Consider the following 57,000-nt stretch of genomic DNA (forward strand, 5'->3'; position numbering starts at 1 on the left):
GAGCGGAAGCAATCTCGCTCGCCATCTGACGGACCGCGTTCAACGCGTCGTTGGCATCAACGATGCGGGACACGAGCCCAACCTGTTGCGCTTCCTTTGCGGACAGCGTGCGTCCTGTGTAGGCCATGTCCTTGGCGAGCCGCTTACCGACGATACGCGGCAATCGCTGCGTCGCGCCAACGGTGCCCCACAGCGCTTCCGGCGTCCGGAAGTTTGCATTGTCAGTCGCGACAATGAAGTCGCACGCCATCGCAATCTCGCCGCCCGAACCAACCGCAGCACCTTCAACGAGCGCGATACACGGCTTGCCGATCTTTTCCAGTGCGTCATAGGCGGCAAATGCCTTCAGCCGTCGCGCGCGGACATCGTCGACGGACATGCCTTTGCGCTCCTTCAAATCCGCGCCCGCGCAAAATACCGGACCATTCGCTCGCACGATGATGCAGTGAATCGAATTGTCATCGCGCAAAACGATGGCCGCGGTGCGCAGGGCATCACACATTGCTGCGTTGAGCGCATTGCGCTGCTCGGGCCGATTCAGGACGATTTCGGCGACATGTTCGTGCCGCTCGACTATTAGCGTTTCAATATCTGTCATCGGTGTCTCTTCCAATATGTCTTCCGACGTCTTGATGGGCATCAGATCGCGCCGTCGCGACGCAACGCGGCGATATGTTGACTGTCGTAGCCGAGCCGCTCGCTCAGCACCTGCTCTGTATGTTCACCGAGCAACGGAGGGCGCACGATCTGAGGATCGACGAACCCGTCGAATTTGAATGGCAGCGGCAGTGCGCCGAAATTGCCGACCGTGGGATGCTCGAATGAGCCAACCATGCCGCGCGCCTGCACATGCGGATCGGCAAATACCTCTGCGACATCGTTGATCGGGCCGGCTGGCACTCCCACAGCGTCGCACGCTGCACACAACGCCGCGCGCGTCCACCCGGAAATTGCGCCTGCAAGCGCGCTCATCACGCGTTCGCGATGCTCGACGCGTCCCGCATTCGTCGCGAGGGCGAGATCGGCGGCAAGTGATTCAAGCTTGAGCAGCTTGCACAATGGCAACCAGTGTTGATCACTGCATGTGATGTGCACGAATGCGCCATCGCTGCATGCGAAGGTTGCTGAAGGTACGCGCCCAGGATGTTCGGTACCCAGGCGCGGCGGCACTTCACCGAGCGCGAAATACCGGCCCGCGGCAAGCGTGAGCAAACTCACCTGGCCGTCGAGCATCGAAAAGTCGATGTAGCAGCCCTTGCCGGTCAGCGAACGGCCATTGAGTGCTGACAGCAAACCGATGGCGATCCACATGCCCGACGTCAGATCTGCGATTGGCAGCCCCGGTTTGACCGGGCCGCCGCCGCGTTCGCCGGTCAGACTCATCAGGCCGCCCATAGCCTGAAACACGGTGTCGTAGCCTTTTCGTGCCGCATATGGACCGGTTTGTCCGAAGCCCGTGCACGAGACGTAAATGAGCTGCTCGTTTTCCGTGCGCAGCGCTTCGTGGTCGAGCCCGTAGCGCTTGAGCGTGCCGACCGGAAAGTTTTCGACGAGGATATCCGCACCCGCTGCGAGTTCGCGGACGATCCGCCGACCCGCATCAGTTTTCAAATTGGCCGTCACCGATTGCTTGCCGCGATTGCACGCGAAGAAGTATGCGGACTCGTCTCCCACGGGTGGTTCGAAAGTGCGCGTCTCGTCACCCGTGCCGGGTTGCTCGATCTTGATGACGTTCGCACCCAGTTCGGCAAGAATCATGTCGGCGAAGGGGCAAGCAAGAACCCGCGCCAGTTCAATGATCGTGACATTGGCAAGTGGCTTCATGGTGGATACCGGAGAGGCGTTCATTTTTCGTTCGTCCGCTCCTGACGAAAGCTGCGCATCATCATGTTGGTATCGAGCGATACATCAAGCGCCTGTTGCAACGGAAGGTCTGCGACGCGATGGAACAACCGCTTGGTCGCGGCCATTGCCGATCCATCGAAGGTCGCAAGCCGTTCCGCGATGGCAACGGCGGTTTCCACTACCGATTCGTCTGATACCACGCGATTCGCCAGTCCAAGGGACAAAGCACGCGGTGCTTCTACCGCTTCGCCAAGCGACACGAGCTCGAACGCCGTTTTGCGCCCGACTTGTCGCACAAGATTTGCCATGACGATCGCCGCGACGATTCCGTGCTTCAGTTCGGGGTAGCCCAGTTTAAGGCTCTCGCCCGCCACCAGCATGTCGCAGGCAAGCGCCAGCCCTGCGCCTCCACCCATCGCATAGCCATGCGCCGCGGCTATCACCGGTTTTTCGATCTGCGAGAACCTGCGATGCAGGTTGGTCGTGAGATGTGCACGATCGAGCGCCGCCTGCGCCGCCTGCGCCGCGTCGCCGCTATTGACGAAGCCGCCGAACTCGTTGATGTCGGCGCCAGCGCAAAACGCCTTTCCCGCACCCGTGAGCACAATGGCCTTGACGCCGGGGTTGCGATCGGCGGCGTGCAGCGCGTCGACCAGTCCTTGCGTAAGAGCATTGTTGAGCGCGTTACGTTTGTCGGGGCGATTCATCGTGAGCACGCGCACTGAAGCACGGTCTTCGATGATGAGGGTGTCAGTTGAAGTCATGGGCGGTCGATCCAGAGCGCGATGAAGGGTGCCGCCTTTGAGCGGCGCATAAGCAAAGATTAAAACCGATGTGTGATGAAGTCAACTAAATGTATTTGATAAGCGCACGTAATTATTGTGAGTCATCTCGGTGTTAACCCGGTATTCGAATACTTGGAAGGCAATTCTTCAGTATGAAAAAATCGGCTTTGTGCCTTGTTTTATAACGATTTTTTGGTAAGTCTAGCAGGTGGGATGTGATGCGGTCCATGATCCGAATTGGTTGACAATGAATCACATCGATGATTTGATGTGCTCGACAGTCAACCATTTTGGAACCCCGCAAGCCATGTCGAACCTGACCCTTTGCGAATGCTTCGCGCGCGACGGATTGCAGCACGAGACCGATTTCATCCCGACCGAAAAGAAGGTCGCGCTCATCGACCGTTTTGCGCGCGCCGGCTTCCCGCGGGTCGAGGCCACGTCGTACTCGAATCCGTCGGTCGTACCGCAATTTGCTGACGCAACCGATGTACTGAGAACGCTACCGCGCGTCGACGGCATCTTCTACAAGGCCACCTGTGCAAACGTGCGTGCGGTCGAGCGCGCGCTTGCCGATCTCGAGGCGGGTATCGGCGCGAATGAGATCAGCCTCCTCGTATCCGCAAGCGAAGCGCATTCCACGCGTAACCTGAAATCATCACGCGCGGAACAATGGGCACGCATCGAAGCAATGGCCAAAGCGGCAGCAGGCCGGTTTCGCCTGATTGGCACGATTTCGGTCGCGTTCGGTTGTCCGTTTGAGGGCGCAATCGACGAGGCCGGCGTGCTCGCAGATGTCGAACGCTTTGGCGCGCTCGGTGTGCACCATGTGACGCTTGGCGACACCATCGGTGTGGCGACGCAAGCGTCCACACAGCGTCTCTTTCGCGCGATGCTGCGTGCGTTTCCCGAGGTCAATGCCATCGCGCATTTTCACGACACGCGCGGCACGGGGATCGTTAACTATCTGGCCGCGCTCGATGCGGGCGTGCGTCATTTCGATGTCGCGTTCGGCGGCGTCGGCGGGCATCCCGCGAAGGTGAAATACGGCGGCGGCGTGACCGGCAATGTATGCACCGAAGATTTCATCAATGTGCTTGAAACGATGGGCGTCGATACAGGAATCGACCTCGCCGCAATGATGGACGCATCGATTGCGTGCGAGGAAACACTCGGACGAACGCTTGCGAGCCGCGTAGCGCGGACTGGACTCAATCCGATGCTCACGAAACAAGCTGTCGCAGCGAGCGCCACATGAGCACGCTCGTCATCGAGTCAGCGTTTTGCATCGAGCAAGGTTTCGAGCTGATCGATCACGGTGATGGATGGGCGACGCTCGCGTGCAACGTCCAGCCGCGGCACTCGAACCGGCACGGCAACGCGCACGGTGGCCTGCTCGCGACGTTGCTCGATACATCGATGGGTCTCGCTACGCGCAGCGAAGGCCGCGTGGACAACCTCGGCACGTCGAGCCTCACCGTGAACTATCTGAAGCCCGCGCGCGGACGCATCGCAGTGCACGCGCAAGTGCGCCGATGCGGCCGCACGCTCGCGTTCTGCGAAGCGGAAGCGCGCAACGCCGATGGCGACGTTGTGGCGACGGCAAGCGCAGTCTTCGCGGTTTCCCTAACCGCCCAATAGACAGGAGAAGTAGTCCATGTACGAAGATGTCCAGCTCTTTATCGACGGTGAATGGAAAGCGGGCGCACGAGCGCGCACGATCGATGTCGTAAATCCCGCAACGGAAGAAGTGATCGGCACGGTGGCGCACGCTGAAGTCGCCGATCTCGAGGCAGCCGTCGCGGCCGCGCAAGCGGGCTTCGATATTTGGAAGCGCACGAACGCGTATGACCGCGCGAACATCATGCGCCGGGCGGCGAACCTGCTGCGCGAACGCTCGGAAAACATCGCACGCTTGATGACGATCGAACAAGGAAAGCCGCTCGCGGAAGCGAAGGGCGAGGTAATGTCCGCTGCCGATCTGATCGACTGGTTCGCTGACGAAGGGCGACGTGCATATGGTCGCATGGTGCCGTCGCGCATTCCGGGTTCATATCAACTGGTGATAAAGGAACCGGTCGGCCCGGTTGCCGCATTCTCGCCCTGGAACTTTCCGATCAATCAGGTCGTACGCAAACTGTCGGCTGCACTGGCAGCGGGCTGCTCGATCATCGTGAAGGCGCCGGAGGAAACGCCGGCCGCGCCTGCTGCACTTATACGCGCATTCGCCGATGCGGGCGTACCCCGCGGCGTTATCAATCTCGTCTATGGCGTGCCGGCCGATATCTCTGAATACCTCGTGCCGCATCCGGCAATCCGCAAGATTTCGTTCACGGGCTCAACCCCGGTAGGCAAGCATCTCGCGGAACTGGCGGGCCGTCACATGAAGAGGGCGACGATGGAACTTGGCGGCCACGGCCCAGTGCTTGTCTGCGAAGACGCCGACATCGACACTGCTGCCGTGCAACTAGGCACCTTCAAGCTGCGAAATGCGGGCCAGGTTTGCACATCGCCGACGCGATTTCTGGTAGCACGCAGTGTCTTCGAGTCATTCGTCGAAAAGCTCGTGGCGGCGATGTCAAAAGTGCGCGTCGGCGATGGCCTCGCCGACGGCGTCACGATGGGCCCGCTGTCGAACGCACGCCGGCTACGTGCGGTGCAAACCCTGGTGGATGACGCGCAATCGTGCGGTGGCACGGTGCGCATGGGCGGGAAGCGAATTGGCGAGCGCGGCTATTTCTTCGAGCCGACCGTCATCAGCGAAGTGCCGCATAACGCGCGCATCATGACCGAGGAGCCGTTTGGACCAGTCGCCGTCGTTAACGCCTTCGATTCGCTCGACGAGATGATCGACGAAGCCAACCGCCTTCCCTACGGCCTGTGCGCGTTCGCGTATACGCGCTCAGCGAAACAGGCCCATCGTATCGCCGCAGAGGTCGAAACGGGCATGCTTACGATCAATCAGATCGCCATTGCGTTCCCCGAGGTGCCGTTCGGCGGCGTCAAGGACAGTGGCTACGGTAGCGAGGGCGGAGCGGAAGCCATCGATGCTTACCTCAATCTGAAGCATGTGTCGCAACTCGACATCTGATTGCACCCCCGCGCGCTCTGGCTCATTGCCAGAGCGCAGCACGCAAAACAAAAAGTCGGAGACGCAAGCATGCACCTCGAGCAGCAGGTCATGAAAGCGGGGGATGCATCGCCTGATGCCTATTCTGATCGTGTGCTTCCTGATTTCGTATATCGAGCGCCGCAAACTCGCGCTCGCGGTCGTCAGGAGCCTGTCACCGCCCGACTACGCCTTCGCGGCTGGCATCTTATTCCTGGACTGGGCGATCCTCGTGCGCCTACATGAGCTTGCTTGCACTACCGTGCGCGGCCCCGATCGCGGTCCGGTCTTTTTCAGCAAATGCCTTCAAATACTTGTTGTTAAAATCAATCAAATTAAATAGGGGCTCGATGCAAGCGGCCTTGGTAAGTCCGTAATTTGCGGCGGAAAGTACGGGTAAGGCCTAGTAAAAAAGTCTATTTGGCTGTTTGACATGCGTGACATTGTCACTTATTCTGATTCTAAGGACGATGCCTGCGCGATGTTTCGCCAAACGCGGTGGCAACGTAAACCCTCTTGAAACAAGGCAGAAAATCATGGATCAAACATCGTTGCGCGAGCGCGATATCGCCTATCAAATCCACCCGCACACCAATTTTGGAGCGCACGAAAGCGCGGGTCCGGTGGTGATCTCGCGGGGGCGGGGCGTGTTCGTCACCGACAGCACCGGCAAGGAATATCTCGAAGGTATGTCAGGTCTGTGGTGTACGAATCTGGGTTTCAGCGAGCCACGCTTGGCCGAAGCCGCCGCGCGTCAGTTCGCACGCTTGCCTTACTACCAGAACTTCGCCAACAAGGCGACCGAGCCTGCCATCGAGCTCGCCGAAAATCTTATCCGTCATGCTCCCGCGCCGATGTCGAAAGTGCTGTTCCAGAGCTCCGGTTCGGAAGCGAACGACACCGCGATGAAGCTCGTGTGGTACTACCATCACGGCGTCGACAAGCCCGAGAAGCGCAAGATCATTAGCCGGCAGCGTTCATATCACGGTACGTCTGTGGCAACTGGCAGCTTGACCGGCCTGCCGCACATTCATCGCGACTTCAACCTGCCGATCCAGGGCGTTGTCCATGTGAGCTGTCCGCACTTCTATCGCACGACAGTGCCGGGCGAAAGCGAAGCGCAATTCACCGCGCGGCTGATCGCGGAACTCGAAGAGACGATTCTGCGCGAAGGGCCTGAGACGGTCGGCGCTTTCATCGCCGAACCGGTGATGGGCACTGGCGGCGTAGTGGTAGCACCGCAGGGATATTTCGAGGGCGTGCAGGCGCTGCTGCGCAAGTACGAAATTCTCTTCATCGTCGACGAAGTCATCTGCGGCATGGGCCGTACCGGACACTGGTGGGGATCTGAGGAATACGGTCTGCAGCCCGACATGATGGTGAGTGCCAAGGGATTGTCGTCGGCGTATCTGCCGATCTCCGCGCTGATGATCAACGAAAAGGTCTATGGCGTGCTCAAGGAGCAGACAGCGAAGATCGGGCTTTTCGGGCACGGCTATACGTACGGCGGGCATCCGGTGTGTGCCGCGGTTTCCAACGAGGTGTTCAACATCTATCGCGAGCGTGATGTCATTGGTCACGCCAAGCGCGTGGGCGAGTATTTCCAGCGCAAGTTACATGAGCGCGCAGAGCATCCGCTGGTCGGCGAAGCACGCGGCCTCGGCCTGATGGGCGCCCTCGAAGTCGTCGCCGACAAGAAGACGCGTGAGCCATTTCCCGCTAATCGCAAGATGGCTGCGAGCGTCGCGCAGTTTGCAGTGGAGGCGCAACTTAACGTGCGTCCGCTCGGCGATGCCGTATGCATCGCTCCACCGGTCATCATTACCGAGGCTGAGATCGACATGCTGTTCGAGCGGCTCGACGTTGCGCTCGCGAAGGCGCTGAAGACGGCCTGAGTGCAAGTGGATGCGCCGTGCGCGGCGCGAGAAGAGCATCAGTCATCAAGCGGATTACAGGAGAAGTCATGAGCAAGTTCAGCATCGCGCCGCGCGCAAGTCTCGCTGCAGCAGCGCTCGCACTCTGCGGATTCCATGTGGCACAGGCGGGCGCGGAAACCGTCACCTTCGCCGGGTACGGTGGCGACTATCAGAAGAACATCGTCAAGGCACTGATCAAGCCAGCCGCCGACAAGGAGAACTTTGATCTTCGCACCGAAAGTCACGACGGGCTTGCGACGGTCCGCGTGCAGGTCGCGTCGGGCAGCCCCGCGTGGGACATCGTGCAACTGGGTGCGGAGGAGTGCGCAACCGGCAGCACACAGAATCTCTTCGAGAAGCTCGACTACAAGCTGATCAGCACCAGCGGCATTCCCGCCGAAGCGCGTGCCGAGGACTGGATCGCAAGCAACTACTACTCGGTAGTCCTTGCGTATCGCACGGATAAGTACAAGGACAATCCGCCAAGGACCTGGGCCGATTTCTGGAACGTAAAGAAGTTTCCCGGCAAGCGTTCGCTAGCGCTCCAGCCGCAGGAGACGATGGAAGTCGCTCTGCTCGCCGACGGCGTGAGCCCGGATAAGCTCTATCCGCTCGATCAGAAGCGTGCGCTCAAGTCGCTCGAACGTATCAAGCCGAGCGTGAGCGCATGGTGGACGACGGGCGCGCAATCGGCGCAACTGCTGCGCGACGGCGAAGTGGACATGGAAGCCATCTGGGGAAGCCGCATCGCGCCGGTGCTCCAGTCGGGCGCGCCGGTCAACTTTACGTTCAATCAGGGTCTGCTCGCCTATGCGTGTCTCGCGATCCCGAAGGGCGCGAAACACGCGCAGGCGGCGCGCAAGCTGATCGCGAATGTGGTGTCGCCTCAAATCCAGGCCAATATTCCCGAGGTGATGCCGTTCTACGGACCGGTGAACAGCAAGGCCTTTGATGTGCGCAAATTTTCGCCCGACGTGCTCGCCAAGGCTAATTCGTCGCCGCAGAACCGCACTCAGCAGGTGCTGATGAATGGCGCATGGTGGGGCATGGATCAGAATCTCCAGAAGGGCAACGAGAGTCTGCGTGCGCTCATCAATCAGTGAGCGCGGACCGGGGACCCGAGGGATCAAGGAGGAGAACAGAAATGGCATCACCGGTTTCAATCAGAAATGTCTGCAAGAACTACGAGAGTTTTACGGCTCTGCAGGACGTGTCACTCGATATCAATCCGGGCGAATTCGTAACTTTGCTCGGTCCGTCGGGCTCGGGCAAGACCACTCTGCTCATGGTGCTCGCTGGCTTCGTGCGAGCGACTTCGGGAAGCGTGAAAGTGAACGGCAGCGAGCTGCTGCTCGCGCCGCCGCATAAACGTGGCATTGGTATGGTGTTCCAGAACTACGCCCTCTTTCCGCATATGACGGTTTCGCAGAACGTCGCGTATCCGCTGCGTCTGCGCAAGGTGCCGCGCGAGGAGATTGCGGACAAAGTGCGTCATGCGCTTTCTGTTGTTCGCCTCGAAGATCTCGGGGAGCGCAACATCGCGCATCTGTCCGGCGGTCAGCGGCAGCGTGTGGCGCTTGCGCGGGCGATCGTGTTCGAGCCGTCGATCATGCTGATGGATGAGCCGCTCTCGGCCCTCGACAAGCAATTGCGCGAGCACATGCAGATCGAGATCCGTCGCCTGCATGATCGGCTTGGCATGACCACCATCTACGTGACGCACGATCAGACCGAGGCACTCACGATGTCTGATCGCATTGCAATCATCAACAAGGGTCGGCTCGCGCAGTTCGACACTCCCGAGACCATTTACGAACGGCCGGCGAGCAAGTTCGTGGCAGACTTCATCGGCGAGACGGCCTTCGTTCCACTCGAGGAAGCGCGTGGTGAATTCACCGCGTTCGGCAACCGCTTGCGCACGACGGGAGCAGTGCCCGATGGTGCCGGCAAGCCGTGGCTCGCGCTACGCCCGGATCGCGCGATCCTGCTCAAAGAACCCGTCGACACGCTCAACTGCCTGCCGGGCATCGTTCGCCAGCGCGTGTATCAGGGCGATTCAAATCTCTTCTATGTGACGCTTCCGCAAGGTCACGAAATCATGATTCGGCGTGGCACTGGCGGTGATTACGCACACGGCCCCATGCTCGTGGAGGGCGACCACATTACGGTCGGCGTGCGCGCCGAAGACAGCGTGGTGGTGCGAGATTAATGATGAGACACGTATCCGTTCAAATGCCCGAGGCAGCGATGCGATCGGTGCTGCCGCAGAATCAGTCCGCACTCGCGCGCGGTCTCGTGTTCGAGCAACTACGGCTTGGCGCGCTCATGGCGCCCGCGCTCGTGCTGGTCCTGGTTGTCCTGATCGCGCCCATCGCGTGGCTAGCCTGGCAGTCGATGTTCAATCTGAGCGGGGCGCTTTCATTCGAGAACTATGCGCGACTCGCGACGCCGGTATATCGGAACGCGTTCATCTCGACCTTCCAGATGTCCGCGCTCGTCACAGTGCTGGTATTGCTGCTAGGCTACCCGCTTGCATACATGCTGTCGCAACTTCCAGCGCGTGTGGCGTCCGCGTGCATGATATTCGTGGTACTGCCCTTCTGGACCTCGACGCTCGTACGCACGTATGCGTGGATGGTGCTTTTGCAACGCAACGGTCTAGTGAACACCTGGCTTGTCAATGCACATCTGATCGATCAGCCGTTGCAGCTCGTGAACAACTTCACCGGCACTGCCATCGGCATGACACATGTGATGCTGCCTTGTCTCGTGCTTCCGCTCTACAGCGCGATGAAGGCGATCGATCCGGTGTATATGCGCGCTGCAGCCAATTGCGGCGCAAATCCGATCCAGGCTTTCTGGCAGGCGTATTTCCCGATGACCTTGCCGGGGCTTTCCGCCGGGATCGTGCTCGTATTCGTGCTGGCTCTGGGTTTCTATGTGACGCCGGCGCTGCTCGGCGGCGGACGCATCAACATGCTGTCGATGCAGATTCAGACCGATGTCGCGATGTCGGGTAATCCCGGGGCAGCGAGCGCGCTGGGCGTAGTGCTCGTGATCCTGACGATGATTGTGCTCGCAGCACTCGGTCGGATCTTCGGGCTCGAGCGCATGTACGGAGGAAAGTGACATGTTCGGTTATGCAACGGATACTCAAATCACCCACGGTCAACGCGTTTGGCTGTACGTATTCTGTGCGCTGGTGATGCTGTTCTTGATCGTGCCGTGCGCGATCGTCGTTCCGATGTCGTTCTCAAATGCAAGCTATCTGGAATTTCCACCGCGCGTGTGGGGCTTGCGCTGGTATCACGCCTATTTCGTGTCGGCCGAGTGGCGCACAGCCACCGTCGTCTCCTTGCGCGTGGCGCTTTCCAGCACGGTGCTTGCGCTTATTCTCGGGACGGCGGCGGCGTACGCGTTGCGCGCCATTGAAAGCAAATGGACGCGTGTGCTGCGCACATTTCTGATGCTGCCGATGATGGTTCCACTCATCCTTGTCGCGATTGGCACATTTTTCGTGTACGCGCGCGCCGGTCTGAACAACACAATAGCGGGGCTCGTGATCGCGCATTGCATGCTTGCGCTGCCGTTCGTCATCATTTCCGTGAACAGCGGGCTGGAAACTTACGACGCGAATCAGGAACTGGTAGCACGTAGTCTCGGCGCATCACGGCTCAAGGCGTTCTGCACAGTGACATTGCCGCAGATCAAGCTGTCGATTTACGCGGGCGCTTTCTTCGCGTTCATGACATCGTTCGACGAAGTCGTGGTCGCGCTGTTCGTCTCCGGTGGCGACAATGCGACGCTCACGCGCCTCATGTTCGAAGACATCCGTGATCAGCTCGATCCCACCATCACTGCGATTTCGACCTTGCTGATCTCGATATCGGTAATCTCGCTGCTCGCCTTGCAGTGGGTGGGTACGCGGCGACGCGCGAGCCGCGCGTGACAGCATGAACAACCTGTCCTTGTGGTAAATACGTGACGTTGTCATGTAAAATTCAACACCAAGGCGAATGGACGGATTGGAGGTAAAACATGGGAACGACGACACGAAATGTAAAGGACCCAGCGGATAACCGCGCCGCTGCCGGCGGGCGAGATAGCCGCGCCTATGGCGATTTGCGCGACCTTGTCTCGTTTCAGTTGCGGCAGCTCACCAACATCTACACCAAGGGCTCGTCGAGCGCGTATGAGCGCAGCTTCAACCTGACGATGAACGAGTGGCGCTGCATTGCGCTTTTGCACGGCAAACGCGGTATGTCAATGAACCGCCTGGCTGAGCACGCACAGTTCGATCGCGGTCTTGCCAGTCGGACCGTTCGGGGACTCGAGGAGCGTGGTTTGCTCGCGCGCGAAGCGGACGCTACTGACGGCCGCGGCGTCATCATCACGTTGACGGCGAAAGGCAAGGAACTCGTCTTGCAGGTGTTTCCGGTTGCGGAGGAGCGCAATACGCGGCTCTTGTCCTGCCTGACGCGGGCCGAGCGAGAATTGTTGCCCGGCATTCTCGAGAAGCTCACACATCAGGCTCGCGCAATGCTCGATCAGGAGCGGGAAGAAGCTGAAGCACACAGCGAGGCCAGGTCCAATTCGCGCGATTCGCCGGATGCTGAAGAAGCCGATCGCTTGCCGGTTTAACGTCCCGTAGCAGCGGGCGGGGCGCTTTTCGTACCTCACGCGCCACGCGCAAAACACGTAACGCGTCAACCAGTGCGCCTCGCAATGAGGCGCGTGGTTTGGCTCGTCCTTTAATAAAATCAGTATTGCGAAATAATAAAGAAGTATCGACCTTGGAGATATCGATGAATAAGTGGATGCTCGCGGCAGGCTTGTCTGTCATGGCGACTGGCGTCGCACATGCTCAGAGCAGCGTTACGCTGTTTGGTCTTATCGATGAAGGATTTAACTACACTAACAACGTTGGTGGGCATCCGCTGTACGCAGCGTCGAGCGGCGATGTGCAAGGCAGCCGCTGGGGAATGCGTGGTTCGGAAGATTTGGGCGGCGGTTTGGCGGCGATATTCAAGCTTGAGTCTGGATTCAACGTCAACAACGGACGCCTGGGTCAGCAGGGGCGGGCGTTTGGTCGTCAGGCATACGTGGGCGTATCGAGCAAGGACTACGGATCGCTGACACTCGGACGTCAATATGATTCGGTGACGGATTATCTGACCTCGCTCACGGCCAACGGAAGCTGGGGTGGCGGCATGCTCTCGCATCCCTACGACAACGATAACACCGACGACACCTTCCGCCTGAGCAACGCGGTGAAGTACGCGAGCGTCGACTACAACGGTTTTTCGTTCGGCGGCATGTACGCATTCAGCAATGACACGAGCTTTGGACTTAATCGCGCCGTGAGTGCGGGTGTGCAATACAGCAATGGATCGTTGACGATTGCGGCCGCCTTCCTCGACATCCTACATCCCAATGCGAACGGCTCGGGCGCTGTATCGATCGGGCCAAACGGCAGCGGCGATGGTAGTTGGACAGCGGACCGCCAGCGAATCTGGGGAGCGGGGATCAACTATGTGGCGGGGTCCGCAACATTCGGTTTCGCCTATACGCGCACCAATTTGTCGCGTCCGACCGACACACAGTACGCAACGCTCGCGCCCGCTACCGCGCTCGGTTCAGCGTCGATGCTCAAGTTCAACAACTACGAGTTGAATGTCAAGTATCAGATCACCCCGGCGTTCTTCGTTGGCGGTATGTACACCTACACGGAAATGACATACAGCGGCTCGACGGGGGGTACCGCCAAGCCGAAATATCATCAGTTTGGGCTGATGGCCGACTATAACCTCTCGAAGCGTACGGATCTGTATGTACAGGCCGCGTATGTGCAGGTCGCGGATGCCGACGCGGTGGCGGGTTCGGGGCTGGAGGTGGCGTCGAATCCTGACACGGCTGGGCCGTCCTCGACGAACCGTCAGGTGATGGCGCGCGTTGCGATCCGGCACAAGTTTTGAGTGACATTTTTGTTTGCGGGCTTCGGCGGATTGAATTGCGGCAAGGCCCGTTTGCCTGGGAGCTGACTTGTCGATTGCAATGGCTTGATCCTCTGTTGAGGGGCAAGATCGACCCGGTTGCCTCTCTGCCCCAGATTCGGACCTACTGATCTTCATTGCTGACGTAAAACCCAGCCCACCCCAATGTTGGCAACGGCCGACGACCCGTCGGCCACCAATCAAAATCCGATGACCGTTGTGCCCCGGGACGCGCCGTGCAATGCGCCATGCAGCGAAGGGCCAGGAAGGGGCGTTTTGAGCAGATAACGGACCACCGGGGAGGTATCCGACGGCGTTCGGTTCGGCCATTACGAGCCATTCACGACCGGCGCCCGCATTGGTGCTCAAGCGCCGGAGTGACGCTTGCGGCGATACGCGCAGAAACTTGTTCTGCGATTTGCCGCGTCCGGTTGTTTTCTTCGCTGTGATTGCAGTGCAGAAAAATGCGAGTCTTGTTGCCGCGAGCGGCCCCGATGAGTGGCGCACTGGAAGGCGTGCCCCCCGCTCACGATGCCTTTACTCCGGTCAACCGGTGGTGCGAGGCGGTGTGTTGCGCCGTCCGGATTCGCGGCACCTGCCCGGGTGCGGCCCGTGCGATGATCTGCCATGACCGACATGAGAGATGGAATGACGACTACCTTCGACGAGGCGACAACGACGGCGATCGCCGCGTTTGCCCAATTGGATTTCTACACGGCTGTGCAAGCGATGCGCGCCGAGGCCGATTACGACCGCGAACTAGACCAGTGGATCTCGCGCTATATCGACGAGCACGGCGGTGGCGCGGACGATGCAGCATACGACGCCCTGCACGCGCAAGCCCAGGCAACCCCGGAATACGCGCAGTTCGTCGATGCGGCTCGCCGGGAAATCCTGGAATACTTCGGCGTGACCGACGATCAACTGGACTGGATGGTCGTGCTGCGCAATGACGACAGCGATGAGCTTTGGGCGGAAGTCAACCGGCAGCGGAGCGCGCTGGGAACCGGTGAAGTGCGCGGCGATCTCTGATCATTGCTTGCCGTTGGGGTCTCAGGTAGGTCGGGCTGGGTGCGGGGCTCGTGTTCCCATCACGGTTCGAACGCTTCGATGATGGCTTGTCCATGTATCGCGATGCGTCCATCAAGTACCGACCAGGTCCCGATCCACTCCCTGTAGCTCGCGGAATGAAACGTCACCGCGTCACCCGCAACTGCTTCTGCAAAGCTGGCAATTTCGTCCCGATGCCGGGCGAGGTGGTCCGGGGCGATGGCATGGCCGGCTCGCGCCGCCGGTTCGGCGAAAAGATAAAACAATGCGGGTGCCCGGTTGCGTCGGCCGCCTTCGGTCACCAAACCGAACGCGTGCTTGACCAGTTGCGCGGCATCGAGGTGAACATACCTCACGTCGCCGGAGCGCAATCGGTCGCGCATCCTTTCGTACCCCTTCATATTGGCGCCCCACACCGGGCGGTCATAGGCGGCTGACAGGCTGACCGTTTTCACGTCCCGGAAAGGCTCAAAACGCTTGCTCTCGATTCCGATGAGGCACTTGGGCGTCTGCACGATGGCGTCGAGCCAGGGATGCCGCCCTCCGGCCCATGGAAATCGCGCGCAGAATTCGACGTCTACCAGCTCCGGAACGCCTGCGTCCTCGAGGCCTTTCAGTGGCGGCAGTTGGCAAGGGCGCTCGATGAACCAGCCAAAGCAATTGACCGCGAGTGCCGCCGAGCTTTCAGGGCTCGAAAACTTGCCGGATTCAATCTCTTTGCCTCCGGCTTTCGCGAGGCGATCAAGCACATGATCGACGGGAATTCCGGATAGAAATGGTTGGCCGCTCACATATCCCCCGTATCGGATCAACGGACAGGCCGAACAGCGGAGCCGGCAAGGCGCTCGCGAGTCGGTTCAGCCAAATATACTGCTCGACGCCCCACACTCGGTCATTGAGTGGGACGAGCAGGCACCTGCTCAATTTTTGTCCTCACGGTCCCACGGGGGCACCCCGTCGAACGCATCGACCAGGAAATCGATCATGACGCGCACCCGGGCGCTCAAATGTCGGCGGCTCGGGTAGACAGCGAGCACGTCGATATCAGGTAGACGATACGCAGGCAACACCTGAACGAGTTTGCCGGTACGGAGATCGTTGCTGATCAGGAACGTGGGTTGCCAAATCACCCCCTGCCCGGCGAGTGCCGCGGCGCGTGCCGTATCGCCGTTATTGGTATGCATGTGACAGTCGACCCTCACCGGGTGGGCTTTGCCGCCACCGTCGATCAGTTCCCACTCATCACCGGTGGCCGCATAGTTGTACCCGATGCAGCGATGCTCGATCAGATCCATCGGCACGCTCGGATATCCGAAGCGAGTCAGGTAGGCGGGCGACGCACACAGAATGTTTTGCGATGTCGCCAGTTTGCGGGCTGCATGGTTGGTCGAGCCGGCGCGCGAGATGCGAATGGCGAGATCGTAGCCTTCGTCGACGATATCCACGACGCGATCGATCAGCCCGATGTCGAGTTCGATTCCCGGGTATTGCTGCATGAACGCCGGCCATAGCGGTGCCAGATACAGAATGCCGAAGCTCACGGGCGCATTGATGCGCAGTCGTCCACGTGGGTCGACCGATGCGGACGACACGAGCCCCTCTGTCTCCGCGACATCTTCTAGGATGGACTTGCAGCGGGCGTAAAGGGTCTCGCCGCCCTCGGTGAGGGACAGCGTGCGCGACGTGCGATTCAGCAGGCGCGTGCCGAGGTGCGCTTCCAGTTCATGCACATACCGCGTGACGTTGGCCGGCGACGTGCCGAGCGCCTCCGCCGCGCGCGCAAAGCCGCCACGGCTCACTACCGTCACGAAAACCTCGAAGGCGCGAAGGCGATCCATACCCATCTTCGATCATTCACAAAAACTTAATGATAGAACCATTTTTTATGCCTTTCTGCAATCAAGGCTGAAGCCTATATTGCTCTCACGGCCAACGCATGGGGCACTGGCCGATGCAGCGGATCAGGAGCTTGAAATGCAACGTTTGACAGGAAAAGTCGCCATCGTGACGGGTGCCAGCGCAGGTATCGGTCGGGCTACCGCAAAGCTGTTCGCGAAGGAAGGCGCCAAGGTAGTCATTGCGGCGCGGCGCGCGGGGGAACTCGAAGCGCTCGCGGCGGAGATCGCCAGCGAAGGTGGCGAAGCTGCATATCTGGCCGGCGACGTGCAGTCGGAGGACTTCGCGAAGGCGCTGGTCGCGCTCGCCGTGAGCCGCTTCGGCCGCCTGGACATCGCCTACAACAATGCCGGTACGCTCGGCGAGATGGGCCCGACCACCGGTATTTCCGAAGCAGGCTGGAACGCCGCGCTGGCGACCAATCTGACCAGTGCCTTTCTGGGCGCAAAGCACCAGATTCCCGAAATGCTGAAGCAAGGTGGCGGATCGATCATCTTCACGTCGACCTTCGTCGGTTACTCGTTCGCGTTTCCCGGCACGGCGGCCTACGCGGCGAGCAAGGCCGGGCTGATCGGCTTGACGCAGGCGCTCGCCGCCGAGTACGGCGCGCAAGGCGTGCGGGTCAACGCGGTGTTGCCGGGCGCCGTGGACACGGAGATGTATCGCGACATGAACGACACCCACGAATCGCAGGCCTTCGTGACCGGGCTGCATGCGCTCAAGCGCGTGGCGAAGCCGGAAGAACTGGCGCGCTCGGTGCTTTATCTCGCATCGGACGATTCGTCCTTTGTCACCGGCACTGCCTCGCTGGTCGATGGCGGCGCATCGATTACGCGTACGTAAACCCGTTGGCGACATCCAGTAGTTCGAGACTCGATGTCGTCACTTCTACTTTGTCCACGGAACAAGGAATCACTCATGGACCTGAATCTGACAGGCAAACTCGCACTGGTGAGCGGCAGCACAGCCGGCATTGGCCTCGCTATTGCCAGCACGTTGGCCCAGGAAGGCGCTCGTGTGATCGTGAACGGACGCTCCCAGTCATCTGTCGATGACGTAGTCGCGCAACTGAAAGCGGATACCGGCGGCGATGTGGTTGGATTTGCGGGCGACCTGAGTACGGCCAAAGCGGCCGACGAACTGGCGCAACGCTATCCGGGTGTGGAAATCCTGATCAATAACCTCGGCATCTTCGAGCCGAAGCCATTCGAAGAGATCCCCGACGCGGACTGGAAGCGCTTCTTCGACGTCAACGTCCTGAGTGGCGTACGCCTCGCTCGCCTGTTTCTGCCGGCGATGAAGCAGGCCGACTGGGGCCGCATTATTTTCATTTCGAGCGAAAGCGGCGTGCAGATTCCGGCCGAGATGATCCACTACGGGGTGACGAAGACCGCGCAGATCGCGGTTGCGCGCGGGTTGGCCGAAGCCGTTGCCGGCACGGGTATCACGGTCAACAGCATCCTGCCGGGGCCGACGAAATCGCGCGGCGTGGGCGAATTCGTGGAGACGCTCGCGAAGGCCGACGGCAAATCGTTCGAAGCGTTCGAGAAGGAATTCTTCGAGAAGGTCCGTCCCACATCGCTCATCAAGCGATTCGGTTCGCCGCAGGAAGTTGCGTCCCTCGTGGCCTATATCGCCAGCCCGCTTTCGTCGGCGACGACCGGCGCAGCGTTGCGAGCCGACGGGGGCGTGATAAAGAGCGCCTTCTAGCTGCGTGGCCGGACTTGCGCCGGCCTATCCGAATTTTGCTCGCTCAATGTTCCGATGCGATGAGTTGACGCGTGCCATTTGTGACGAGCGCAACGTCCGGTTTCGAGAGTGGCGAGCGTGTCCTCCGGGCCGATCGCTGCCCAAGGACGCATTCCCGATTCAACGTGCCGGTGCGTGCCGAATCGATCGTCGCATTGCAAAGAATGCGTTGCGCGTGACTTCTGTCCGTCAAAAAATCGACCTCCCCGTATAAGTCGTCAACCACTCCAGCGCCAACGTCCCCGCCAGCGAGTTCCCGTTCGCATCGAGCCCCGGCGCCCACACGCACACGGCCATCTCCCCCGGCAGCACCGCGACGATCCCGCCGCCGACACCGCTCTTCGCAGGCAAGCCGACGCGATAAACGAAGTCGCCCGCCGCGTCATAGGTGCCGCAGGTCAGCATCAGCGCCGACAGGCGCTTCGCCGAACTCGCATCGACAACCCGCTCGCCGGTAACGGGCGCGACGCCCCCGTTCGCAAGAAACAGCGCGGCCTGCGCCAGCTCCACGCAGTTCATCGTGATCGCGCACTGGCGGCAATACGCGTCGACCACCGTATCGGGCGGCATCTGCATGTTGCCGAAGCTCGCCATGAAGTGCGCCATCGCGCGGTTGCGTTCCGCGTGCTGCAGCTCCGACAACGCGACGCGCGAATCGTAGTCGAGGTCGGTCGCGCCGATCAGCCGCCGCACGAACTCGACGAGCGCCGTCTCGGCCCTGACGAAGCGGCGGCACAGCACGTCGGTGACGACCAGCGCGCCGGCGTTGATGAACGGGTTGCGTGGCTTGCCGCGCTCGCTTTCGAGCTGAACGAGCGAATTGAACGCGGTGCCGGACGGCTCGCGGCCGACCCGTTCCCACAGCGCGTCGCCCAGCAACTGGAACGCGAGCGTGCACGCGAACAGCTTCGAGATGCTCTGGATCGAGAAGCGCTCCCGCGCGTCGCCGACCGTATAAACGTTTCCGTCCAGCGTCACGACGGCCATCCCGAACTTGTCGGCGGGCACTTTCGCGAGCTCGGGAATGTAGTCGGCGACGCGTCCCTGGCCGATCCAGGGGGCGAGTTCGGTGTGGATGCGTTCGAGGATCGGCTGATAGTTCATCGCGTGCGAGGCAGGGCGGGCGGCCCGGTTTCCAAAGAGCCCGTATGGAACCGTTTCGGCGCCGGTTCGTCAAGCTGCGCCAGCAATCGCGCCCTTATTTCTCGGATCTGGCAAACAGGCAAGCGGCGGGCGCAGTATCATGCGGTACGTTTCGACCGATGGCCGGCAGCCGGCGCAAGCCTGCCGCCGCCGCGGTCTCCCCGTACGATCCGACCGTTGCCCATGCCCTTTCGCATCCTGCTCGTCGAAGACGACACCCGCCTGTCCACGCTGATCGCCGGCTACCTGCGCAAGAACGACTATGAAGTCGACACTGTGCTGCATGGTGACGCCGCCGTGCCGGCGATCCTGTCCACGCGTCCGGATCTCGTCATTCTCGACGTGAACCTGCCGGGCAAGGATGGGTTCGAGATCTGCCGCGAGGCACGCAAGCAGTACGACGGCGTGATCATCATGGTGACGGCGCGCGACGAGCCGTTCGACGAACTGCTCGGCCTCGAATTCGGCGCCGACGACTACGTGCACAAGCCGGTCGAGCCGCGCATCCTGCTCGCGCGGATCAAGGCGCAACTGCGCCGCGTCCCCGCGCGCACGGCCGAGGGCACCGCGCCGCAGCCGGAGCGCTACACGTTCGGCCAGTTCTCGATCGACCGCACCGACCGCTCGGTCGTGCTGCCCGGCGGCGGCTCGCCCGACCTCACGTCGGCCGAGTTCGACCTGCTGTGGGTGCTGGTGTGCCATGCGGGGGAGGTCGTCAGCCGCGACGACCTGATGCTGCAGCTGCGCGGGGTCGAATTCGACGGCCTCGACCGCACGATCGACGGGCGCATCTCGAAGCTGCGCCGCAAGCTGCACGACGATGCAGGCAACCCGCAGCGGATCAAGACGATCCGCAGCAAGGGTTACCAGTTCAGCAAGCATGCGTGGGAATGACGCCACCCTGGCGCGACGCCGTCGGCCGCCGCCTCCCCGCATCGCACGATAGCCGGAAGCCGCGATGATCCGACGCACCCGTTCGCACCCCGACGCAGCGCCGCTTTCCGCGCTGCGCTATGTCAAATGGCGCTGGCTGCATTTCCGCCGCGCGTGGACCGACACGCGCGCCGACCGCATTCCGAGCTGGTCGCGCCTGTACGTGCGCACCTACCTGCACCTGCTCGGCCTCGTGCTGCTGACCGCGCTGGTGCCGGCGCTCGCGCTGTGCGTGGTGTTGTCGCCGGAAGTCGTGTGGCACGCGTTCGACGCGCTGCCGGGCGATATCTGGATCGTGCTCGCGTTCGTGTTCACCGCGCCCGCACTCGCCGCGTACCGGTGGATGCGGCCGGTCTGGTCGGATCTCGTGATGGTGCGCGAGCGCGCGATCGATTTCACCGGCGGGCGCTTCAACACGCGCGCACGGGAGTCGCACAGCGTGATCATCGGCCCGCTCGCGCGCACGCTGAATGCGCTCGCGATGCGCATGGAGCGGCTGATCGCCGCGCAGCGCGACCTGACGAACGGGATCTCGCACGAGCTGCGCACGCCGCTCGCGCGCGTGCGCTTCGCGCTCGAGATGCTGCGCGAACCGGGGTCGGCCGCCGAATACCACGGTGCGCTGGAGAGCATCGCGCAGGACGTGACGGAGCTCGAGGAACTGATCGACATGAGCCTCACGTACGCGCGGCTCGAATACAGCTCGCTGCAGTCGAGCCTCGAGCTGACCGCGCCGGTCGCGTGGTTCGAGCATCAGGTCAGCGACGCGCAGCTGCTGTATCCGGAGCGCGCGATCGAGTCGCGCATCGCGATCGCGTCGGACCTGCGCGTGAAGATGGACCGGCGGCTGATGTCGTACGCGATGCGCAACCTGCTGCGCAATGCGAGCAAATATGCGGCATCGCAGATCGTCGTCGGGATCGCGATCGAGCACGGCAACATCGCGATCTTCGTCGAGGACGACGGCCCGGGCGTGCCGGAGAGCGAACGCGAGCGGATCTTCGACGCGTTCGTGCGGCTCGACCGCCGCACCGGCGGCTACGGGCTCGGCCTCGCGATCACGCGGCAGGTGCTGCACGCGCACAACGGCCGGATCGCGGTCGTCGATCCGGCCGAACTCGGCGGCGCGCGCTTCGAGATCAGCTGGCCGATCTAGCCGGCGTCAGGCTGCGCAAGGCGCGGGCGGTGACGCGGCGGATGCCCGGCGTCGCCATCCGCGCGCGCCGCCATCAGTATGTGCGGCCGAGCTGCAGGTAGATGTTGCGCCGGCCGCCCGGCGCGAGCGCGATACCCATGTACAGTGGACCGAATGCGGTCGACAGGCTCGTGAAGAACGTATAGCTCTGCTTGAGCGTGCCGCCGCCGACTTGCACGCCGCTCGACCACACGTTGCCGACTTCCGCACTGGCACCGACCGACAGCGCCTTGATCGGGGACGCGTTGAACGTCATCAGCTGGTTCATGTAGGTCACGTTGCCGTACGCGAGTTCGTTGCCCGTCAGCTGGTCGGCCGCATACGCGGCCAGATGCTGGAACCCGCCGAGCGTGAAGTTGAACGCGTTGAGCAGGTTGGTGCCGCCGATGCTCTTGCCGCCCTCGATCGTGGCACTGACGCTGTGCCGGCCGAACTGCTGCGCGATCATCGCCTTGCCGTAGAGCTCGGTATAGGGCGTATTGGAGATCCCGTCGCCGAACGACTGCGCAGACTGGCTGTTGTGCGACCACAGTGAGCGTTCGACACGAACTTCGCCGAAGTAGCCCCTGCGTGGGAACATCGGATCGTCGAGCTGATCGATGACGAGCCGCGCGCGCGCGGTCAGCGCCTGCGACGAGAAGCTCGGCCAGAACAGCGTCGAGCTGCCGTCATCGAACGGGATCGGCAGGTTGTAGCTCGGCGAACCGTGCCCGGTCGCGTAGCCGATGCCCATCCGGAAGTCGCCGAGCCGCGCGATCGGCAGGCCGAAGTCGAGCCCGGTGCGCGCCGTCTGCATCAGATACTTGTTCAGCTTCACTTCGCCGCTGTCGTCGTACAGGTTCACGTAGCGACGCTGATATTCCGCATAGGGCGAAATGTACAAGCCGTATGCGGCCGGCAACGGCTGGCGCAGTTCGACGCGCGCCGACTGCAGGTCGCTGCCGATCGTCGTGTCCGCGCGGAACTCGAGGCCCGATTCGGTGAGCCACGGCCGCCGGTAGCCGACGTGCAGGCGGAAGCCGCCCTCGTCGGTCGAGCTGCTCGACATCCCGACGCCGAACAGCAGGAAATTCGGCCCCCAGTATTTCTCCCGCGCATCGATCTCGAGCACGTTCTCGTCGCCGTGGCTCACGATCTGCTGCGTCACGCTCTCGAAATTGCCGCCGGTCGTCAGCCCGAGCAGGTCCTGGCTGACGGTCGCCGGATCGTAGGTGTCGCCCGGTTTCACGTGCAGCGCGTCGGCGACGACACGCTTGGGCACGCCGCCGGTCGTCTTGATCTCGATCCGCGTGATGCGGATCGGCGGCGGCAGCGGCTGCGCATGCGCGGACCGGTAGGCCGCGTACTGTTCCGGCGTGAGCGCGAAGTGCCTGAGCCGCGGCAGCGCCGCGGTCGCGGCGGCCGCGCCGGCGGCGATCGCCTGTTTCGCGTTCTGGAAATCGGTGAACGCGAGCGCGCCGAGGTCGGGCGTGAGCAGCACGTCCTGCGCGGCGAGCTGCTTGCGCTGCGACGTCACGTTCTGGCGGATCAGGATGCCGACCATCTGCTGCATCACGTCGGCCGGCGACGCGAGCGCGTCGAGCGGACGCAGCGGCGAGCCGATGTCGACGGCGATCACGACCTTCGCACCCATCTGCCGCGCGGTGTCGACCGGCAGGTTGCTGACGAGCCCGCCGTCGACGAGCGCGCGGCCGTTGATCTCGGCCGGCGCGAACAGGCCGGGCATCGCCATGCTCGCGCGGATCGCGAGCGGCAGCGAACCGCGGTCCAGCACGACCATCTGGCCCGTCTGCAGGTCGGTCGCGACCGCGCGATACGGGATCGGCAACTGGTCGAACGGCTGGTTGGTCGGCACGGCGGCGGTCCAGTTCGCGAGCAGCGCCTGCAGCCGGTTGCCCTGCACGAGGCCGACCGGCGCCTTCACGCCTTTCTTGCCGAAGCCCAGCGTCAGGCTGTTGATGTACAGGCGCTCGTCCTCGCGGCTGGTTTGCGGCAGGTCGGCGCGGTCGGTCACGTCGAACGCGATGTCGGCCAGGTTCACCTCCGACAGCTGCTTCTGCATCTCGTCGGCGGCCATCCCGCTCGCATACAGGCCGCCGACCACGGCGCCCATGCTCGTGCCGGCGATGCAGTCGATCGGGATGCGGTTTTCCTCGAGCACCTTCAGCACGCCCAGGTGCGCGTACCCGCGCGCGCCGCCGCCGGACAGCACGAGGCCGATCGGCGGCCGGCCGGCCGGACCGCCGTCGGCGTTGCAGGTCGATGCGGGCGTGGCGGCGGGGGCGGCCGGTGCGGCGGCAGTGGCCGTCGTCGCGGTGCGCGCGGCGGTGTCGGCGGCCGGCAAGGGCTGCGCGGCAACGGTGCAGCACCACAGCGCAACGAGCGTGGCGCCGAGCCGGCGCACCCCGAGCCAGCGGAGAGAGGCGGTCGCTGTCATGGTGGAATACCTGGCGTGATCGGGCGTCGGGCGCCTGCCGGGAGCAGGCAAGACCGAGAGATTACCGTGTTTTACAAGCGCAACGCGAGCGGCCGATGCGTAGCCGCAGGCCAGCCGAAACGCGTATTCGGCAATTTCGTCGCGAAATAATCATTGGAATTGCTTAAAGTATCGGCACGATTTGCCGCTAAGACCTCAATGGGGCGGCGAAGGCGCGCCGCGGGGATGCGGCCTGGCCGCTTCGGCCGGTTTGTTCAAGAAAAGGGTAACCATGTCGACACCGCTGTTCGGAAAGTTGTTTGCGCAACCCGTTGCGATCGACCCTGGAACGGCGAGTACGCGGATTTATACACACGAGCGCGGCGTGGTGCTGGACCAGCCGTCGGTCGTCTGCTTTCGCAAGGGCGGCGCGTCCGACCCGCGACCGACGCTCGAGGCGGTCGGCGAACTCGCGAAGGCGCTGCTCGGCCGCGAGCCCGGGCATCTCGAGGCCGTGCGGCCCATGCGGCACGGCGTGATCGCCGATGCGCACGCCGCCGAGCAGATGTTTCGGCGCTTCATCGACATGTCGCGCACGCGCTCGCGCTTCAGCCGCCGCGTCGAGGTCACGCTGTGCGTGCCGTCGGATGCGACGGCGGTCGAGCGCCGCGCGATACGCGAGGCGGCGTTCGCGGCCGGTGTATCGGACGTCGAACTGATCGAGGAAGCGCTCGCCGCCGCGCTCGGCGCGGGCCTGCCGGTGACCGAGCCGGTCGGCTCGATGGTGGTCGACATCGGCGCCGGGACGACCGAAGTCGCGGTGATCGCGCTCGGCGGCGTCGTCTATCGCGAGGCGATCCGCGTCGGCGGCAACCAGTTCGACGCGGCGATCGTCAATCACGTGCGCAACCTGTACGGCGTGCTGCTCGGCGAGCAGACCGCCGAGCGCGTGAAGAAGACGATCGGCTCGGCCACCAGCGCCGTGCCGCGCGCGTCGACGCGCGCGATCGGGCGCGGCATCGCGGACGGCCTGCCGCGCTCGATCGAGCTGTCCAACCACGATGTGGCGGACGCGCTGGCCGCGCCGCTCAAGCAGGTGATCGGCGCGGTGAAGTCGGTGCTGGAAAACGCGCCGGCCGAACTCGTGACCGACATCGCGCATCGCGGCGTGGTGCTGACGGGCGGTGGCGCGTTGCTCGCGGATCTCGAACGCCTGTTGCGCGACGAGACCGGGCTGGCCGCGCGGATCGCCGACGAACCGGCCACCTGCGCGGTGCGCGGCGCCGGGGAGGCGATGGGGCGGCTCGCGATGTGTCCGGTGGATTGACGCTGGCCGGGCAGGCCCGTCGATGTCCGTTGAAAATCCTTCGAACCCCGAAGCTCCGGCATGCCGAACATCGTCCGGCTGCTCCGGACACGCTCGACACGCCGTGTCGACCGCAGTGCCTGGCCATGCGCGAGCGGGCCGTGGCAGCATGCCGGGCCGCGTGCCGTGCAAGCCGGCGGCACGCTTCTCCTGAAGTCCGACACCTTTGAACCTGCGTTTCAAGTGGGGCCGCGTGGCCGGGATCGACCAGATGCCGGGCCGCATGCCGTGCAAGCCGGCGGCACGCTTCTCCTGAAGTCCGACACCTTTTAGCCCGCGTTTCAAGTGGGGCCGCGTGGCCGGGATCGACCCGATGCCGGCCGTGTTCGCGTTCCTATGGATCGTCGCGGCCTTCGTGCTCGCCGGATCCGGGATGCGGATGCCGAGCGGGCCGGCCGGCGTCGCGGTCATCGTCGGCAATGCGCGGCCTGTGTCGCCTTATCTGATGAGCGTGTGTTCGTAACCCGGCGTGCCGGCCGGGAGTCGATCGACCTTGCAGCTTTCATTTTTCATTTCAAGGCGGCGGAATCATGTGCGCCGAATTCGAAAGCGCTTTGCAAGTGTGTTGAAAATCCATGCTTTCAATTCTTTAAATAAAATGGGTTCGGATTATTTGCGCAGACTGCAGTCATCATCATTTACATTGAGCCTCGAAAATCCGGCCTGCGATTAGTATGAAATATCGGTGTTTTCACGGATCTCATGGCCCTGGTAACTTTGCCGGATATGACGGAATGACCGAAAAATCCTTTGAATCAGGTCGTTTAACGCAATCGCACGAGTAAAAAATACGTATTCCATCGACCTCGCTCCGATAACCAAACATCGACTGGAAAACCATGTTTTTTTGATATAGCCTTGTCTGACAAAAAGCAGGGCGGTAATCAAATCAACCAGAAAGTCGCTGCATAAGAACAAGGGGCCACGATCATGTCGTCCGGTTGATTTTGCGTTCGCAAACGAGAATCGATTAACCCGCAGTTCATCCACGAATAGACCGACGTCGTTCCGCGACCGCCGGAGGGCACGCTTGCGTCCCGGATTTTCCGCCGCCGCCGGATCGATTCACCGGCCATGCCGAGCACGAGGGGAAGCATGAACATTGCGCATTCGAAGAAGAGCGGAGAGCCGTTTCCGAAATTCCTGTTGCCGACGGGTGTCTTCCTGGCCTTGTCCGGCGCGGGCATCGTTCCCGCGTACGCGACCTGCAGCACGGCAGGCACCACGGTGACCTGCTCGGGCGTCGCGAATCCGCTGGCGCCGAGCTATGCAAACAGTGCCAACAACCTGAACGTCACCGTCAATCCCGGCGCGAGCGTCGGCGTGCTGCTCGGCGTCGGCGGCAACGCGATGTCGCTGACCGGCAACAACAACACGCTGACCAACAACGGTACGATCGACCCGTCCGCGCTCGGCTCGGGGCTCGGCGTGCTGTCGAGCGGCGCGGTGCTCGGCAATGCGTCGGCGAGCAACACCACCGTCACCAACAACGGCACGATGAACGGCTCGACCGGGGTCGCGATCAGCGGCGTGACCGGCATGGCGCTGTCGGTCCAGAACGGCACCGGCGGCACGTCGACCATCAACAACACCGGCACGATCGGTTCGAACCCGCTGGTCGGCGCGACGCTGTCCGGCGCGGATGCGCCCGTGGTCGCCGCATACGGCGGCGGCACGGTCAACATGACGAACAGCGGCACGATCAACGGCCGCGTGTCGCTCGCCACGAACGGCACGCCCGGGGGCGGCAACACGTTCACCAACTCGGGCACGATCAACGGCAGCGTGTCGATGGGCGCGAACAGCAACAACACGTTCAACGCGGTGACGGGCTCGTCGGTCAACACGGCGGGCGGCATTGGCGGCGCGTTCAACATCACGATCGGCCCGAACACGCTCAACGTGGCGGCGACGGGGATCGTCGACGGCGGCGCAGGCGGCAACAACACGCTGAACCTGCAGCAGGGCACCTCCGCGAACGGCACGATCGCGATCAACAACTACATCAATTTCAATCACCTCGACGTCGCGAGCGGCAACTGGACGATCAACGGCGCGTCGACCGTGCAGGACGCGACGCTGTCGAGCGGCGGCGTCGCGATCATCAACGACAACGCGTCGCTCGGCACCGGCACGATCACGGCCAACGGCGGCGCGCTGCAGGCGGGCACGGCGGGGCTCAACGTATCCAACAACGTGACGCTCGGCACCGGGCTGACGGTGCAGGGCGCGACCGGGCTCACGCTGTCGGGCACGGTGTCGGGCACCGGCGCGCTGACGAAGAACGACGGCGGCACGCTGGCGCTGTCGGGTGCCAATACCTATACGGGCGGCACGAACCTGAACGGCGGCAACCTCGTGGTCGGCAACAACGGGGCGCTCGGCACCGGCGCGGTGAACATCAATGCGTCGGCGTTGCTCGACACGAGCGCGAACGTCACGCTCAACAATGCGATCAATCTCAACAACAGCGCAACGCTGACGCTCGGCGGCAGCAACAACCTCGGGCTGTCCGGCACGATCAGCGGAAACGGCGGCCTCGTGAAGAACGGCTCCGCGACGGCCACGCTGACGGCCGCGAACACCTACACGGGCGACACGACGATCAACAGCGGCACGCTCGCGTTGAGCGGGGCCGGCAGCGTGGCGGCGACCGGCACGGTCAACCTGACTGGCGCGGGCGCGACGTTCGACCTGAGCGGCGCGTCGGGCGCGCAGACGATCGGTGCGCTGGCGGGCGCGGCCGGCACGAACGTGGACCTCGGCAGCACGTCGCTGACGCTCAACGGCACCATCAACGCGACCTACGCGGGCACGATCGGCGGCTCGGGCAGCGTGACGCTGTCCGGTCCCGGGACGCAATCGCTGACCGGCACGAACGTCTACTCCGGCGGCACGAACCTGAACGGCGGCAACCTCGTCGTCGGCAGCAACACGGCACTGGGCTCCGGCGCGGTGAACGTCAACGGCTCGTCGACGCTCGATGCGACCACCAACGTGTCGCTCGCGAACGGCATCAACGTCGCCACCGGCACGACGCTGACGCTGGGCGGCAGCACCGATCTCGGGCTCGGCGGGACGATCTCCGGCGGCGGCGGGCTCGTGAAGAACGGCGCGGCGGCGCTGACGCTGAGCGGCGCGAACAATTACACGGGCGGCACGACGCTGAACGCCGGTGCCCTCGTGCTCGGCAACGCCGCGGCGCTCGGCGCCGGCACGCTGACCGTCGGCGGCGCGGCGACGCTCGATGCGAATACGAGCCTGTCGGTCGCCAACGCGATCGATCTCGGCACGAGTGCGGCGCTCACGCTCGGCGGCAGCAACGCACTCGGGCTGGGCGGCGTGATTTCCGGCGCCGGCGGGCTCGTGAAGAACGGCGCGGCGACGGTGACACTGACGGGCGCGAACACCTACACGGGCGGCACGACGATCAATGCCGGCACGCTGGCGATCGGCGCGGGCGGCAGCCTGGCGGCGACCGGCACGATGAATCTCGCGAACGCGGGCGCGGCGCTCGACCTGAGCAATGCGTCGGGTGCGCAAACGCTCGGCGCGCTGTCGGGCGTCGCGGGCACGAACGTGAATCTCGGCGCGAACGCGCTGACGCTGGGCGGAACGGCCAGCGGCACGTTCAGCGGCGTAATCGGCGGCACCGGCAGCCTGACGCTGGATGGCACCGGCACGCAGACGCTGAACGGCGCGAGCACCTATTCGGGCGGCACGAACCTCAATAGTGGCGGACTGGTGCTCGGCAACGCCGCGGCGCTGGGCACCGGCACGCTGACCGTCGGCGGTGCGGCGACGCTCGATACGAATACGAGCCTGTCGGTCGCCAACGCGATCGATCTCGGCACGGGTGCAGCGCTCACGCTCGGCGGCAGCAACGCACTCGGGCTGGGCGGCGTGATTTCCGGCGCCGGCGCGCTCGTGAAGAACGGCGCGGCGACGGTGACGCTGACGGGCGCGAACACCTACACGGGCGGCACGACGATCAACGCGGGCACGCTCGCGATCGGCGCAGGCGGCAGCCTCGCATCGACCGGCGCGATGAATCTCGCGAACGCGGGCGCGACGCTCGACCTGAGCAATGCGTCGGGTGCGCAAACGCTCGGTGCGCTGTCGGGCGTGGCCGGCACGAACGTGAGCCTCGGCGCGAACGCGCTGACGCTGGGCGGAACCGCGAGCGGCACGTTCGGCGGCGCGATCGGCGGCACCGGCAGCCTGACGCTGGCCGGCACCGGCACGCAGACGCTGAACGGCGCGAGCACCTATTCGGGCGGCACGAACCTCAATAGTGGCGGACTGGTGCTCGGCAACGCCGCGGCGCTCGGCACCGGCGCGCTGAATGTCGGCGGTTCGGCGACGCTCGATACGAATACGAGCCTGGCGGTGGCGAATGCAATCGGTCTCGGCGCGGGCTCGACGCTCACGCTCGGCGGCAGCAACGCGCTCGGATTGGGCGGCGCGATTACCGGTACGGGCGCACTCGTGAAGGAGGGCGCGGCGACGACCACGCTGACGGGCGCGAACACCTACACCGGCGGCACGACGATCAACGCGGGCACGCTCGCGATCGGCGCGGGCGGCAGCCTCGCATCGACCGGCACGATGAACCTCGCGAACGCGGGCGCGACGCTCGACCTGAGCGGCGCGTCGGGCGCGCAGACGCTCGGTGCGCTGTCGGGCGTGGCTGGCACGAACGTGAGCCTCGGCGGCAACGCGCTGACACTGGGCGGGACGGCCAGCGGCACGTTCAGCGGTGCGATCGGCGGCACCGGCGGGCTGACGCTCGCGGGTACCGGCACGCAGACGCTGTCCGGCGCGAACACGTATACGGGTGGCACGACGATCAACGGCGGCAGCACGCTCGCGCTGGGCGCGGGCGGCAGCCTCGCGGCGAGCGGCACGGTGAATCTGGCCGGTGCGGGCGCGACGTTCGATCTGGGCGGCGCGTCCGGTGCGCAGACGATCGGCGCGCTGACCGGCGCGGCCGGCACGAACGTGAATCTCGGCGCGACTGCGCTGACGCTGAGCGGCAACGGCAGCAACACCTTCGGCGGGACGATCGGCGGCACCGGCAGCCTGATGCTGACCGGCACCGGTACGCAGACGCTGACGGGCGCGAACACGTACACCGGCGGCACGACGATCAACGCCGGCACGCTGGCGCTGGGCGCGGGCGGCAGCCTTGCGTCGAGCGGCGCGGTGAACCTGGCCGGCACGGGCGCGACGTTCGACCTGAGCGGCGCAACGGGCGCGCAGACGATCGGTGCCCTGTCGGGCGCGGCGGGCACGAGCGTGAACCTCGGCGCGAATGCGCTGACGCTGAACGGCAGCGGTAACGGCACGTTCGGCGGCGCGATCGGTGGCAGCGGCGGCGTGACGCTCGCGGGCAGCGGCACGCAGACACTGACGGGCGCGAACACGTACACCGGCGGCACGACGATCAACGGCGGCAGCACGCTCGCGCTCGGTTCGGGCGGCAGCCTCGCGGCGAGCGGCGCGGTGAATCTGGCCGGCACGGGCGCGACGTTCGACCTCAGCGGCGCAGCGGGCGCGCAGACGATCGGCGCGCTGTCGGGTGCGGCCGGCAGCGTCGTGAACCTCGGCGCGAATGCGCTGACGCTGAACGGCAGCGGCAACGGCACGTTCGGCGGCGCGATCGGCGGCGGCGGCGGCGTGACGCTCGCGGGCACCGGCACGCAGACGCTGACGGGCGCGAACACGTATACCGGCGGCACGACGATCAACGGCGGCAGCACGCTCGCGCTCGGTTCGGGCGGCAGCCTCGCGGCGAGCGGCGCGGTGAATCTGGCCGGCGCGGGCGCGACGTTCGACGTGAGCGGCGCAACGGGCGCGCAGACGATCGGCGCGTTGTCGGGCGCGGCGGGCAGCACCGTAAACCTCGGCGCGAATGCGCTGGCGCTGAGCGGTAGCGGCGCAAGCACGTTCGGCGGGACGATCGGCGGCAGCGGCGGCGTGACGCTCGCGGGCAGCGGCACGCAGACGCTGACGGGCGCGAACACCTACACCGGCGGCACGACGATCAACGGCGGCAGCACGCTCGCGCTCGGCGCGGGCGGCAGCCTCGCGTCGACGGGCGCGGTGAACCTCGCCGGCGCGGGTGCGACGTTCGACGTGAGCGGCGCAGCGGGTGCGCAGACGATCGGCGCGCTGTCGGGCGCGGCCGGCAGCACCGTGAACCTCGGCGCGAATGCGCTGGCGCTGAGCGGCAGCGGCGCCAGCACGTTCGGCGGGACGATCGGCGGCAGCGGTGGCCTGACGGTCGCGGGAACCGGCATTCAGACGCTGACCGGCAGCAACACGTATACGGGCGGCACGACGATCGCATCGGGCGGCACGCTGCAGCTCGGCAACGGCGGCACGTCGGGCAGCGTGGTCGGCAATGTCGTCGACAACGGCGCGCTGATCTTCAACCAGTCCGCCAACGTGACGCTCGCGAGCGTGCTGTCCGGCACCGGTTCGCTGACCCAGGCCGGCAGCGGGCAACTGACGTTGACCGGTACCAATACGCTGAGCGGCCCGACCACCGTCGCGGCGGGTACGCTCGCGGTCGACGGTTCGCTCGGCCAGTCGACCGTGACCGTGCAGAACGGCGCGACGCTGACGGGCACCGGCACGGTTGGCGGCCTCGTCGTGCAGGGCGGCGCGTTCGCGGCTGCGTCGCAGCCGGGCGCGGCGCTGAACGTGGCCGGCAACGTCACGTTCCAGCCGGGCTCGACGCTGCAGGTCGCGGTGACGCCGCAGCAGGCCGGCAGCATCGCGGCGGGCGGCACGGCCACGCTGAACGGCGGCACCGTGCAGGTGCTCGCGAACCAGGCCAGCTACCAGCCGACCACGAAGTACACGATCCTCAGCGCATCGTCGGGCGTGCAGGGCACGTTCAGCCAGGTGAATTCGAACTACGCGTTCCTGATGCCGACGCTCAGCTACGATCCGGACCACGTGTACCTGCAGCTCGTCGCGAACGGCACGGCGCTGCCCGATGTCGCGGCGACGCCGAACCAGCGCGCGGTCGCGACCGCGATCGGTGCGCTCGGCGCGGGCAACCCGCTGTACGACACGGTGCTGACGACCGATGCGGCCACCGCGCGGCGGGCCTACGGGATGCTCGACGGGGAACTGCAGGCGAGCCTGAAGAGCATGCTGCTGCTCGACAGCCGCTACGTGCGCGAGGCCGTGACCGATCGCGTGCGCCAGGGCCTCGCGCCCGGAGCGGGGCCGCTCGCCGCGCTGTCGTCGGGCGGTGCCGCGCTGTGCGGCGACAACACGGCCGGCGCGACCGATCCGACGCTGCCGCCGGAACGCCGGATCGGTTCGCGCGCAGGTTGCTACGGCGGCACGCCGTATCAGCCGGTGGTCTGGGGGCAGGCGTTCGGCGGCCGCAGCCGGCTCGCGGGCGACGGCAACGCGTCGACGATCAACCGCAGCATGACGGGCTTCATCGCCGGTGCCGACATGGCGCTCAACGACCAGTGGCGTGCCGGCCTCGCCGCGGGCGTCACGCACAGCTCGCTCGACAACGACCAGAGCGCGTCGGCGTCGGTCAACAGCTACTACCTGTCGCTGTACGGCGGCGCGCAGTACGGTGCGCTCGGCGTGCGCGGCGGCGCGTCGTACACGTGGTACCGCATCAACAGCGATCGCTATCCGGGCTTCGCGGGCTTCTCCGATCACGATTCGGCCGGCTACAACGCGCATTCCGCGCAGGTGTTCGGCGAAGTCGGCTATGCGCTGCCGGTCGGGCCGGTCGCGCTCGAACCGTTCGCGGGTCTTGCCTACGTGAACCTGCATACCGACGGCTATACGGAAACCGGCGGCGCGGCCGCGCTGCAGGCCGGCGGCCAGACGACCCACGTCGGTTTCTCGACGCTCGGCGTGCGCGCGGCCTCGCAACTCGGCACGCTCGCGAGCGGCACGTTCACCGCGCGCGGGACGGTCGGCTGGCGGCATGCGTTCGGCAACGTGCGGCCGTCGTCGGCGTTCACGTTCGCGAACGGCGGCACGTCGTTCCAGGTGTCGGGCGTGCCGATTGCTCGCGACAGCGCGGTGCTCGAAGCGGGCATCGACGCGACCATCACGAAGCGCCTGACGCTCGGTCTCACGTTCAGCGGCCAGTACGGCAGCGGCGTGCGCGACAACGCGGTGCTCGGCAACATCCTGTGGAAGTTCTGACCGGCGCCTGAGGTGCCTGTGCGCGATCCCGATGCGACGGCCATGCCCGCATCGGGGTCGCGTCTTTTTCGGCGCTGCGCGCGTCCCCCGTTCTGGCCTATCCTGTGCGAAACACGCGACGCGCGCCGCGCGTTGCGCCTCGACACAGGAGCATCGATGCCGAATCACGCCGAAGCCACCACGACGCAGGCGCCGCAAGTCGCGCCCGTCCCCCCGACCCAGGCGACAGGCCCCGCATTCATCGCGCCCGAAGCCGATCCGCAGGCGCTCGCACGCAACAACCAGTACGTCCTGAAATCCGGCGACGCGTTCGTCGTCAGCGACGCGCTCGGCGACGTCGGCGGCCATGACGACGGCCTGTTCGTCGACGACATGCGCGTGCTGTCGACCTGGCGCCTGACTTTCGGCGGCCGCGCGCCGTCGCTGCTGTCGGGCGCGACGAGCGCGGACAACGCGTCGTTCACCGCGCACCTGACGAACCGCCCGCTGCCGCCGCTCGGCGGTCGCGAGACGCCCGAGGGTGTGATCCACATCGAACGGATGCGCGTGCTCGCGGGCGACGTGCTGCACGAAGCGCTGACGCTGACCAACTATGGCGCGAGCGAGGCCGAGGTGCCGCTGTCGCTGTCGTTCGCGGCGGATTTCAAGGACATGTTCGAAGTGCGCGGCACGCCGCGCCCGAAGCGCGGCACGGTGGTTGCGCCGCGCGTCGACGGCGGTGCGGTGCGGCTGCGCTACGACGGCCTCGACAAGGTCGAGCGCAACGTGACCGTGCATTTCTCGCCGGCGCCCGACGCGTTGTCGGTCGATCGTGCCGATTACACGCTGACGATCGCCGCGCAGGCGTGCGTGTCGATCTACCTGACCGTCGACGCGACGCTCGGCCGGGCGCACGACGGTGAAGGCCCGGGATGCGGGCGCGTCGCGCTGCGCACCGCGCTCGTCGGCGTGCATCGCGAGATGCGCTCGCGCCGCGAGTCGATGGCGCGCGTGAACACCGGCAATCCGCTGTTCGATGCGTGGCTCGACCGGTCGCTCGCGGATCTCGGGCTGCTCACGACGCAGCTCGATACCGGACCGTATCCGTATGCGGGCATTCCGTGGTTCTCGACGCCGTTCGGCCGCGACGCGGTGATCACGTCGCTGCAGATGCTGTGGCTGCAGCCGTCGCTCGCGCGCGGCGTGCTGCGCTTTCTCGCGGAGCACCAGGCGCGCGAGACGTCCGCGTTTCGCGATGCGGAGCCCGGCAAGATCATGCACGAGTTCCGCCGCAGCGAGATGGCCGCGACGGGCGAGGTGCCGTTCGCGCTGTATTACGGCGGCGTCGATACGACCCCGCTGTTCATCGTGCTCGCGGGCGCGTACGTCGAACACACCGGTGACGATGCGCTGATCGACGAGCTGTGGCCTGCGCTCGAGCGCGCCGCGCAGTGGGTGATCGACAAGTGCGACCGCAATCCGTATGGGCTGCTCGACTACCAGCGCACGTCGGAGCGCGGTCTCGCGAACCAGGGCTGGAAGGACAGCCACGATTCAGTGTTTCATGCGGACGGCCGTTTTCCCGACGGCCCGATCGCGCTCGTCGAAGTGCAGGCGTATGCGTGCGCGGCGCTCGATGCGATGTCGATGTGTTCGCACCGGCGCGGCCACGCGGCCGATGCGACACGCTATGCGCTGCGCGCGAAGGCGCTGCGCGACCAGGTCGAGGCGCTGTTCTGGATGCCGGAAGGCGAGTTCTACGGGATCGCGCTCGACGGTCACGGCGACCTGTGCCGCGTGCTGGCGTCGAACGCGGGCCATCTGCTCGCGTTCGGCCTGCCCGACGCCGAGCGCGGCGCGGCGGTCGCCGGCGTGCTCGGCTCGACGCTGTTCCAGACGGGCTGGGGCGTGCGCACGCTCGCGGCCGGCCAGCCGCGCTTCAACCCGATGGCCTATCACAACGGTTCGGTGTGGCCGCACGACAATGCGCTGATCGCGCGCGGGCTCGCGCGCTACGGCGACAAGACGGCCGCGGTGAACCTGCTGCGTGCGCTGTTCGAAGCCGCGGTCAGCTTCGAGATGCGGCTGCCGGAGCTGTTCTGCGGGTTCCCGCGCCGGCGCGGCGAACCGCCGACCGCCTATCCGGTCGCGTGCCTGCCGCAGGCGTGGGCGGCCGGTGCGCCGTTCATGATGCTGCAGGCGTGTCTCGGCGTGAGCGTCGACGCGGCGCGCCACGAGGTGCGGGTCGAGCGCCCGGCGCTGCCCGAAGGCGTCGACTGGCTGCGCATCGACGAACTGCGCGTCGGCGACGAAACGGTATCGCTGACGTTCCGGCGCGTCGACGGCCAGGTGGTCGCGTCGGCGGAGCAGCCGGGGCGGGTGAAGGTGGTCGCGGTGCTGTAGCGCATGCGGCTGCACGGACGTTGCGCGATGTCGTGCCACGTCCGCGCGCAGCGGCATAGAATCGTGACATGACCCTTGAACGATGGCGGAGGCACCTACGATGACGACCGACAACCGGCCCGACGACGGCGAGCAGAAGAAGCTCGAGAACCTGGAAGCGGCGGTCGACCACCTGCACAAGTCGATCGAGTCGCAGAGCATCGCGGCTGGCGCGGCGAAGGGCATCCTGTTCAGCCTGATCGAAACGCTCGGCGCGCTGATCGGCGATCCCGACCTGCCCGAACATGCGCGCTCCGGGTACGAGGCGCTGCGCGACAAGGCGAGCGAATTGCGCCGCGGGCTCGACCGGCATTGACGAAGCGGCAGCCGGCGTCGGCCGCGTGGCCAGCGCCGGCGCTGCCCAATCCTGCACGGCGCGCACAAAACCCCGTGCGCTCAATGAGTTAGCCGGCCGGTGCGCAGGATATCCACAAGCTTGCCAACACAATCTGTGGAGAACTGGCCGGCCCCCGACCGGCCGCGCAATGGGCGCCGGGAGGCCGCACACGATGACGCGTCATTGACCTGTCTGGCCCGATCTACTGAATCCCCTTTTGTATCAGGATGTTACGCGTCACATTGGTGGAATATCCACAGGCTTGCCAACAAAATCTGTGGATAAGTCTGACGTGATTGCTTCCTGATGGTTGAGGATCCGCCGCGCGGCGGCCGGTGCGTCGAAGCCTTTGCGCACGGGCTGCCCGCTGCGTGCGTCGGCGCGGTAATTCGTGCGCGATCAACGGGTTAGGCCTCGGGTACCCAGGATATCCACATCCTTGCCAACACAATCTGTGGACAAGCAGGGCCGCATCATTCGACCGGCGCAGTGTCGGCCGCCTCCGCGACGATCCAGTCGCGAAACAGCGTCATCGCCGGCGTGAGCAACACAATCTGTGGACAAGCAGGGCCGCATCAATCGACCGGCGCAGTATCGGCCGCTTCCGCGACGATCCAGTCGCGAAACAGCGTCATCGCCGGCGTGAGCGGCTTCGACTTCAGCGACGTGAGCCAGTAGCCGCCCGCGCGCACGTCGATGTCGAACGGCCGCGCGAGCAGGCCGAGCTGCAGTTCGCGCGCGAACATGCAGGCTGGCGCGAGCGCGATGCCGGCGCCCTGCATCGCGGCCTCGACCATCAGCCGCGACGAATCGAACACGGGCCCGTTCACCGCCCACGGTTCGAGCGGCGCGGCGTCGAACCAGCCGAGCCATTCGTCGGTGCGGTACGAGCGCAGCAGCGTTTCGTTCGCGAGATCGGCCGGCCGCGCGAGGCGCCGCGCGATCTCCGGCGCGCACAGCGCGGTGAGCGGGGCGTCGAGCAGCCGCTCGTTGCGCGTCGCCGGCCAGTTGCCTTCCCCGAAGCGGATCGCGAAATCGAGACCCTCGGCCGCGAGGTCGACGACGTTGTTGTGGGTCCGCAGCCGCAGCTCGACGAACGGGTGCGTGTCGCCGAAGCGCTTCAGCCGTGGCATTAGCCAACCTATGGCAAAGGTGCCGACCGCGCCGAGCGTCAGCACTTCGTGGAAGCGCCCGCCGTCGAACTGCTTGAGCACGGTTTCGATCCGGCTGAATGCGTCGCTGAGCACCGGCAACAGCGCGCGCCCTTCGTCGGTGAGCCCGAGGCCGCGCGGCAACCGGGTGAACAGCGCACAGCCGAGCCGCTCCTCGAGCGAGCGCACCTGCTGGCTCACGGCCGCCTGGGTCACGCTCAGCTCGAGGCCGGCGCGCGTGAAGTTCAGGTGGCGCGCCGACGATTCGAACGCGCGCAACGCATTGAGCGGAAGATGAGGGCGGAGCTTCGTCATAAGAATTTCTTTTGTCAGCGCTCAATTATCGTTGCTTGTCAGGCAACCGTAAAGTCACGATAGTGCTGTCTCGCCGGCCGGCCGTTCTGCCTCCATTCCACCACGAGAGACACCCCATGACCTACTCATCGCAACGTCGAACCCTGTTGCTGGCCGCCGCGACGGCGCCGCTCGTCCTGACCGTCAGCGCGTGCGCGTCGCCGCCGGCTGCCGGGCAGGACGTTTCGTCCGCGACGTCGTTTGCCGCGCTCGAGCGCGCGGCGGGCGGCCGTCTCGGCGTGTGCGCGATCGACACCGCGGGCGGCCGGCGCGCGCAGCATCGCGCGGACGAGCGCTTCCCGTTCTGCAGCACGTTCAAGGCGATGCTGAGTGCGGCGGTGCTCGCGCAGAGCGTCGAGCGTCCGGGGCTGCTGCAGCAGCGCGTGACGGTTGCGCAGTCCGATCTCGTGAACTACTCGCCGGTGTCGGGCAAGCATGTCGGCACCGGGATGACCGTCGCCGAGTTGTGCGAGGCGGCGATCCAGTACAGCGACAACTCGGCCGCGAACCTGGCGATGAAACTGATCGGCGGGCCGGCGGCGGTGACCGCGTTTGCACGTTCGATCGGCGACGACACGTTCCGGCTCGATCGCTGGGAGACCGAACTGAACACTGCGTTGCCGGGCGACCCGCGCGACACCACGACGCCGGCCGCGATGGCCGCGAGCCTGCGCGTGCTCACGCTCGGCGACGCGCTGCCGCCCGCGCAGCGTGCGCAGCTCGTTGCCTGGCTGCGCGGCAACAAGGTCGGCGACAAGCGGATTCGCGCGGGCGTGCCGGCCGGGTGGCAGGTGGCCGACAAGACCGGCACCGGCGACTACGGGACGACGAACGACGCGGGCGTGATCTGGCCGCCGTCGCGCGCGCCGATCGTGCTGGCCGTGTATTACACGCAGACGCGTGCCGATGCGCAGGCGAAGGACGACGTGATCGCGGCTGCCGCGCGCATCGCGGTCGCGACGTTCGCGTGAGCGGGCGGCGCGGCGTGCGTTCATCGATGAATGGACGGATCGATGAAGCGATGTGTCGATGAATGCACGCCGTGCTGCAGTCGTGACCGGCATATCGAAACGTTGTGCGATCAACGACTTAGGTCATGCATGCTCAGGATATCCACATCCTTGCCAACAAAAATTGTGGACAAGCCCGCGCGCGGCCGCGTTCATCGCGCAGCGGGCGCGGCGCCGGCGTGCGTCAGGCTTGCCTGCCCGGTTCGAAGCGGTACGGACAAAACCTTTCGGATCAAGCGCTTGTGCGTGGTATGCGCAGGCTATCCACACGCTTGCCAACACAATCTGTGGACAAGCGGCGTGGCGCGCGCGACATGCGGTCCGTCGCGTCGCGCGACGATGCGTGAACGGCACATCGCATGGCCGGTTGCCCCATTCGAAGCGGCGCGGACAAAGTCTTACGGATCAAGCGCTTGATCGCGGTATGCGCAGGCTATCCACATGCTTGCCAACACAATCTGTGGACAAGCCCGCCCGATGTTCAGCCATGCCGATCGTCGACCGAGGGCCAGCGTGCGAACGCGAATACCCACAGCATGATGAAGTTCAGGACCGGGACGAACATCGTCAGGATCCACCAGCCTGAATGCCCGGTACGCCGAACGATGCGGACATACGGATAGACGACGATCGCGACGAGCACGAGCGAGACGATCAACTGCCCTGCGGTGAAGTGTTCCATGGTCTTCCTCGGAATGATGTGTCGTTGTCCGATGCGGGCGCAACGGCCGGCCCGTGGTGCCGCAGCGTGAAGTCGCGCGATGCGTGGCGCGTGCGGCTCGTGTGATCGTGACGCGTGGCATGTGCGGGCGTCAAGCGGCGGGCAGGGTGCCGCTGTCGCGCCGGATCGTCCGTCTGCGCGCGAGGGCGAACCGCGTGCTGCCGCAACGGTGACGCGGCGCATGAATCATTGGCCGATCAACGGGTTAGCCGATGCGTGCGCAGGATATCCACAAGCTTGCCAACAAAATCTGTGGGTAAGTGGTGCGACGATCGCATCGCACACCATTGGGGCATCGACGTGGCATCGTGATGCGAAGTGCGGCGAACCGGCGCGTGTGACGGCCCGGCGCGCGCCGCGTCTGCATCACGCGTGCCAAAGTCCGTCGGATCAACGGCTTAGCGTTGCGGTGCGCAGGATATCCACAAGCTTGCCAACATTTTCTGTGGAGAAGTCCGCATGGCGATCGCGCGGTGCGGCACATCGTGCAAACCGTGCGCCGCACCGATACGCGCGCCGGCTCACGCGGTACAAACGCCCGCCACGGCGACTTTCTGGAACAGGTGTGGGCTCGCGACGGCGGACGACGGATAGGCCGACAGTTTCGCGACGAACGCCGGATGCGTGAAGGCCGCGCGAAACGCGTCGGTCGATTCCCAGATCGCATAGTTGAAGTAAGTCGGACTGTCGCCGAGCGCGCGATGAAGCTGGGTCGAAATGAATCCGGGCTGTCGTTTCATGAATTCGGCGTCGTCCTTCCACACGGCCAGGAAATCCGCCTCGTCTGCCGGATCCAGCGTGAAGACATTGACGAGGACGACGGGTTGTGCGTCGATGCCGAGCTGTTGCTGGATCGGAAAGTTCGGGTCCATCGGTTTGAAATGGGGCATGGGGTACTCCTGTCGGTAATGGGTCGATGGCGCGATCACGCCTGCCCGTTCGGCGCATGCGCGCCGGACATCGTCGACAGCACGCGAATCGCCGCATCGAGATCGGCCGAACTGAATTGACCGGAGATGTCGCGGACATGCTGTTGCCATTGCTCGATCACCGCCTGGTAGGCCGCGGCCCCGCGCGCGGTCAGCGCATACAGCGGAGAGCGCTTGTGCGTCGGGTTCGGCAGCGGCTGCACGAGGCCTTCTTCCACGAGCACGTTGATCTGTTTCAGGACGGCCTGCCGCGTGATACCCATGGCGTCGGCGATCTGCGGGATGTTCGGGGCTTCCGGCGCCATCGAGATGGCGCCCAGCACCTGCCAGCGCGCGCTGGTCAGGCCGTGCGGCGCGGCAAAGGTATTGCCCCATTCGATCAGCAGGCCGTTCAGCCGGAAGACGGACAGCGCGACGGCAGTCAACTTGGCGGATTTCGTCATGGTCGGGATGCGCGATGAATTGACAACTAATTTACGTAATGGGTAACTGGTTGTCAAGTTGACGATGGCGTGCCACGGCTGGAGAGGGGCGTGGCGGCTCGGGGGAGGGATCGGTACGCGATGTCGCGTCGAGGCGAGCGCCCGCTCGACGCGGGTTGGTGCATTCGCTGCGCACGAGCGCCAAACCCTTTCGGATCAATGGCTTGCTGCCGTTAGCGGCCGGTTGTCCACAAGCTTGCCAACACAATCTGTGGAAAAGCCGCCCGTCGGGCGTGTGTCAGGCCGGCACCGGAAAGCGCATCGTCACGGTCAGCCCGCGCCCGCCTTGCGTCGTGCCGAGCGCGACGGTTGCGCGATGCTGTTCGGCGATCCGCTTGACGATCGACAGCCCGAGCCCGCTGCCCGACGCCGTGACCGCCTGCGCGCCTTCGCCGCGATAGAAGCGCTCCCACACGTCCGTGCGCTCGGCTTCCGGAATGCCGGGGCCGTCGTCGGCGACTTCGAGCACGGGCGTCGCGCCGTCGAGACGCGCGGACACGTCGACGCGCGCGCCGACGCCTGCGTAGCGGATCGCGTTGTCGACGAGGTTGTTCAGCAGCACGCGCAACGTGTCGATGTTGCCGGCGGCCATCACCGGCGACGACACGATTGCGCCGAGGTCGATGCGGTGCGCATCCGCGACGCGCGTGCGGTCGGCGACCACCGAGCGGCACAGCGCGGCGAGATCGACGGGGGCGGAGGCCGCGGCGGACGCCTGCGCGTCGGGTTCGAGGCGCGCGAGTGTCAGCAATTGTTCGGCGAGGTGGCCGAGGCGTGTCGTGCCCGCATGGATCTGCGCGAGGATCTGCTCGCGTTCGTCGGCCGTCGACGCGCGCCGCAGCAATTGCGACTGGATCGACAGCCCCATGATCGGCGTGCGCAATTCGTGCGCGGCATCGGCGATGAAGTGCCGCTGCAGCGTGAACGAACGGTCGAGTCGCGCGAGCAGGTCGTTGATCGCTTCGGCGAGCGGGCGGACCTCGTTCGGCATCGACGCGACGTCGACCGGCTCGAGATTGTTCGCATTCCTGCGCTTCAGGCCGGCCGCGATCGTGCGCAGCGGCCGCAGCCCCGCGCCGATGCCGAACCACAACCCGATCGCGAGCACCGGCAGCATCGAGAACACCGGCCACAGCAAGTGCACCGCGATGCCCGCGATCGCTTCCCAGCGCGCGTGGCGCGCCTGCGCGAGCCGGATCGTCGTGCCGCCGCGTTCGGTCACGTAGGTGCGCCACGGCTGGCCGCCGACGTCGACGCTGCCGATGCCCGTCTGCGCGGGCGGCGGCAGCGCGGACTTGCGATCGGTCGAATAGACCAGCGTGCCGTTGCGCCAGACCTGCAGCAGCACGGCGTCGGGATCGCCGGCCTCGAATTCGTGCTTGCCGTCGCCATGATTGCGGAACGACAGCTCGCCGTTCGGGCCGACGGCGATCTGCTTCGACATGCTGCGCATCTGGTCGTCGAGGAGATCGTCGAGCTCGCGCAGCGCGCCCCAGTAGGTGCCCGCGCTTGCGACCAGCCCGATCACGCACGCGGCCGGCAGCAGCCACGTCAACAGGCGCCGCCGCAGCGATGCGCTGCGCCAGCGCGCGATCGCGTGTTGCAGACGCGTCATGCGCCGTCACCGATCCGGTAGCCGACGCCGCGCACCGTGCGGATCATGTCGTGGCCGAGTTTTTTGCGCAGGTTGTGGATGTGCACCTGCACCGCGTTGCTCTCGATTTCCTCGCCCCAGCTGTACAGCCGTTCCTCGAACTGTTCGCGCGAGATCACGGCGCCGGGGTCGCGCATCAGTTCGTGCAGCAGCACGAACTCCTTCGGCGACAGCGTGACTTCTTCGTCGTTGAGCCAGACCAGATGCTTGACCGGATCGAGCCGCAGCGGGCCGATCGCGAGCGTCGTCTGCGCGCGCCCTGCGTGGCGGCGGTTGACGGCGCGAATGCGGGCGAGCAGTTCCTCGAGCGCGAACGGCTTGACGAGGTAGTCGTCGGCACCGCTGTCGAGGCCGGCGATGCGGTCCGGCACGCCGTCGCGCGCGGTGATGATGATCGCGGGCAGGGTTTCGTCGCGGCGGCGCAGCGACGCGAGCACCGACAGGCCGTCGCGGTTCGGCAGCCCGAGGTCGAGCAGCAGCAGGCCGTAGCCGGTCGAGCGCAGCGCGAGCGTCGCGGCGTCGCCGTCCTTGACCCAGTCGACCGCGAAGCCTTCCTGTTTGAGGCCCTGTTCGAGCCCGCTGCCGATCAGCGGATCGTCCTCGACGAGCAGTACGCGCATGGATTCGTGTCTGTTGGCGGGCACGGGCGCCCGGGGTTCCCATGATAAGCGCAGGTGTCTTAGGCCGAGCTTAAACACGGGCGCCTGCGTGCGTTCGCGCACCGGAACGTTGCGACGGCATGCCGCGGCGCACGGTCTTCAGCTTTGCTTAATCTTACGGTCCGTAATCTGAGGCCGTCGCGTTCAACGGAGCGCGGCGCACTCGAAAAAATGGAGGAACGAGATCATGAAACACCTGACGAGAATCCTGGCGGTCGCGCTTGCCGTGCTGCCCGCCGCCGTCTACGCGCAATACACGGGGCCGTCCACGCTGACCACGACGACCGTGAAGGAACTGCTCGCGAACGGCAAGGACGACCAGCACGTGCAGTTGCAGGGGCGCATCGTCAAGCATGCCGGCGGCGAGGACTACGAGTTCGCCGATGCGACGGGCACGATCCGCGTCGAGATCGACCACAAGCTGTGGGCGGCCGGCCAGCCCGTCAGCGACAAGAACGAAGTGAAGCTGACCGGCGAGTTCGAGCGCAAGTGGTCGGGCAAGGTGAAGGTCGACGCCGATCACGTCGAAGTGCTGCGCTGACCGGTGCACCGGTGCATACGGGGCCGGTGATACCATGGACGACCGGTTCCCGTTCTCACCAAGATGGCTGCCAATTTCGATGAACTCGCGTCCCGGATCCGGGCGCAATTTTCCGAACTGAGCCCGCAATTCCAGGCGGGCGCTGCATTTCTGCTCGATCATCCCGACGAGGTCGCCACCTCGTCGATGCGCAAGGTCGCGCAGCGCGCGCAGGTTCAACCCGCATCGCTCGTGCGGCTCGCGCAGCAATTCGGTTTCCCCGGCTGGAACGAGCTGCGCGACCTGTGCGTCGCGCGCGTGCGCACGCGTCCCGAGCCGCTCACGCAGCGTGCGCGTTCGCTCGTGCGGCCCGACGCGAAGGCGTCGCTCGCGCACGACCTGCTTGCCGCACAGCAACACAATCTTGCCGCCACCGCCGCACAGAACGGGCACGCGCTCGCGGACGCCGCGAAGCTGATCCGCAAGGCTTCGCACGTGCATGTCGCGGGGTTCCGGTCGTGCTATCCGGTTGCGTTCGGTTTCGTGTACGGCTACCGGCTGTTCCGGCCGACCGTGTCGTTGCTCAACGGTGTCGCCGGCTCGCTCGAGATGGAGTTGCGCACGATCGCGAAGCAGAGCGTGACCGTGATCATCAGTTTCGCGCCGTATTCGGCGGAAGCGACGCGCGTCGCGCAGGCGGCGAAAGCGCAGGGCAGCAAGATCGTCGCGATCACCGACAGCGCGGTGTCGCCGATCGCGCTGCATGCGGACGCGCAGCTGATCTTCACGCACGACAGCCCGTCGTTCTTTCCGTCACTGGTCGCCGCGCATGCGATGGCCGAGGCGCTGGTCGCGCAGTTGCTGGCGCTCGAAGGCAGCGATGCGATCACGGCGCTCGAGCGCACGGAAGCGGAACTGCATGCGAAGGGCGCGTATGTCGTGTAGCCGCACGCGCGGCTTCGCCCGTCTTCCGCTCCCGTTTTCTCGTTGATCCGACGTAACCGATGACGTTCACCTACGACGTGACCGACGCCGGCGACGTGAACGTCCGCAAGCAGATCGCGGCGCCGCTCGTCCGGTTCAACGAAAGCCGGGCCGGCCCGGCCGACTTCCGGCCGCACACCGCGCCGCGCGCGGGGCCCTGACATCCGCATCGATATTTCATCGCGAGCTGAACCGTCGCGGTACCGCGCGCGCGTATGCTGACGTCTCCATTCCGAGGAGACATCAATGTCCGATTCCAACGTGCAGTTCCGCCAGGCCGAAACCTTCCGCGCGCTGCACACGCGCCCCGGCGCGTTCATCATCCCGAACCCGTGGGATGCCGGGTCCGCCCGGCTGCTCGCGATGGCCGGCTTCGAATCGCTCGCCACCACGAGCGCCGGTTTCGCGTTTTCGAGAGGGCGGCCCGACAACGCGATCGGCCGTGACGAAATGCTCGCCCACATCGCCGAGATCGTCGCGGCGGGCGGCCTGCCGGTCAGCGCCGATCTCGAGAACGGCTTCGGCGACGCGCCCGACACGGTCGCCGAGACGATCCGCCTGGCGGCCGGCGCCGGTGCGGTGGGCGGCTCGATCGAGGATGCGACCGGCCGCGCCGACGCACCGATCTATTCGTACGACGCGGCGGTCGAGCGCATCGCGGCGGCGGTCGACGCGGCGCGCGCGCTGCCGTTTCCGTTCACGCTGACCGCGCGCTGTGAAAACTACCTGCACGGCCGCCACGACCTCGCCGACACGATCGCGCGGCTGGTCGCGTACCGCGACGCGGGCGCCGACGTGCTGTACGCACCGGGCGTGACCGATCCCGACGACATCGCGGCGCTCACGCGCGCGGTCGGCGTGCCGGTCAACGTCGTGATGGGGCTGCAGGGCGGGTTGCTGAGCCTCGAGGCGCTCGCGGCGCTCGGCGTGAAGCGCGTCAGCGTCGGCGGCGCGCTGGCGCGGGCCGCATTCGGCGCGTTCCTGCGCGCCGCGACGGAAATGGCGCGCGACGGCACGTTCACGTTCACGCAGGCGGCAGTGCCGGGGCGCGACCTCAATCGCTGGTTTTCGGCGCCGGACAATTCGCCCGTTCAGTTCGAACAATAAGGGCCGGTAAAACGTGGGAACGTTTCCAGCCGAAAACTGATTGACGGTAATCAATCGAAACCGCTGCCGATTTGAAGTTCGATGACGGCGCGAAAACCATCGATTATTCTCCGTATTCCGGCGGGGCGACCGGAACCGGCACGCAAGCCGCGCCGGTTCTGGCGTCAGCCGCCCGCCACGCGAACCGGTGCCGCGTATTGTTGCGATTTTCCGGTCGCTGTTTTTTTTGGTATTCGGTAGTTGCCGGTTATTTATTGGATTGGTAATCTGCCGCATATCCGAATGACCTGCCAGCGGGCCGACGGAAAATGAATATATAAAAAATCGAGAGAGCGATGACGATCCGAGAAAATCACCGCAGTGGCGTTCGCATCGGCGATGTCGTGACGCTGAAAACCGGCGGGCCGCGCATGACCGTCACCTACGCGGGGCCGGTCGTGTTCGACGATGCCGACTGGCTGATCTGCCAGTGGTTCGACGACAGCGGCCACTTCCGGCAGGAAATGTTTCATCACGAAACGGTGGTGCCCGAACCGCGCGCGATTTCCGCCGGGCGCGTCCGCGTGCGCATGCAGGGGCACCGCTACCGGTCGGCCGCCTGACGCCGGATCCCCGTATCCCCGTATCCCCGGATCCCCGAGTCCGTTACGGCGCGGCGCCGCGTGCCGCCCGTGTGCTGCTGCGTCGCAGCAGCCTGCCACGGCGGCACCGCCGCGACATCCACGACATTTCACGTCAACCCGAAACATGCGGCGGCCCGGCGCGCCGATACTGCACGCATGAACCCAACCCATCCGATTGCCGCGGTCACGCACCGCGATCCCTACCCGTATTACGCGACGCTCGTCGACGGGCCGCCGCTTGCGTTCGACGCCTCGCTCGGCCTGTGGGTCGCGAGCCGGGCAGCGAGCGTGACGGCCGTGCTCGGCCACCCGGCGTGCCGCGTCAGGCCGCTCGATGCGCCGGTACCGCCCGCGTTGCGCGGGTCGACGGCGGGTGCGCTGTTCGGCGAACTGGTGCGCATGAACGACGGCGCATTGCGGCACGACGTGCCGAAACAGGCGCTGCGCGCGGCGTTCGCGCCGATAGATGCGCACGCGTTGCGCGAACGGGCCGCCCAACTCGCCGGCAGCCGGCTGCGCGCGCCGTATGACGCCGATGCATTGAACGCGTGGTGCCTGACGGTGCCCGTTTGCGCGGTCGCCGATCTGCTCGGCTTCGACCGCGCGCAACTCGACGATATCGCCGCGCTGGTCGTCGACTTCGTCGCCGCGCTGTCGCCGCTGTCGGACGACGCGGCGCTGGCCCGCGCGAGCGAAGCCGCGCGGCAACTGCTCGACCGCATGACGGAACGCGTCGCGCGCACGTGTGCGCAGGACGGTTCACTCGTCGCGGCGGTTCAGCAGGCGGCCGGCGCCGCGGGCTGGCACGCGAGCGGCGCGCTGGTCGCGAATCTCGTCGGGTTGTTGTCGCAGACGTGCGAGGCGACGGCCGCGTGGCTCGGCAACGTGCTGGTCGCCTGGGACGACACGGACGACACGGACGACACGGACGACGAACGCGCGATGCCGGATACGGCCGCCGTCGATGCATTCGTCGCCGAGGTCGGCCGATTCGATGCGCCGGTGCAGAACACGCGCCGCTTCGTCGCGTCGCGCACGACGATCGACGGCGTGACCGTCGATGCCGGTGCGGCCATCCTGGTCGTGCTCGCGGCGGCGAACCGCGATCCGGCCGTGCATCGCGAGCCGCACCGATTGCTGCCGGGCCGCGCGCCGGGGCCGAACTTCGGGTTCGGCACGGGGCCGCACGGCTGTCCGGGCGAGCGGATCGCGCGGGCGGTGACGGCGGGGGCGTTTGCGGCGTGGTTGCGCGCGGGCGGTGACGCGCCGCGCGACAGGCTGGTGTGGGACTACCGGGCCTCGACCAATGTCAGGATGCCGAAGTTCGGCGCGGCGAGGTAAGCGGAGCGGCGGGACTGCCTAGCGGCAACCTTGCTTCTCGGCCCATTGTTGCTGGGCGGCGACGCGGCGCTGCACGCGTTCGACGAGACCGGTCGAGAAGGTCCGCATGCTGATGCCGCGGCGCTTCGCGAGGATGGTTTGCGCGACGTCGGTTTGCGGGTTCGGCTGGCATGCCCAGTACAGCGTCATCAGCCAGCCGATGCCCGTCCACGCGAACAGCGCGTTGAACATCGCGATCGTCAGCTTGTCGTGCCGGCCGCGCCGGTCGGCGACGATGGCCGGAAGAAAATAGAGCGCGATCGCTGCGACCGAACCGGCCACCTGAATCAGGACTGCGTGTTCCATGTTGCTGCTCCATCCGAACTGCAATGAGGCCGATTGTCGCGCTTTTTCCGTTCGTGTGCCGGCAATTGATTGTTGCGTTTTCAATAACGATCAGCGCATGGCGACGTCCTCCGGCTGCACTTCGTTGCTCAACGCGAAACCTTCGTCGAGCCAGCCCGTGACGCCGCCGATCATCAGCTTCACCGGGCGGCCGAGGCGCGCGAGCCGGATTGCCGCGCGCGCGGCGCCGTTGCAGTGCGGGCCCGCGCAGTACACGACGAACAGCGTGTCGGCCGGATGGTCGGCGAGCTTGCCGGCGACGATCTTGCGGTGCGGCAGGTTGCGCGCGCCGGGCACGTGGCCGGCGGCAAACTGCTCCGGACCCCGGACGTCCAGCAGCACGAAATCCGGCGCGCCGGACGCAAGTGCATCGTGGACGTCCCAGCAATCGGTCTCGAAGCGCAGCGATGCTTCGAAGTGCGCGAGGGCGGTGGCGCTGTCGGCGGCGGTGACGTCGGTGACGTATGACATGAAAGGCGCTCCTGAAGGACGGCGCGGAATGCGCCGGAATGAAGGGCAGTATCGCGGTTCGGCGGCCGTCGCGGCAGTGGCGCGATCGACAAGTTCCGGTAACATCGCGCCATGCACAATCATCTCGTCGTCGCGCTCGCCTACGATCGCCTCTGCACCTTCGAGTTCGGCTGCGTGGTCGAACTGTTTGCGCTCGAACGCCCGGAACTCGGCGTCGACTGGTATCGCTTCGCGGTCTGCGCGAGCGAGCCCGGGCCCGTGCGCGCGGCGGGCGGCATCACGGTCGCCGCGCCGTACCGGCTCGCGATGCTCGATCGCGCGGACACCATCGTGATTCCCGGCTGGCGCGATCCGGACGAGCTGCCGCCGGAGCCGCTGCTGAAGAAGCTGCGTGCCGCGCATCGTCGCGGCGCGCGGCTCTGTTCGATCTGCTCGGGCGTGTTCGTGCTCGCGGCGGCCGGCGTGCTCGACGGGCTCACCGTGACGACGCACTGGCGCTACGCCGAGCGCCTGCAGGCGCGCTATCCGGCGCTGCGCGTGAATCCCGATGCGCTGTACGTCGACGAAGGGCAGATCGTCACGTCGGCCGGCTCGGCGGCGGGGCTCGACATGCTGCTGCATCTCGTGCGCCGCGATCATGGCGGCGCGATCGCGAACCGCGTCGCGCAGCGCCTCGTGCTGCCGCCGCATCGCGACGGCGGCCAGGCGCAGTTCGTGCCGCGCCCGGTCGCGCCGGGCGGCAGCGACCGGCTCGCTAAGCTGATCGACTGGATGCGCGCGCACGCGGCCGAGCCGCACACGCTCGCGTCGCTGGCCGCGCAGGCCGCGATGAGCACGCGCACGCTGCAGCGGCAGTTCGCGGATGCAACGGGGATGTCGCCGCTCGCATGGCTGATCCGCGAGCGCGTGAACGTCGCGAAGGACATGCTCGAAGCGCATCCCGGGCTGTCGCTCGCGCAGATTGCCGCGCGCGCCGGGTTCGGTTCCGAGGAGTCGTTGCGCAGGCATTTCCGGCGCGTCGCGGCGACGAGCCCGGCTGCGTACCGGCGCGGGATGGATCGTGGTGTGAGGTCCACGGACGCGTGAGCGTCTTTTCGCGCAGCGGCGGCACCGGTCCGTCGTTCGCTTCTTGTCGACTTCGAGCACGCGTAAGATGGCGATCGCCGTGCGGCGACCGTAGATGCGGCGCCGCCATTCCCGCTCGCAACGACAACGACAACGACAACGACAAGGACAATCATCATGGGCCTGCTGGGCAAGCTGTTCGGAAAGAAAACGCGTGACGAAGCGGCAGCGCCTGCGCGTGCCGCGCACGACGCAGGCGGAGCGTCGGAAGCAACGGCAGTATCCGACGATACGAACGAACAAGGCGGCCCCGACATCGCGCCGGAACTCGCGCCCGCGCTGACCGCATTCCAGGCCGGCCGGCACGAGGATGCGATCGCGGCCGCCGCACCGCACGCGGAGCGGCTGGCCGATGCGGCGCGCCTGTGCGCGCTGTCGTACTCGGCGATGAAGCGTTACCGGGAAGCTTTTCCGTACTGGCTCGCGCTGTTCGACCACGAGCCGAGCGCGCACAACGCGGTGCAGCTCGCGACGACGTCGGTGATGTGCGACGAAGTGGAGCGCGGCGAAGCGTGGATGCAGAAGGCCGCCGAGGTCAATCACGACACGCACGAGCAGTCCGACGTCGCCGCGCGCGTGAACTTCATTTCGGCGCTGATGCAAAGCGGCCATCTGCGCGAGGCGCTGCCGCATCTCGCGTGGGTGCGCGACGTGTACGGCCACGTGCGGATCACCGATTCGACTTTCCTCTACATGCGCGGCATTCCGTTCTTTTCGTCGTTCCTCGAGAACAGTCTCGAGATCCTGAAGGCCACGCAGCCGGCCGACGCGCTCGCGCCGTGGTACGGCGAACTGAAGGGCAAGCTCGACGAAGAAGGCGAAGCGCAGCTTGCCGCGTGGGTCGGTCGGTTGCCGGCATGACCGGCCGGTTCATCGCGCGTCGCGACGCCGGCCGCGTCCTGCCGGCGCGGCGTCGCGGCGCGCATGCTCAGCGCGTGTTGGTGTCGCGCGCGGTTCGCTTGATGCACGCGATCCGGTACACGCCGTCCTCGACTTCGACGCCATGCGTGTCGTGCGTGAAGCCGGGGAAGCGCAGGTCGTACTGCTCGAGCGCCTTCAGGTAGCCGAGCAGCGGGCCGTCGGCCGGCCCCGCGTTCTCGCCGGGCATCAGCAGCGGAATGCCGGGCGGATAGGGCACCACGCCCGTCGCGACGGTGCGGCCCGCCATCTCGGCGAGCTCCAGCATTTCGATGTCGTTGTGCACGAGATGCTCGTACGCCTCGGCCGGGCTGAAGTCGGGCTGCGGCAGCGTCGAGAAGCCGCGCGACATCATCTCGGTCGTCTTCAGGTCGCTCATCGCGCTGAACATCAGGTCGCACAGATCGCGCAGGCCGAGCGTGCCGTAGCGATCCGGATAGCGTGCGACGAGCTCCGGCAGCGCCTGCTCGAGCGGCGCGTTCGCATCGTAGTCGCGCTTGAAGTCGAGCAGCGTGTTGACGAGCGTGCCCCACTTGCCCTTCGTCACGCCGAGCGAGAACAGGAACAGGATCGTGAAGTCGGTCGTCTTCTCGACGACGATCCCGTGCCGGTCCAGGTACGCGGTGACGACCGACGCGGGAATGCCGACCGGCATCAGCCCGCCATGCGGCGCGACGCCCGGCGTGACGATCGACACCTTGATCGGATCGAGCATGCAGTAATCGTCCTCGATCTCGCCGAAGCCGTGCCATGTCTCACCCGGATGCAGCACCCAGCATGACGGATCGGTGGCGAGCAGCGTTTCGTCCGCTTCATGGAAGCGCACGCGCCGGCCCGTCTTGCGATCGACCACGGTGTCCGGCTGCCAGCCGTTGAAGAACCAGTCGTTGTTCTCCTCGCATTCCGCATGCAGCCGCGCGAGCATCCGGCGGAACGACACGGCCTCGCGGATCGCGTCGGTGGTCAGCGCCTCGCCGCCTGGGCCGTCCATCATCGCGGCGCTCACGTCGTTCGACGCGATGATCGCGTAGTTCGGCGAGGTCGACGCATGCATCATGTACGCCTCGTTGAAGCGTGCGTGCTCGATCGGGTTGCGGCCGTTGCGGACATGGATGAACGACGCCTGCGACAGCGCGGCGAGCAGCTTGTGCGTCGACTGGGTCGCGAACACGGTCGGCTTGCTCGCGTCGTGCTGCGACGGATCGCCGTGCATCGCGTGACGGTCGCGGTAGATCGGGTTGAAGCGCGCGTAGCCGTACCACGCCTCGTCGAAATGCAACCGGTCGACGCTCTGGCCGAGCAGTTCCTCGATGCGTGCGACGTTGTAGCAGAGGCCGTCGTACGTCGAGTTCGTGATCAGCGCATGCACGGGCGTCGGATCGATGCCGTCGCGGCCGCGCACCAGCGGGTTCGCGTCGATCGCGAGACGCACGGCGGCGGCCGTGAGCCGTTCCGGCATGATCGGCCCGATGATCCCGTAATGGTTGCGCGACGGAATCAGGTAGGTCGGAATCGCGCCGGACATCGTCATCGCATGCTCGGCCGACTTGTGGCAGTTGCGATCGCACAGCGCGACCTGGTTGCGCGTGACGCTCGCCATCAGGATCACGCGGTTCGACATCGACGAGCCGTTCGTCACGTGATACGTGCGGTGCGCGCCGAACACGCGCGCCGCGTAGCGTTCGCTTTCGCCGATCGGGCCCGAGTGGTCGAGCAGCGAGCCGAGCTCGCCGACCGAGATCGACAGGTCCGAGCGGAACAGCGCTTCGCCGAAGAATTCGAAGTACGCGCGGCCGACCGGCGATTTCAGGAACGCGGTGCCGCCCGTGTGGCCCGGCGTGTGCCACGAGTATTCGTACACGCGCGAGAACTGCGCGAGCGCGCGGAACATCGGCGGCAGCACGGTTTCGCGGTAGCGTTCGATCGCGGCGACGATCCGCCCGCCGATGAACGCGGTCGTGTCCTCCAGCATCCAGATGAAGTCGTCGGCCTTGCGCATCGCGTCGACGGGAATCGCCGCCGCGCTCGCGCGGCTCGCGAGCAGGAACACCGGCACCGTCGCATTGCGCGCGCGCATCGCGTCGAGCACGGCCTGCGCGGGCGCGTGACCGGGATCGTTGCCGAGCTCCCAGTTGAGCAGCAGGCACTGGATCGCGGGATCGGCGTCGACCACCGCGCGTGCGTCTTCGGCGGAGGTCGCGATCACGACGTCGACGAGCCGCGTGCGCAATTCTTCGACGAGCGCGGTGGCCGCGCGTCCGGTGGCCGTGCGTTCGTCGATGTCGTGCTGCACGAGCAGCGCCTTCATGCCGAGGCGGCGGAACGCCGGTTGGGTCAAGGAAGCGGTCATGGGTCATTCCCCCGTTTGTTGAGTTGCCGGGATGCCTGCTGCGGCGGCCGGCGAGCGTGCGTGAAGGCGGGCGGCCTCGTGTTGGCCGACGGAGATCCAGAAGGCCGCGACGAGCGCGACGATGGTCACGCCGAGCGCGAGGTAGCGCACCCAGCGCGGCGAGCGGCCGCCCGGATGGACATGGGTTTCCTCGATTTCGCGCTGGCGGTTGATCGACAGCTCGTAGAACACGATCGTCGCGATCACGAAGATCAGCGACCAGCGCGTCTGCTGGCCGTCGGAGCCGACCATCGCCCACAGCGCGTAGACGGCGCCGATCAGGCCGACGATCGTGTAGAAGGTGAACTGGTGCGACGGCATCTTGCCGTAGCCGAGCACCTTGATCGCGATGCACGAGTAGATGTACGGCAGCAGCGTCATGATCACGGCGATCGACGCGATCTTGCCGAACTGCTCGCTCGCGCTCGGCGACATCGTCGCGAGCACCTGCACCGACATGATGACCGCGACGATCGCGAGGCCGGCCGACGGCACGTTCTTCGAGTTGACGCGGGCGAACACGCCGGCGAACAGGCCGTCGTCGGCCGCGGCCTTCGCGGTCTGGCCGACCAGCAGCGTCCAGCCCGCGAGCGAGCCGAGGCAGCCGAGCGCCGCGCAGATCGCGACCGCGTTCGCGGCGGTGTCGCCGAGCGCGAGGCGCGCGGCATCCGCGAACGGCGCGCTCGACGCGAGCAGCGCCTTGTTCGGGATCATCCCCATGATCACGGTCGAGCTGAGCACGTAGCACACGGCCGCGAGCACGACGCCGCCGACGGTCGCGATCGGCACGTTGCGCGACGGGTTCTCGACGACGCCGGCCGACACCGACGCGCTCTCGACGCCGATGAACGCCCACAGCGTGAAGTTCAGCGTCGCGCCGATCGCGCCGAAGCTGCTCGCGCCCGACACGTTCCAGCCGGCGAAGTACACGTCCTTGCTGAACCAGAACCAGCCGAACACGGCCATCCCGAGGATCGGCACGAGCGCGAAGATCGTCGTGACCGACTGCACGCGGCCGACCACGTTCGGCCCGAGGATGTTCGCGTAGGTGAACAGCCAGATCACGAAGATCTGCGCGAGCGCGAACACGAGCGGGTCGTGCAGGACCGGGAAGAAGTGCGTGAGATAGCCGAGGCCGGCGACCGCGAGCCCGACGTTGCCGAGCACGTTCGCGAGCCAGTAGATCAGGTTGGTCTGGTAGCCGATGTACGGGCCGAAGGCCTTGCGCGCATACGCATACGGGCCGCCGGCGGCCGGGTCGATCGCCGCGAGCTTCGCGAACACCAGCGCGAGCGACACGGCGCCGACGACGGTGATCAGCCAGCCGAAGATCGCGATGCCGCCGGTGGCGGCGAGGTTCGCGGGCAGCATGAAGACGCCGGAGCCCATCATGTTGCCCGCGACCATCAGCGTGGCGGGGATGACGCCGATTTTCGGCGCGGCGGTCGCGGCTGGCGCGGCGGCGGAACGGGAGGAGGACGAGCTGGCATCGGACATGCGAGGCTCCTTGAATGGTCGTGATGCGGTTGAGGTGGCGCGGCCCGGCGCCGGTCGACGATTCCGGAATGGATCGTCGTTTTATTGAACGACAGCATCTTATCTCTTAATGAAGCTTGAATAAGGGTAAGCGAGGCAATTTAATATCTTGAATATTGACGACGATCATTGAAAACGGTGAAACGATTTGGCGCGGCTGAATGGGGGCGCGCCGGGCCGGGCGGCCTGCCTGGGCTGTCCGGCCCGTGCTCCGGGGTGAAGGCGAGATGCGGGGCAGGTTGAACGGATAATCGATTTTTGCCGAACCGGTTAATTCAATTTACGGGCTGAATGAGTCGGTAAGCCCTGATTGGATTAGTCGGTTATTATCGAGCGCTCGAAATGCGCTCGCCCGCGCCATTGATTACTTCTACCGAACGGTGATTCCGATGACGATGCTGCCTTCCCGCCTGCCGCTGATCCAGGCTCCGATGGTCGGTTCCCTGAGCCCGCTGACGATTGCGGTCTGCGAGGCGGGCGGGCTCGGCTCGCTCGCGTGCGCGGCGCTCGGCCCGCAGCAGTTGCGCGACGAGATCGCGGCGATCCACGCACGCACGCCGGCGCCGTTCAACGTCAACTTCTTCTGTCATGCGCCGCCCGCGCCCGACGCCGAGGTCGACGCGCGCTGGCGCGCGGCGCTGGCCGGCTACTACGCGGAAGCCGGGCTCGATCCGGCCGACGTGAAGGGCGGCCCCGGTCGCGCGCCGTTCGATGACGCGATGTGCGCGGTCGTCGAGGAATTGCGCCCGGCCGTCGTGAGCTTCCATTTCGGTTTGCCGGACGAAGCAGTGCTCGAACGGGTGCGGCGCACGGGCGCGTTGATCGTCTCGTCCGCGACGACCGTCGAGGAAGCGCGCTGGCTCGATGCGCGCGGCGTCGATGCGATCGTCGCGCAGGGCGCCGAGGCGGGCGGGCATCGCGGGATGTTCCTGACCGACGACATCCACGCGCAGCCGGGCCTGTTCGCGTTGCTGCCGCAGATCGTCGATGCGGTGCGCGCGCCGGTGATCGCCGCCGGTGCGATCGCCGATGGCCGCGGCATCGCGGCCGCGTTCGCGCTCGGCGCACGCGCGGTGCAGATCGGCACCGGCTACCTGCTGACGCCGCAGGCCGGCCGCTCGGCGCAGCATCGCGCGGCGCTGCGGGCCGCACGCGACGACGGGACGCGCGTGACCAACCTCTACACGGGCCGCCCCGGACGCGGCCTGCTGACGCGCTTCATGCGCGAGCAGGGGCCGATGAGCGCGCTTGCGCCCGCGTTCCCGCTCGCGACGGCGGCGGTCGATCCGCTGCGCGGCGCGTTCGAGCGGCAAGGGCGCGACGATTTCTCGCTGCTGTGGTCGGGCGAGGCCGCGGCGCTCGCGCGGGAAGAGGATGCCGGGGTGCTGACCCGGCGGCTGTGGGACGACGCGATCGCGTGCGCGGCGGGGTTGCGCGACGCATTCCCGCAGGCCGTTTGAGCGGGTGCGCGACGCGCCGCGGGAAACGGGCCCGAACGGGCCCTGAATACGGCCACGGAAAGCGCCCCGGGGCGGGGGCATCGGCGTATCATCCGGTTTTTCGTCAGCCCTATCCAGGCACCCCACCATGACCTCCGTCGACACTACCCCCGTCCTCGACCATGACAAGCTCGTTACCTTCGTCGAGCGCAAGTGGAACGATGAAATCCTCCACGCACTGACCGACTACATCGCGATTCCCGCGAAGAGCCCCGCCTTCGACCCCGACTGGGCGAAGCGCGGCTATCTCGAACGGGTCGTCACCGATGCCGCGCAGTGGGCCGAACGCCAGCCGGTGAAAGGCCTGAAGCTCGAGATCGTGCGCTTGCCCGGCCGCACGCCGGTGATCTTCTTCGAAACCCCCGCAACCCGCTCGGGCAGCACCGACACGATCCTGCTGTACGGCCACCTCGACAAGCAGCCCGAATTCGACGGCTGGCGCGCGGACCTCGGTCCGTGGACGCCGAAGTTCGAGAACGGCAAGCTGTACGGCCGCGGCGGCGCGGACGACGGCTACGCGATCTACGCGAGCCTCGCGGCGCTCGGCGCGCTCGACGAGCAGGGCGTCGAACGGCCGCGCTGCGTCGGCCTGATCGAGACCTGCGAGGAGTCGGGCAGCTACGACCTGCTGCCGTACGTCGATGCGCTGCGCGACCGGCTCGGCCAGGTGTCGCTCGTCGTGTGCCTCGATTCGGGCGCCGGCAACTACGACCAGATGTGGCTGACGACGTCGCTGCGCGGGCTGGTGTCCGGCGACCTGCAGGTCGAGGTGCTCGAGGAAGGCGTGCACTCG

At 65.8% G+C, this 57,000-nt stretch carries 49 protein-coding genes and 1 pseudogene (2 of these 50 cut by a window edge); 32 read left to right on the plus strand and 18 right to left on the minus strand.

Annotated elements, in window-relative coordinates:
* The 3 genes in view from U4Y91_RS22700 to U4Y91_RS22710 are tightly spaced (each overlapping or abutting the next) and all read right to left on the minus strand, a layout consistent with a single transcriptional unit that may run on beyond the window.
* On the minus strand, positions 1-640 hold the 5' portion of the coding sequence (locus U4Y91_RS22700) for an enoyl-CoA hydratase/isomerase family protein (protein WP_321806954.1). Its footprint begins 191 nt before the window's first position; the window shows 640 of its 831 coding nt (coding positions 1-640); it begins with the start codon at positions 638-640; its stop codon lies off the left edge, out of view.
* Entirely contained in the window at positions 640-1,848 is a 1,209-nt protein-coding gene (locus tag U4Y91_RS22705; RefSeq protein ID WP_321806955.1) for a CaiB/BaiF CoA-transferase family protein, read from the minus strand. The genes U4Y91_RS22700 and U4Y91_RS22705 overlap by 1 nt, the downstream gene beginning before the upstream one ends.
* The gene (locus U4Y91_RS22710) at positions 1,845-2,609 is read right to left on the minus strand and encodes an enoyl-CoA hydratase/isomerase family protein (protein ID WP_321806956.1); all 765 of its coding nucleotides are present in this window, start codon (positions 2,607-2,609) and stop codon (positions 1,845-1,847) included. The genes U4Y91_RS22705 and U4Y91_RS22710 overlap by 4 nt, the downstream gene beginning before the upstream one ends.
* A 268-nt stretch (positions 2,610-2,877) precedes the next feature.
* Here U4Y91_RS22710 and U4Y91_RS22715 point away from each other — a divergent pair, with 268 nt between their 5' ends.
* From U4Y91_RS22715 to U4Y91_RS22770, 12 genes are all read left to right on the plus strand, one after another.
* A complete protein-coding gene (locus U4Y91_RS22715) occupies positions 2,878-3,888 on the plus strand; it encodes a hydroxymethylglutaryl-CoA lyase (protein ID WP_321806957.1) in 1,011 nt (336 codons plus the stop codon).
* Positions 3,885-4,271, plus strand: a complete 387-nt coding sequence (locus tag U4Y91_RS22720; protein WP_321806958.1) for a PaaI family thioesterase — start codon at positions 3,885-3,887, stop codon at positions 4,269-4,271. The genes U4Y91_RS22715 and U4Y91_RS22720 overlap by 4 nt, the downstream gene beginning before the upstream one ends.
* Before the next feature lie 16 nt (positions 4,272-4,287).
* The gene (locus U4Y91_RS22725; RefSeq protein ID WP_321806959.1) at positions 4,288-5,721 is read left to right on the plus strand and encodes an NAD-dependent succinate-semialdehyde dehydrogenase; all 1,434 of its coding nucleotides are present in this window, start codon (positions 4,288-4,290) and stop codon (positions 5,719-5,721) included.
* 103 nt (positions 5,722-5,824) lie between these two features.
* The gene (locus U4Y91_RS22730; protein WP_321806960.1) at positions 5,825-6,082 is read left to right on the plus strand and encodes a hypothetical protein; all 258 of its coding nucleotides are present in this window, start codon (positions 5,825-5,827) and stop codon (positions 6,080-6,082) included.
* A gap of 193 nt (positions 6,083-6,275) precedes the next feature.
* On the plus strand, positions 6,276-7,634 hold the full coding sequence (locus U4Y91_RS22735; protein WP_321806961.1) for an aminotransferase: 1,359 nt from the start codon (positions 6,276-6,278) through the stop codon (positions 7,632-7,634).
* A 68-nt stretch (positions 7,635-7,702) separates the two neighbouring features.
* Positions 7,703-8,758: an ABC transporter substrate-binding protein gene (locus tag U4Y91_RS22740; RefSeq protein ID WP_321806962.1), complete on the plus strand. Its 1,056-nt coding sequence runs from the start codon at positions 7,703-7,705 to the stop codon at positions 8,756-8,758.
* Positions 8,759-8,799: 41 nt separating this feature from the next.
* The gene (locus U4Y91_RS22745; RefSeq protein ID WP_321806963.1) at positions 8,800-9,864 is read left to right on the plus strand and encodes an ABC transporter ATP-binding protein; all 1,065 of its coding nucleotides are present in this window, start codon (positions 8,800-8,802) and stop codon (positions 9,862-9,864) included.
* 38 nt (positions 9,865-9,902) lie between these two features.
* The gene (locus U4Y91_RS22750) at positions 9,903-10,784 is read left to right on the plus strand and encodes an ABC transporter permease (protein WP_321806964.1); all 882 of its coding nucleotides are present in this window, start codon (positions 9,903-9,905) and stop codon (positions 10,782-10,784) included.
* A 1-nt stretch (position 10,785) separates the two neighbouring features.
* Positions 10,786-11,604, plus strand: coding sequence for an ABC transporter permease (locus tag U4Y91_RS22755; RefSeq protein WP_321806965.1), 819 nt, complete (start codon positions 10,786-10,788; stop codon positions 11,602-11,604).
* Between the two features lie 89 nt (positions 11,605-11,693).
* On the plus strand, positions 11,694-12,296 hold the full coding sequence (locus U4Y91_RS22760) for a MarR family transcriptional regulator (RefSeq protein WP_321806966.1): 603 nt from the start codon (positions 11,694-11,696) through the stop codon (positions 12,294-12,296).
* 164 nt (positions 12,297-12,460) lie between these two features.
* A complete protein-coding gene (locus U4Y91_RS22765; protein WP_321806967.1) occupies positions 12,461-13,630 on the plus strand; it encodes a porin in 1,170 nt (389 codons plus the stop codon).
* Positions 13,631-14,296: 666 nt separating this feature from the next.
* Positions 14,297-14,680: an ATP-dependent protease gene (locus U4Y91_RS22770; RefSeq protein WP_321806968.1), complete on the plus strand. Its 384-nt coding sequence runs from the start codon at positions 14,297-14,299 to the stop codon at positions 14,678-14,680.
* 59 nt (positions 14,681-14,739) lie between these two features.
* Here the strand turns inward: U4Y91_RS22770 and U4Y91_RS22775 are convergent, their stop codons facing one another.
* Positions 14,740-15,489 carry a PGN_0703 family putative restriction endonuclease gene (locus U4Y91_RS22775; protein ID WP_321806969.1) on the minus strand — a complete coding sequence of 250 codons (750 nt, stop codon included), beginning with the start codon at positions 15,487-15,489 and terminating at the stop codon, positions 14,740-14,742.
* 129 nt (positions 15,490-15,618) lie between these two features.
* On the minus strand, positions 15,619-16,536 hold the full coding sequence (locus U4Y91_RS22780; RefSeq protein WP_321806970.1) for a LysR family transcriptional regulator: 918 nt from the start codon (positions 16,534-16,536) through the stop codon (positions 15,619-15,621).
* Positions 16,537-16,672: 136 nt separating this feature from the next.
* On the opposite strand from U4Y91_RS22780, the gene U4Y91_RS22785 reads away from it, so the two are divergent.
* Both U4Y91_RS22785 and U4Y91_RS22790 read left to right on the plus strand, forming a co-directional pair.
* The gene (locus tag U4Y91_RS22785) at positions 16,673-17,437 is read left to right on the plus strand and encodes an SDR family oxidoreductase (protein WP_321807062.1); all 765 of its coding nucleotides are present in this window, start codon (positions 16,673-16,675) and stop codon (positions 17,435-17,437) included.
* Positions 17,438-17,512: 75 nt separating this feature from the next.
* Positions 17,513-18,304, plus strand: a complete 792-nt coding sequence (locus U4Y91_RS22790) for an SDR family oxidoreductase (protein WP_321806971.1) — start codon at positions 17,513-17,515, stop codon at positions 18,302-18,304.
* Between the two features lie 228 nt (positions 18,305-18,532).
* On the opposite strand, the gene U4Y91_RS22795 is transcribed toward U4Y91_RS22790, so the two are convergent.
* Complete coding sequence (locus U4Y91_RS22795) at positions 18,533-19,447, minus strand: glutaminase (protein ID WP_044846902.1); 915 nt, start codon at positions 19,445-19,447, stop codon at positions 18,533-18,535.
* Between the two features lie 222 nt (positions 19,448-19,669).
* Between U4Y91_RS22795 and U4Y91_RS22800 the strand changes: the two genes are divergently transcribed.
* Both U4Y91_RS22800 and U4Y91_RS22805 read left to right on the plus strand, forming a co-directional pair.
* A complete protein-coding gene (locus U4Y91_RS22800; protein ID WP_321806972.1) occupies positions 19,670-20,380 on the plus strand; it encodes a response regulator in 711 nt (236 codons plus the stop codon).
* Positions 20,381-20,444: 64 nt separating this feature from the next.
* Entirely contained in the window at positions 20,445-21,575 is a 1,131-nt protein-coding gene (locus U4Y91_RS22805) for an ATP-binding protein (RefSeq protein WP_321806973.1), read from the plus strand.
* A gap of 73 nt (positions 21,576-21,648) precedes the next feature.
* Here U4Y91_RS22805 and U4Y91_RS22810 read toward each other — a convergent pair whose 3' ends face one another.
* Positions 21,649-24,051, minus strand: a complete 2,403-nt coding sequence (locus tag U4Y91_RS22810; RefSeq protein WP_321806974.1) for a patatin-like phospholipase family protein — start codon at positions 24,049-24,051, stop codon at positions 21,649-21,651.
* Positions 24,052-24,322: 271 nt separating this feature from the next.
* On the opposite strand from U4Y91_RS22810, the gene U4Y91_RS22815 reads away from it, so the two are divergent.
* Positions 24,323-25,357, plus strand: coding sequence for a rod shape-determining protein (locus U4Y91_RS22815; RefSeq protein ID WP_321806975.1), 1,035 nt, complete (start codon positions 24,323-24,325; stop codon positions 25,355-25,357).
* 334 nt (positions 25,358-25,691) lie between these two features.
* Entirely contained in the window at positions 25,692-25,859 is a 168-nt protein-coding gene (locus U4Y91_RS22820; protein ID WP_321806976.1) for a hypothetical protein, read from the plus strand.
* Positions 25,860-26,280: 421 nt separating this feature from the next.
* Here the strand turns inward: U4Y91_RS22820 and U4Y91_RS22825 are convergent, their stop codons facing one another.
* Positions 26,281-26,499, minus strand: a complete 219-nt coding sequence (locus tag U4Y91_RS22825) for a hypothetical protein (RefSeq protein WP_257769094.1) — start codon at positions 26,497-26,499, stop codon at positions 26,281-26,283.
* Between U4Y91_RS22825 and U4Y91_RS22830 the strand changes: the two genes are divergently transcribed.
* The 3 genes from U4Y91_RS22830 (at position 26,492) to U4Y91_RS22840 (ending at position 36,329) form a co-directional block, all read left to right on the plus strand.
* Positions 26,492-33,592, plus strand: a complete 7,101-nt coding sequence (locus U4Y91_RS22830) for an autotransporter-associated beta strand repeat-containing protein (protein ID WP_321806977.1) — start codon at positions 26,492-26,494, stop codon at positions 33,590-33,592. The two genes, U4Y91_RS22825 and U4Y91_RS22830, sit on opposite strands and share 8 nt — an antisense overlap.
* A 156-nt stretch (positions 33,593-33,748) precedes the next feature.
* Positions 33,749-35,974: an amylo-alpha-1,6-glucosidase gene (locus U4Y91_RS22835; RefSeq protein WP_321806978.1), complete on the plus strand. Its 2,226-nt coding sequence runs from the start codon at positions 33,749-33,751 to the stop codon at positions 35,972-35,974.
* A 100-nt stretch (positions 35,975-36,074) separates the two neighbouring features.
* Positions 36,075-36,329 (plus strand): hypothetical protein, encoded by a 255-nt coding sequence (locus U4Y91_RS22840; RefSeq protein ID WP_044847902.1) that lies wholly within the window; start codon positions 36,075-36,077, stop codon positions 36,327-36,329.
* A gap of 596 nt (positions 36,330-36,925) precedes the next feature.
* Here U4Y91_RS22840 and penR read toward each other — a convergent pair.
* Entirely contained in the window at positions 36,926-37,816 is an 891-nt protein-coding gene (gene penR, locus U4Y91_RS22845) for a beta-lactamase transcriptional regulator PenR (RefSeq protein ID WP_321806979.1), read from the minus strand.
* A 116-nt stretch (positions 37,817-37,932) separates the two neighbouring features.
* Between penR and blaPEN-bcc the strand changes: the two genes are divergently transcribed.
* Entirely contained in the window at positions 37,933-38,826 is an 894-nt protein-coding gene (gene blaPEN-bcc, locus U4Y91_RS22850) for a PEN family class A beta-lactamase, Bcc-type (RefSeq protein WP_321806980.1), read from the plus strand.
* 520 nt (positions 38,827-39,346) lie between these two features.
* Here blaPEN-bcc and U4Y91_RS22855 read toward each other — a convergent pair.
* From U4Y91_RS22855 to U4Y91_RS22875, 5 genes are all read right to left on the minus strand, one after another.
* Positions 39,347-39,547, minus strand: coding sequence for a membrane protein (locus tag U4Y91_RS22855; protein WP_044847905.1), 201 nt, complete (start codon positions 39,545-39,547; stop codon positions 39,347-39,349).
* 560 nt (positions 39,548-40,107) lie between these two features.
* On the minus strand, positions 40,108-40,476 hold the full coding sequence (locus U4Y91_RS22860; RefSeq protein WP_321806981.1) for an antibiotic biosynthesis monooxygenase family protein: 369 nt from the start codon (positions 40,474-40,476) through the stop codon (positions 40,108-40,110).
* A 35-nt stretch (positions 40,477-40,511) separates the two neighbouring features.
* A complete protein-coding gene (locus tag U4Y91_RS22865) occupies positions 40,512-40,958 on the minus strand; it encodes a MarR family winged helix-turn-helix transcriptional regulator (protein WP_321807063.1) in 447 nt (148 codons plus the stop codon).
* A gap of 277 nt (positions 40,959-41,235) precedes the next feature.
* A complete protein-coding gene (locus tag U4Y91_RS22870; protein WP_321806982.1) occupies positions 41,236-42,612 on the minus strand; it encodes an ATP-binding protein in 1,377 nt (458 codons plus the stop codon).
* Complete coding sequence (locus tag U4Y91_RS22875) at positions 42,609-43,271, minus strand: response regulator (RefSeq protein ID WP_321806983.1); 663 nt, start codon at positions 43,269-43,271, stop codon at positions 42,609-42,611. Before U4Y91_RS22875 ends, U4Y91_RS22870 begins: the two co-directional genes overlap by 4 nt.
* Positions 43,272-43,497: 226 nt before the next feature.
* On the opposite strand from U4Y91_RS22875, the gene U4Y91_RS22880 reads away from it, so the two are divergent.
* From U4Y91_RS22880 to U4Y91_RS22905, 6 genes and pseudogenes are all read left to right on the plus strand, one after another.
* The gene (locus U4Y91_RS22880) at positions 43,498-43,851 is read left to right on the plus strand and encodes a NirD/YgiW/YdeI family stress tolerance protein (RefSeq protein WP_321806984.1); all 354 of its coding nucleotides are present in this window, start codon (positions 43,498-43,500) and stop codon (positions 43,849-43,851) included.
* Between the two features lie 63 nt (positions 43,852-43,914).
* Complete coding sequence (locus U4Y91_RS22885) at positions 43,915-44,775, plus strand: MurR/RpiR family transcriptional regulator (RefSeq protein ID WP_321806985.1); 861 nt, start codon at positions 43,915-43,917, stop codon at positions 44,773-44,775.
* A 59-nt stretch (positions 44,776-44,834) separates the two neighbouring features.
* A pseudogene (locus tag U4Y91_RS22890) lies at positions 44,835-44,948 on the plus strand (GNAT family N-acetyltransferase); the annotation flags it as partial.
* Between the two features lie 112 nt (positions 44,949-45,060).
* Positions 45,061-45,921 (plus strand): isocitrate lyase/phosphoenolpyruvate mutase family protein, encoded by an 861-nt coding sequence (locus U4Y91_RS22895; protein WP_321806986.1) that lies wholly within the window; start codon positions 45,061-45,063, stop codon positions 45,919-45,921.
* Between the two features lie 335 nt (positions 45,922-46,256).
* A complete protein-coding gene (locus U4Y91_RS22900) occupies positions 46,257-46,523 on the plus strand; it encodes a YodC family protein (RefSeq protein ID WP_321806987.1) in 267 nt (88 codons plus the stop codon).
* 177 nt (positions 46,524-46,700) lie between these two features.
* Positions 46,701-47,885: a cytochrome P450 gene (locus tag U4Y91_RS22905; protein WP_321806988.1), complete on the plus strand. Its 1,185-nt coding sequence runs from the start codon at positions 46,701-46,703 to the stop codon at positions 47,883-47,885.
* Between the two features lie 18 nt (positions 47,886-47,903).
* Here the strand turns inward: U4Y91_RS22905 and U4Y91_RS22910 are convergent, their stop codons facing one another.
* Positions 47,904-48,230: a superinfection immunity protein gene (locus U4Y91_RS22910; RefSeq protein ID WP_321806989.1), complete on the minus strand. Its 327-nt coding sequence runs from the start codon at positions 48,228-48,230 to the stop codon at positions 47,904-47,906.
* A gap of 90 nt (positions 48,231-48,320) precedes the next feature.
* Entirely contained in the window at positions 48,321-48,740 is a 420-nt protein-coding gene (locus tag U4Y91_RS22915; protein ID WP_321806990.1) for a rhodanese-like domain-containing protein, read from the minus strand.
* 111 nt (positions 48,741-48,851) lie between these two features.
* Here U4Y91_RS22915 and ftrA point away from each other — a divergent pair, with 111 nt between their 5' ends.
* Both ftrA and U4Y91_RS22925 read left to right on the plus strand, forming a co-directional pair.
* A complete protein-coding gene (gene ftrA, locus U4Y91_RS22920) occupies positions 48,852-49,826 on the plus strand; it encodes a transcriptional regulator FtrA (protein WP_044847916.1) in 975 nt (324 codons plus the stop codon).
* 156 nt (positions 49,827-49,982) lie between these two features.
* The gene (locus tag U4Y91_RS22925) at positions 49,983-50,726 is read left to right on the plus strand and encodes a hypothetical protein (RefSeq protein ID WP_321806991.1); all 744 of its coding nucleotides are present in this window, start codon (positions 49,983-49,985) and stop codon (positions 50,724-50,726) included.
* 67 nt (positions 50,727-50,793) lie between these two features.
* Here the strand turns inward: U4Y91_RS22925 and U4Y91_RS22930 are convergent, their stop codons facing one another.
* Positions 50,794-53,133, minus strand: coding sequence for an Orn/Lys/Arg decarboxylase N-terminal domain-containing protein (locus U4Y91_RS22930; RefSeq protein WP_321806992.1), 2,340 nt, complete (start codon positions 53,131-53,133; stop codon positions 50,794-50,796).
* Between the two features lie 3 nt (positions 53,134-53,136).
* Positions 53,137-54,669, minus strand: a complete 1,533-nt coding sequence (gene adiC / locus U4Y91_RS22935) for an arginine/agmatine antiporter (protein ID WP_124522435.1) — start codon at positions 54,667-54,669, stop codon at positions 53,137-53,139.
* 428 nt (positions 54,670-55,097) lie between these two features.
* Here adiC and U4Y91_RS22940 point away from each other — a divergent pair, with 428 nt between their 5' ends.
* Entirely contained in the window at positions 55,098-56,168 is a 1,071-nt protein-coding gene (locus U4Y91_RS22940; RefSeq protein ID WP_321806993.1) for a nitronate monooxygenase, read from the plus strand.
* 127 nt (positions 56,169-56,295) lie between these two features.
* Positions 56,296-57,000: the beginning of a M20 family metallopeptidase gene (locus U4Y91_RS22945; protein WP_044847921.1), read on the plus strand. The gene runs 750 nt beyond the window's last position; only the first 705 of its 1,455 coding nucleotides appear in the window; the start codon lies at positions 56,296-56,298; its stop codon lies off the right edge, out of view.

Origin of the sequence: Burkholderia sp. BCC1993, assembly GCF_905339865.1 — a bacterium.
Taxonomy (GTDB): Bacteria; Pseudomonadota; Gammaproteobacteria; order Burkholderiales; family Burkholderiaceae; genus Burkholderia.

What these genes read in the sequence shown, in the direction of transcription:
- U4Y91_RS22705 (WP_321806955.1), bottom strand. Translation starts at nt 1,848, where the DNA reads ATGAACGCCTCTCCGGTATCCACCATGAAGCCACTTGCCAATGTCACG.
- U4Y91_RS22710 (WP_321806956.1), bottom strand. Translation starts at nt 2,609, where the DNA reads ATGACTTCAACTGACACCCTCATCATCGAAGACCGTGCTTCAGTGCGC.
- U4Y91_RS22715 (WP_321806957.1), top strand. Translation starts at nt 2,878, where the DNA reads ATGAATCACATCGATGATTTGATGTGCTCGACAGTCAACCATTTTGGA.
- U4Y91_RS22720 (WP_321806958.1), top strand. Translation starts at nt 3,885, where the DNA reads ATGAGCACGCTCGTCATCGAGTCAGCGTTTTGCATCGAGCAAGGTTTC.
- U4Y91_RS22725 (WP_321806959.1), top strand. Translation starts at nt 4,288, where the DNA reads ATGTACGAAGATGTCCAGCTCTTTATCGACGGTGAATGGAAAGCGGGC.
- U4Y91_RS22730 (WP_321806960.1), top strand. Translation starts at nt 5,825, where the DNA reads ATGCATCGCCTGATGCCTATTCTGATCGTGTGCTTCCTGATTTCGTAT.
- U4Y91_RS22735 (WP_321806961.1), top strand. Translation starts at nt 6,276, where the DNA reads ATGGATCAAACATCGTTGCGCGAGCGCGATATCGCCTATCAAATCCAC.
- U4Y91_RS22740 (WP_321806962.1), top strand. Translation starts at nt 7,703, where the DNA reads ATGAGCAAGTTCAGCATCGCGCCGCGCGCAAGTCTCGCTGCAGCAGCG.
- U4Y91_RS22745 (WP_321806963.1), top strand. Translation starts at nt 8,800, where the DNA reads ATGGCATCACCGGTTTCAATCAGAAATGTCTGCAAGAACTACGAGAGT.
- U4Y91_RS22750 (WP_321806964.1), top strand. Translation starts at nt 9,903, where the DNA reads ATGCGATCGGTGCTGCCGCAGAATCAGTCCGCACTCGCGCGCGGTCTC.
- U4Y91_RS22755 (WP_321806965.1), top strand. Translation starts at nt 10,786, where the DNA reads ATGTTCGGTTATGCAACGGATACTCAAATCACCCACGGTCAACGCGTT.
- U4Y91_RS22760 (WP_321806966.1), top strand. Translation starts at nt 11,694, where the DNA reads ATGGGAACGACGACACGAAATGTAAAGGACCCAGCGGATAACCGCGCC.
- U4Y91_RS22765 (WP_321806967.1), top strand. Translation starts at nt 12,461, where the DNA reads ATGAATAAGTGGATGCTCGCGGCAGGCTTGTCTGTCATGGCGACTGGC.
- U4Y91_RS22770 (WP_321806968.1), top strand. Translation starts at nt 14,297, where the DNA reads ATGACGACTACCTTCGACGAGGCGACAACGACGGCGATCGCCGCGTTT.
- U4Y91_RS22780 (WP_321806970.1), bottom strand. Translation starts at nt 16,536, where the DNA reads ATGGATCGCCTTCGCGCCTTCGAGGTTTTCGTGACGGTAGTGAGCCGT.
- U4Y91_RS22785 (WP_321807062.1), top strand. Translation starts at nt 16,673, where the DNA reads ATGCAACGTTTGACAGGAAAAGTCGCCATCGTGACGGGTGCCAGCGCA.
- U4Y91_RS22790 (WP_321806971.1), top strand. Translation starts at nt 17,513, where the DNA reads ATGGACCTGAATCTGACAGGCAAACTCGCACTGGTGAGCGGCAGCACA.
- U4Y91_RS22795 (WP_044846902.1), bottom strand. Translation starts at nt 19,447, where the DNA reads ATGAACTATCAGCCGATCCTCGAACGCATCCACACCGAACTCGCCCCC.
- U4Y91_RS22800 (WP_321806972.1), top strand. Translation starts at nt 19,670, where the DNA reads ATGCCCTTTCGCATCCTGCTCGTCGAAGACGACACCCGCCTGTCCACG.
- U4Y91_RS22805 (WP_321806973.1), top strand. Translation starts at nt 20,445, where the DNA reads ATGATCCGACGCACCCGTTCGCACCCCGACGCAGCGCCGCTTTCCGCG.
- U4Y91_RS22810 (WP_321806974.1), bottom strand. Translation starts at nt 24,051, where the DNA reads ATGACAGCGACCGCCTCTCTCCGCTGGCTCGGGGTGCGCCGGCTCGGC.
- U4Y91_RS22815 (WP_321806975.1), top strand. Translation starts at nt 24,323, where the DNA reads ATGTCGACACCGCTGTTCGGAAAGTTGTTTGCGCAACCCGTTGCGATC.
- U4Y91_RS22830 (WP_321806977.1), top strand. Translation starts at nt 26,492, where the DNA reads ATGAACATTGCGCATTCGAAGAAGAGCGGAGAGCCGTTTCCGAAATTC.
- U4Y91_RS22825 (WP_257769094.1), bottom strand. Translation starts at nt 26,499, where the DNA reads ATGTTCATGCTTCCCCTCGTGCTCGGCATGGCCGGTGAATCGATCCGG.
- U4Y91_RS22835 (WP_321806978.1), top strand. Translation starts at nt 33,749, where the DNA reads ATGCCGAATCACGCCGAAGCCACCACGACGCAGGCGCCGCAAGTCGCG.
- U4Y91_RS22840 (WP_044847902.1), top strand. Translation starts at nt 36,075, where the DNA reads ATGACGACCGACAACCGGCCCGACGACGGCGAGCAGAAGAAGCTCGAG.
- penR (WP_321806979.1), bottom strand. Translation starts at nt 37,816, where the DNA reads ATGACGAAGCTCCGCCCTCATCTTCCGCTCAATGCGTTGCGCGCGTTC.
- blaPEN-bcc (WP_321806980.1), top strand. Translation starts at nt 37,933, where the DNA reads ATGACCTACTCATCGCAACGTCGAACCCTGTTGCTGGCCGCCGCGACG.
- U4Y91_RS22855 (WP_044847905.1), bottom strand. Translation starts at nt 39,547, where the DNA reads ATGGAACACTTCACCGCAGGGCAGTTGATCGTCTCGCTCGTGCTCGTC.
- U4Y91_RS22860 (WP_321806981.1), bottom strand. Translation starts at nt 40,476, where the DNA reads ATGCCCCATTTCAAACCGATGGACCCGAACTTTCCGATCCAGCAACAG.
- U4Y91_RS22865 (WP_321807063.1), bottom strand. Translation starts at nt 40,958, where the DNA reads ATGACGAAATCCGCCAAGTTGACTGCCGTCGCGCTGTCCGTCTTCCGG.
- U4Y91_RS22870 (WP_321806982.1), bottom strand. Translation starts at nt 42,612, where the DNA reads ATGACGCGTCTGCAACACGCGATCGCGCGCTGGCGCAGCGCATCGCTG.
- U4Y91_RS22875 (WP_321806983.1), bottom strand. Translation starts at nt 43,271, where the DNA reads ATGCGCGTACTGCTCGTCGAGGACGATCCGCTGATCGGCAGCGGGCTC.
- U4Y91_RS22880 (WP_321806984.1), top strand. Translation starts at nt 43,498, where the DNA reads ATGAAACACCTGACGAGAATCCTGGCGGTCGCGCTTGCCGTGCTGCCC.
- U4Y91_RS22885 (WP_321806985.1), top strand. Translation starts at nt 43,915, where the DNA reads ATGGCTGCCAATTTCGATGAACTCGCGTCCCGGATCCGGGCGCAATTT.
- U4Y91_RS22895 (WP_321806986.1), top strand. Translation starts at nt 45,061, where the DNA reads ATGTCCGATTCCAACGTGCAGTTCCGCCAGGCCGAAACCTTCCGCGCG.
- U4Y91_RS22900 (WP_321806987.1), top strand. Translation starts at nt 46,257, where the DNA reads ATGACGATCCGAGAAAATCACCGCAGTGGCGTTCGCATCGGCGATGTC.
- U4Y91_RS22905 (WP_321806988.1), top strand. Translation starts at nt 46,701, where the DNA reads ATGAACCCAACCCATCCGATTGCCGCGGTCACGCACCGCGATCCCTAC.
- U4Y91_RS22910 (WP_321806989.1), bottom strand. Translation starts at nt 48,230, where the DNA reads ATGGAACACGCAGTCCTGATTCAGGTGGCCGGTTCGGTCGCAGCGATC.
- U4Y91_RS22915 (WP_321806990.1), bottom strand. Translation starts at nt 48,740, where the DNA reads ATGTCATACGTCACCGACGTCACCGCCGCCGACAGCGCCACCGCCCTC.
- ftrA (WP_044847916.1), top strand. Translation starts at nt 48,852, where the DNA reads ATGCACAATCATCTCGTCGTCGCGCTCGCCTACGATCGCCTCTGCACC.
- U4Y91_RS22925 (WP_321806991.1), top strand. Translation starts at nt 49,983, where the DNA reads ATGGGCCTGCTGGGCAAGCTGTTCGGAAAGAAAACGCGTGACGAAGCG.
- U4Y91_RS22930 (WP_321806992.1), bottom strand. Translation starts at nt 53,133, where the DNA reads ATGACCGCTTCCTTGACCCAACCGGCGTTCCGCCGCCTCGGCATGAAG.
- adiC (WP_124522435.1), bottom strand. Translation starts at nt 54,669, where the DNA reads ATGTCCGATGCCAGCTCGTCCTCCTCCCGTTCCGCCGCCGCGCCAGCC.
- U4Y91_RS22940 (WP_321806993.1), top strand. Translation starts at nt 55,098, where the DNA reads ATGACGATGCTGCCTTCCCGCCTGCCGCTGATCCAGGCTCCGATGGTC.